Source organism: Devosia lucknowensis, assembly GCF_900177655.1.
GTDB classification, from domain to species: Bacteria; Pseudomonadota; Alphaproteobacteria; order Rhizobiales; family Devosiaceae; genus Devosia; species Devosia lucknowensis.
On the sequence record NZ_FXWK01000002.1, the window covers coordinates 57,672 to 114,094 of the forward strand.

54 protein-coding genes (2 of these 54 cut by a window edge) are annotated in these 56,423 nt (G+C 64.0%); 13 read left to right on the top strand and 41 right to left on the bottom strand.

Features of this window, described 5'->3' with window-relative positions:
* A protein-coding gene (locus CCK88_RS12685) for a diguanylate cyclase domain-containing protein (protein WP_170926486.1) crosses the window boundary here: on the bottom strand, window positions 1-1,043 show its 5' portion. Its footprint begins 709 nt before the window's first position; the window shows 1,043 of its 1,752 coding nt (coding positions 1-1,043); it begins with the start codon at window positions 1,041-1,043; its stop codon lies beyond the left edge, outside the window.
* 38 nt (window positions 1,044-1,081) lie between these two features.
* A complete protein-coding gene (locus tag CCK88_RS12690; RefSeq protein WP_086470984.1) occupies window positions 1,082-1,912 on the bottom strand; it encodes a sugar phosphate isomerase/epimerase family protein in 831 nt (276 codons plus the stop codon).
* Window positions 1,913-2,041: 129 nt separating this feature from the next.
* Here CCK88_RS12690 and CCK88_RS12695 point away from each other — a divergent pair, with 129 nt between their 5' ends.
* Window positions 2,042-3,535 carry an amino acid permease gene (locus tag CCK88_RS12695; RefSeq protein WP_086470985.1) on the top strand — a complete coding sequence of 498 codons (1,494 nt, stop codon included), beginning with the start codon at window positions 2,042-2,044 and terminating at the stop codon, window positions 3,533-3,535.
* Here the strand turns inward: CCK88_RS12695 and CCK88_RS12700 are convergent.
* Genes CCK88_RS12700 through CCK88_RS12710 form a run of 3 tightly spaced genes read right to left on the bottom strand, consistent with a single transcriptional unit; the run spans window position 3,532 to window position 5,785 of the window.
* Complete coding sequence (locus CCK88_RS12700) at window positions 3,532-4,596, bottom strand: D-TA family PLP-dependent enzyme (protein WP_086470986.1); 1,065 nt, start codon at window positions 4,594-4,596, stop codon at window positions 3,532-3,534. The two genes, CCK88_RS12695 and CCK88_RS12700, sit on opposite strands and share 4 nt — an antisense overlap.
* Window positions 4,593-5,369 carry an SDR family oxidoreductase gene (locus CCK88_RS12705; protein ID WP_086470987.1) on the bottom strand — a complete coding sequence of 259 codons (777 nt, stop codon included), beginning with the start codon at window positions 5,367-5,369 and terminating at the stop codon, window positions 4,593-4,595. Before CCK88_RS12705 ends, CCK88_RS12700 begins: the two co-directional genes overlap by 4 nt.
* Window positions 5,370-5,401: 32 nt before the next feature.
* Entirely contained in the window at window positions 5,402-5,785 is a 384-nt protein-coding gene (locus tag CCK88_RS12710) for a RidA family protein (RefSeq protein WP_086470988.1), read from the bottom strand.
* 172 nt (window positions 5,786-5,957) lie between these two features.
* Between CCK88_RS12710 and CCK88_RS12715 the strand changes: the two genes are divergently transcribed.
* Window positions 5,958-7,415, top strand: a complete 1,458-nt coding sequence (locus tag CCK88_RS12715; RefSeq protein WP_086470989.1) for a M81 family metallopeptidase — start codon at window positions 5,958-5,960, stop codon at window positions 7,413-7,415.
* A 3-nt stretch (window positions 7,416-7,418) separates the two neighbouring features.
* Here the strand turns inward: CCK88_RS12715 and CCK88_RS12720 are convergent, their stop codons facing one another.
* The 7 genes from CCK88_RS12720 to CCK88_RS12750 all read right to left on the bottom strand — a co-directional run bounded on the left by CCK88_RS12720 (window position 7,419) and on the right by CCK88_RS12750 (window position 16,004).
* Entirely contained in the window at window positions 7,419-9,425 is a 2,007-nt protein-coding gene (locus CCK88_RS12720) for a beta-N-acetylhexosaminidase (RefSeq protein ID WP_086470990.1), read from the bottom strand.
* A 150-nt stretch (window positions 9,426-9,575) separates the two neighbouring features.
* Window positions 9,576-10,442, bottom strand: coding sequence for a MurR/RpiR family transcriptional regulator (locus CCK88_RS12725; RefSeq protein WP_086470991.1), 867 nt, complete (start codon window positions 10,440-10,442; stop codon window positions 9,576-9,578).
* Window positions 10,443-10,471: 29 nt separating this feature from the next.
* Window positions 10,472-11,548, bottom strand: a complete 1,077-nt coding sequence (locus CCK88_RS12730; protein WP_086470992.1) for an ABC transporter ATP-binding protein — start codon at window positions 11,546-11,548, stop codon at window positions 10,472-10,474.
* Between the two features lie 127 nt (window positions 11,549-11,675).
* A complete protein-coding gene (locus tag CCK88_RS12735) occupies window positions 11,676-12,899 on the bottom strand; it encodes an ABC transporter substrate-binding protein (RefSeq protein WP_086470993.1) in 1,224 nt (407 codons plus the stop codon).
* 105 nt (window positions 12,900-13,004) lie between these two features.
* Window positions 13,005-13,847, bottom strand: coding sequence for a carbohydrate ABC transporter permease (locus CCK88_RS12740; RefSeq protein ID WP_086471945.1), 843 nt, complete (start codon window positions 13,845-13,847; stop codon window positions 13,005-13,007).
* A 101-nt stretch (window positions 13,848-13,948) separates the two neighbouring features.
* Complete coding sequence (locus CCK88_RS12745; RefSeq protein ID WP_086470994.1) at window positions 13,949-14,836, bottom strand: carbohydrate ABC transporter permease; 888 nt, start codon at window positions 14,834-14,836, stop codon at window positions 13,949-13,951.
* A 13-nt stretch (window positions 14,837-14,849) separates the two neighbouring features.
* Complete coding sequence (locus CCK88_RS12750; RefSeq protein WP_086470995.1) at window positions 14,850-16,004, bottom strand: Gfo/Idh/MocA family protein; 1,155 nt, start codon at window positions 16,002-16,004, stop codon at window positions 14,850-14,852.
* A gap of 366 nt (window positions 16,005-16,370) precedes the next feature.
* Here CCK88_RS12750 and CCK88_RS12760 point away from each other — a divergent pair, with 366 nt between their 5' ends.
* The 5 genes from CCK88_RS12760 (at window position 16,371) to CCK88_RS12780 (ending at window position 21,294) form a co-directional block, all read left to right on the top strand.
* Window positions 16,371-16,859, top strand: a complete 489-nt coding sequence (locus CCK88_RS12760) for a hypothetical protein (protein WP_086470997.1) — start codon at window positions 16,371-16,373, stop codon at window positions 16,857-16,859.
* 112 nt (window positions 16,860-16,971) lie between these two features.
* Window positions 16,972-18,159, top strand: a complete 1,188-nt coding sequence (locus tag CCK88_RS12765; protein ID WP_342068316.1) for an MFS transporter — start codon at window positions 16,972-16,974, stop codon at window positions 18,157-18,159.
* Complete coding sequence (locus CCK88_RS12770) at window positions 18,159-19,592, top strand: M81 family metallopeptidase (RefSeq protein WP_086470998.1); 1,434 nt, start codon at window positions 18,159-18,161, stop codon at window positions 19,590-19,592. The genes CCK88_RS12765 and CCK88_RS12770 overlap by 1 nt, the downstream gene beginning before the upstream one ends.
* 181 nt (window positions 19,593-19,773) lie before the next feature.
* Complete coding sequence (locus tag CCK88_RS12775; protein ID WP_086470999.1) at window positions 19,774-20,541, top strand: DeoR/GlpR family DNA-binding transcription regulator; 768 nt, start codon at window positions 19,774-19,776, stop codon at window positions 20,539-20,541.
* A gap of 18 nt (window positions 20,542-20,559) precedes the next feature.
* Window positions 20,560-21,294, top strand: coding sequence for a 2-keto-4-pentenoate hydratase (locus CCK88_RS12780; RefSeq protein ID WP_086471000.1), 735 nt, complete (start codon window positions 20,560-20,562; stop codon window positions 21,292-21,294).
* Window positions 21,295-21,297: 3 nt separating this feature from the next.
* Here the strand turns inward: CCK88_RS12780 and CCK88_RS12785 are convergent, their stop codons facing one another.
* From CCK88_RS12785 to CCK88_RS12805, 5 genes are all read right to left on the bottom strand, one after another.
* Entirely contained in the window at window positions 21,298-22,569 is a 1,272-nt protein-coding gene (locus tag CCK88_RS12785; protein WP_086471001.1) for an L-fuconate dehydratase, read from the bottom strand.
* 115 nt (window positions 22,570-22,684) lie between these two features.
* Window positions 22,685-23,416: an SDR family oxidoreductase gene (locus CCK88_RS12790; protein WP_086471002.1), complete on the bottom strand. Its 732-nt coding sequence runs from the start codon at window positions 23,414-23,416 to the stop codon at window positions 22,685-22,687.
* Between the two features lie 83 nt (window positions 23,417-23,499).
* The gene (locus CCK88_RS12795) at window positions 23,500-24,447 is read right to left on the bottom strand and encodes an ABC transporter substrate-binding protein (protein ID WP_086471003.1); all 948 of its coding nucleotides are present in this window, start codon (window positions 24,445-24,447) and stop codon (window positions 23,500-23,502) included.
* 84 nt (window positions 24,448-24,531) lie between these two features.
* The gene (locus tag CCK88_RS12800; protein ID WP_086471004.1) at window positions 24,532-25,527 is read right to left on the bottom strand and encodes an ABC transporter permease; all 996 of its coding nucleotides are present in this window, start codon (window positions 25,525-25,527) and stop codon (window positions 24,532-24,534) included.
* Between the two features lie 141 nt (window positions 25,528-25,668).
* Window positions 25,669-27,225 carry a sugar ABC transporter ATP-binding protein gene (locus CCK88_RS12805; RefSeq protein WP_210189948.1) on the bottom strand — a complete coding sequence of 519 codons (1,557 nt, stop codon included), beginning with the start codon at window positions 27,223-27,225 and terminating at the stop codon, window positions 25,669-25,671.
* 142 nt (window positions 27,226-27,367) lie between these two features.
* Here CCK88_RS12805 and CCK88_RS12810 point away from each other — a divergent pair, with 142 nt between their 5' ends.
* A complete protein-coding gene (locus CCK88_RS12810) occupies window positions 27,368-28,060 on the top strand; it encodes a FadR/GntR family transcriptional regulator (protein ID WP_086471005.1) in 693 nt (230 codons plus the stop codon).
* Here the strand turns inward: CCK88_RS12810 and CCK88_RS12815 are convergent, their stop codons facing one another.
* From CCK88_RS12815 to pcaD, 7 genes are all read right to left on the bottom strand, one after another.
* Window positions 28,061-28,774: a copper homeostasis protein CutC gene (locus CCK88_RS12815; protein WP_086471006.1), complete on the bottom strand. Its 714-nt coding sequence runs from the start codon at window positions 28,772-28,774 to the stop codon at window positions 28,061-28,063.
* Window positions 28,771-29,685, bottom strand: coding sequence for an ROK family protein (locus tag CCK88_RS12820; RefSeq protein WP_086471948.1), 915 nt, complete (start codon window positions 29,683-29,685; stop codon window positions 28,771-28,773). Before CCK88_RS12820 ends, CCK88_RS12815 begins: the two co-directional genes overlap by 4 nt.
* A 73-nt stretch (window positions 29,686-29,758) precedes the next feature.
* Window positions 29,759-30,787, bottom strand: a complete 1,029-nt coding sequence (locus tag CCK88_RS12825; RefSeq protein ID WP_086471007.1) for a 3-carboxy-cis,cis-muconate cycloisomerase — start codon at window positions 30,785-30,787, stop codon at window positions 29,759-29,761.
* Between the two features lie 111 nt (window positions 30,788-30,898).
* Window positions 30,899-31,510: a protocatechuate 3,4-dioxygenase subunit alpha gene (pcaG, locus tag CCK88_RS12830; protein WP_086471008.1), complete on the bottom strand. Its 612-nt coding sequence runs from the start codon at window positions 31,508-31,510 to the stop codon at window positions 30,899-30,901.
* Between the two features lies 1 nt (window position 31,511).
* On the bottom strand, window positions 31,512-32,258 hold the full coding sequence (pcaH, locus tag CCK88_RS12835; protein ID WP_086471009.1) for a protocatechuate 3,4-dioxygenase subunit beta: 747 nt from the start codon (window positions 32,256-32,258) through the stop codon (window positions 31,512-31,514).
* A complete protein-coding gene (gene pcaC, locus CCK88_RS12840; protein WP_086471010.1) occupies window positions 32,255-32,644 on the bottom strand; it encodes a 4-carboxymuconolactone decarboxylase in 390 nt (129 codons plus the stop codon). The genes pcaH and pcaC overlap by 4 nt, the downstream gene beginning before the upstream one ends.
* A complete protein-coding gene (gene pcaD / locus CCK88_RS12845; RefSeq protein WP_086471011.1) occupies window positions 32,637-33,428 on the bottom strand; it encodes a 3-oxoadipate enol-lactonase in 792 nt (263 codons plus the stop codon). Before pcaD ends, pcaC begins: the two co-directional genes overlap by 8 nt.
* A 160-nt stretch (window positions 33,429-33,588) precedes the next feature.
* Between pcaD and pcaQ the strand changes: the two genes are divergently transcribed.
* A complete protein-coding gene (pcaQ, locus tag CCK88_RS12850; protein ID WP_210189966.1) occupies window positions 33,589-34,512 on the top strand; it encodes a pca operon transcription factor PcaQ in 924 nt (307 codons plus the stop codon).
* Here pcaQ and CCK88_RS12855 read toward each other — a convergent pair.
* The gene (locus tag CCK88_RS12855) at window positions 34,509-35,360 is read right to left on the bottom strand and encodes a helix-turn-helix domain-containing protein (protein WP_244557520.1); all 852 of its coding nucleotides are present in this window, start codon (window positions 35,358-35,360) and stop codon (window positions 34,509-34,511) included. The genes pcaQ and CCK88_RS12855 overlap by 4 nt on opposite strands.
* Before the next feature lie 80 nt (window positions 35,361-35,440).
* Between CCK88_RS12855 and pobA the strand changes: the two genes are divergently transcribed.
* Window positions 35,441-36,598, top strand: a complete 1,158-nt coding sequence (pobA, locus tag CCK88_RS12860; protein WP_086471014.1) for a 4-hydroxybenzoate 3-monooxygenase — start codon at window positions 35,441-35,443, stop codon at window positions 36,596-36,598.
* Window positions 36,599-36,718: 120 nt separating this feature from the next.
* Here the strand turns inward: pobA and CCK88_RS12865 are convergent, their stop codons facing one another.
* The 3 genes from CCK88_RS12865 to CCK88_RS12875 all read right to left on the bottom strand — a co-directional run bounded on the left by CCK88_RS12865 (window position 36,719) and on the right by CCK88_RS12875 (window position 39,697).
* On the bottom strand, window positions 36,719-37,738 hold the full coding sequence (locus CCK88_RS12865; RefSeq protein WP_086471015.1) for a TRAP transporter substrate-binding protein: 1,020 nt from the start codon (window positions 37,736-37,738) through the stop codon (window positions 36,719-36,721).
* Window positions 37,739-37,832: 94 nt separating this feature from the next.
* The gene (locus CCK88_RS12870) at window positions 37,833-39,131 is read right to left on the bottom strand and encodes a TRAP transporter large permease (RefSeq protein ID WP_086471016.1); all 1,299 of its coding nucleotides are present in this window, start codon (window positions 39,129-39,131) and stop codon (window positions 37,833-37,835) included.
* A 23-nt stretch (window positions 39,132-39,154) separates the two neighbouring features.
* Window positions 39,155-39,697 carry a TRAP transporter small permease gene (locus tag CCK88_RS12875; RefSeq protein WP_086471017.1) on the bottom strand — a complete coding sequence of 181 codons (543 nt, stop codon included), beginning with the start codon at window positions 39,695-39,697 and terminating at the stop codon, window positions 39,155-39,157.
* A 315-nt stretch (window positions 39,698-40,012) separates the two neighbouring features.
* On the opposite strand from CCK88_RS12875, the gene CCK88_RS12880 reads away from it, so the two are divergent.
* Window positions 40,013-40,432 carry a MarR family winged helix-turn-helix transcriptional regulator gene (locus CCK88_RS12880; RefSeq protein WP_244557521.1) on the top strand — a complete coding sequence of 140 codons (420 nt, stop codon included), beginning with the start codon at window positions 40,013-40,015 and terminating at the stop codon, window positions 40,430-40,432.
* Between the two features lies 1 nt (window position 40,433).
* Here the strand turns inward: CCK88_RS12880 and CCK88_RS12885 are convergent, their stop codons facing one another.
* From CCK88_RS12885 to CCK88_RS12945, 13 genes are all read right to left on the bottom strand, one after another.
* A complete protein-coding gene (locus CCK88_RS12885) occupies window positions 40,434-41,198 on the bottom strand; it encodes a crotonase/enoyl-CoA hydratase family protein (RefSeq protein ID WP_086471019.1) in 765 nt (254 codons plus the stop codon).
* A 23-nt stretch (window positions 41,199-41,221) separates the two neighbouring features.
* Window positions 41,222-41,638 (bottom strand): acyl-CoA thioesterase, encoded by a 417-nt coding sequence (locus tag CCK88_RS12890; RefSeq protein ID WP_086471020.1) that lies wholly within the window; start codon window positions 41,636-41,638, stop codon window positions 41,222-41,224.
* Between the two features lie 8 nt (window positions 41,639-41,646).
* Window positions 41,647-42,408: an SDR family NAD(P)-dependent oxidoreductase gene (locus CCK88_RS12895; protein ID WP_086471021.1), complete on the bottom strand. Its 762-nt coding sequence runs from the start codon at window positions 42,406-42,408 to the stop codon at window positions 41,647-41,649.
* Window positions 42,405-43,649 (bottom strand): thiolase family protein, encoded by a 1,245-nt coding sequence (locus CCK88_RS12900; RefSeq protein WP_086471022.1) that lies wholly within the window; start codon window positions 43,647-43,649, stop codon window positions 42,405-42,407. The genes CCK88_RS12895 and CCK88_RS12900 overlap by 4 nt, the downstream gene beginning before the upstream one ends.
* Before the next feature lie 3 nt (window positions 43,650-43,652).
* Window positions 43,653-45,512, bottom strand: coding sequence for a feruloyl-CoA synthase (locus CCK88_RS12905; RefSeq protein WP_086471023.1), 1,860 nt, complete (start codon window positions 45,510-45,512; stop codon window positions 43,653-43,655).
* A gap of 76 nt (window positions 45,513-45,588) precedes the next feature.
* A complete protein-coding gene (locus tag CCK88_RS12910) occupies window positions 45,589-47,895 on the bottom strand; it encodes an ATP-binding cassette domain-containing protein (protein ID WP_244557522.1) in 2,307 nt (768 codons plus the stop codon).
* Between the two features lie 92 nt (window positions 47,896-47,987).
* On the bottom strand, window positions 47,988-48,932 hold the full coding sequence (locus CCK88_RS12915) for an N-acetylglucosamine kinase (RefSeq protein WP_086471025.1): 945 nt from the start codon (window positions 48,930-48,932) through the stop codon (window positions 47,988-47,990).
* Window positions 48,929-49,594 (bottom strand): N-acetylmannosamine-6-phosphate 2-epimerase, encoded by a 666-nt coding sequence (locus CCK88_RS12920; protein ID WP_086471026.1) that lies wholly within the window; start codon window positions 49,592-49,594, stop codon window positions 48,929-48,931. Before CCK88_RS12920 ends, CCK88_RS12915 begins: the two co-directional genes overlap by 4 nt.
* Complete coding sequence (locus CCK88_RS12925) at window positions 49,591-50,454, bottom strand: carbohydrate ABC transporter permease (protein ID WP_086471027.1); 864 nt, start codon at window positions 50,452-50,454, stop codon at window positions 49,591-49,593. The genes CCK88_RS12920 and CCK88_RS12925 overlap by 4 nt, the downstream gene beginning before the upstream one ends.
* On the bottom strand, window positions 50,451-51,371 hold the full coding sequence (locus CCK88_RS12930) for a carbohydrate ABC transporter permease (RefSeq protein WP_086471028.1): 921 nt from the start codon (window positions 51,369-51,371) through the stop codon (window positions 50,451-50,453). Before CCK88_RS12930 ends, CCK88_RS12925 begins: the two co-directional genes overlap by 4 nt.
* Before the next feature lie 187 nt (window positions 51,372-51,558).
* On the bottom strand, window positions 51,559-52,797 hold the full coding sequence (locus tag CCK88_RS12935) for an extracellular solute-binding protein (RefSeq protein WP_086471029.1): 1,239 nt from the start codon (window positions 52,795-52,797) through the stop codon (window positions 51,559-51,561).
* A 49-nt stretch (window positions 52,798-52,846) separates the two neighbouring features.
* Window positions 52,847-53,911 carry an ABC transporter ATP-binding protein gene (locus tag CCK88_RS12940; RefSeq protein WP_086471949.1) on the bottom strand — a complete coding sequence of 355 codons (1,065 nt, stop codon included), beginning with the start codon at window positions 53,909-53,911 and terminating at the stop codon, window positions 52,847-52,849.
* A 166-nt stretch (window positions 53,912-54,077) separates the two neighbouring features.
* Complete coding sequence (locus CCK88_RS12945; RefSeq protein ID WP_086471030.1) at window positions 54,078-54,929, bottom strand: MurR/RpiR family transcriptional regulator; 852 nt, start codon at window positions 54,927-54,929, stop codon at window positions 54,078-54,080.
* 215 nt (window positions 54,930-55,144) lie between these two features.
* Between CCK88_RS12945 and murQ the strand changes: the two genes are divergently transcribed.
* Together murQ and CCK88_RS12955 are read left to right on the top strand one after the other, a co-directional pair.
* A complete protein-coding gene (murQ, locus tag CCK88_RS12950) occupies window positions 55,145-56,080 on the top strand; it encodes an N-acetylmuramic acid 6-phosphate etherase (RefSeq protein ID WP_086471031.1) in 936 nt (311 codons plus the stop codon).
* A 7-nt stretch (window positions 56,081-56,087) separates the two neighbouring features.
* Window positions 56,088-56,423, top strand: the 5' portion of a protein-coding gene (locus CCK88_RS12955; RefSeq protein WP_086471950.1) for a GNAT family N-acetyltransferase. The gene runs 156 nt beyond the window's last position; only the first 336 of its 492 coding nucleotides appear in the window; it begins with the start codon at window positions 56,088-56,090; the stop codon falls past the right edge of the window.

Here is a 56,423-nt window from a genome sequence, read left to right on the forward strand (position 1 = left end):
CAATCGAGCACGTCGCCGCTGCGCTCACTGCGGAGCCGGAAGACGTCGCGTACCGGTTTTCCCCTGGCCTCGACGGCAGTGACCCCGGTCAGTTGCTCGGCAGTGCGGTTCATGAACTCGATGTGACCCGTCGCATCGGCAGCGATCATGCCATCGGCAATGGATTCGAGCGTGACCCTCAGCCGCTCCTTTTCAGCCGCCAGTTCAAGTTCGATGGTCTTGATATGGGTGATGTCGGTGTCGGTGCCCACCGCGCGCAGCACCGTGCCGTGCTCATCCCACTCGATGGGGCCGCCGCGGCTGAGGATCCACACGTAGTCTCCCTGACGGGTCTTTTCGCGGTATTCGAGGATATCGAAGCCCTGCTCACCCTGACCTTGCCGGCGGGCAATCTCGCGCATGCGCGGCACGTCGTCGGGGTGCATGCGATCGTACCATTCGCTGTCGTGCTTGGCCCCGATTTCCTCGTCTTCCGGTATGTGCCGCATGGTGCGCCACATCTTTGAATAATACATGTGGTCACGACGCATGTCGTAGTCCCACACGCCCTGCCGCGCACTTTCAAGCGCCGAATTCCAGCGGCGCTCGGAGTAGATCAGCGCGGCCTCGGCCTGCTTCTGCAGTTCGATATCGGTTAATTGCAGGATGATGCAGGGCTCGCCACCAGCTTCGCCCTCGACCAGCTGCGCGTCGAGCAAGACCCAGATGGGTGCGCCATCGCTATGCTGCACGCGCTGTTCACCGCGAAAGCTCGATGCCTCGCCACGCCAGAGCCTGTCGCATTGCAGTGACACGGCCAGGCCATCACCCGACTGGAAGTAAGAACCCAATTCTTCCGGCGCCGCGGCATCTACCGAGACGCCGACCAAGGCCCGGGCCGCGCGATTGCAGAAAACGACCGTGCCGCCTCGCTCCAGCAGCAGCATGGGGACCGGCGCCAGGTCGAGCACCTTTGAAATGGACTGCATTGTCCGCCCGAAGCGGACAGCATCCGAAGTCTGCGCTGCGGAAGAACTGGTGCCCATGGCAAGATCATCGGGCATCTGGCTTAACAACTCATTGGGGTTGAAGCAGAAATCGCTCAGCCAATTCGACTTGTGATGAAGTCGCGTTCTTCGGCAAGACCTGACCATTCCCCAGGATGATCGGCGTCGAAAATCAGGGTGTAGGGTCCGCGGTAGCCCGCCTCCTCCGCGACACCGACGCAGAGACCGTAATCCGCTTCGTCGAGCTGACCATCGGCAAAGCTGGCCTTGGCGTGGCAAAGACTGGCGCGCGGGAAGATGGACTTCAACCCATCGTACTTGTCCGGGCCCGTCCAGTTGCCGAAATCGGCCAGGAGGCCGACCTGCCCCTCGAGGCGATCGAGCAGCTCGTGCACGGCCTCCGGGGTCGAGAGCAGGTCGAACCAGTTCTCGGTGACGAGCTTGACCGGCGAGCCGGCATTGACCGCCAGCAACTCATGGAAGCCGGCCACCGAACGCGCAAGAGTTTCGGGCGACGGCTTCTGCTTGCCTGCAATGACGCGGGCATTCTCCGCGCCCAGCGCCTGCGCCACCTCCAGCCATCCCGCGATCCAGCGGGTGTCGCGCTGACCGTCTATCGGATCGGTCATATCTCCTGCGTCGATCAGCAGGGTCTGCAGGATCACGCCCGAAACGTCGAGCTGATTGCGCAGTTCGGCAAGGTAGATGGGGTCGCGGCTGCGCAGGTGGAAGGAAACCACCTCGAGACGGTGATAGCCGTGATTGGCGAGCACTGAAGGAAGACCGAGCAGGGATTCCTCGCCCTCACCATAGCGATCGTCGCCATCGCTGACCGCATCGGTGGACAGATCGTGCGGGTAGATCGTGCCCAGGAGGCGGTGCAGCGACCAGGTGGAGACGGCGATGCGCTGGTTGGTGTCGGCCATTGTAGGACTCCTTGTTGTTGAGCCAACAGTTCCATGAGGTTGCAGCCGAAGCAAGGCACCGACGAATCGTTGACTTGCGTGGCGCTACATGTCCCTCGTGACGCTTCGGGCGCAGCGGGAGCCAAGGCGATGAGCGAGACAAAGGTCGGTGGCGGGGTAGCCTATGCGCATCGCGACCAAGCCTATTTCGATCGCCGCGGCCTGTTGCGCCATGCCAATGCCTGGCACCTCTGGGCGCTCGGCGTCGGCGCCGTCATTTCCGGACATTTCTCAGGCTGGAACGGCGGGCTGCTGCAGGGCGGTTGGGGAGGCATGCTGGTCGCCACGCTGATCATCGGCGTGATGTATCTGGGACTGACCTTTGCCATTGCCGAAATGAGCCCGGCCCTGCCCCATACCGGCGGCGCCTACTCGTTCGCCCGCACCGCCATGGGCCCGTGGGGCGGTTTCCTGACCGGCCTTACCGAAAACGTCGAATATGTGCTGGCGCCAGCCGTGGTCGCGTTCTTCATTGGCTCGTATATGAGCGGCATTTTCGAAACGCCGGACAGCTGGCAACCCGCCTGGTGGATCGGATGCTATGTGGTTTTCGTCGGCTTCAACATGTGGGGCGTGGCGCTCAGTTTCCGCGTCACGCTGATCGTCACGCTATTGGCGCTGCTCTGCCTCGCGGCCTTCTGGATCTCGGCCTTGCCGCACGTGGATTTCGGGCGGTTTGCGCTTGATGTCGGCCCCGGAGGTGTGTTGCTGCCCGAGGGGCATGGGCCATTGCTGCCCAATGGCATCATGGGCGTGTTCATGGCCTTGCCCTTTGCCGTCTGGCTTTTCCTTGCCATCGAACAATTGCCGCTGGCCGCCGAGGAAAGCATGGATCCAAAGCGCGACATGCCGCGCGGCATCCTGCTGGGCTTTCTCACCCTGTCGGTTTCGGCGCTGGCCATTCTCACCCTCAACCCTTCGGTGGCGGGCATCGGAAGCCATGCTTTGGGGGCATCGGGCGAGCCGCTGCTCGATGGTTTCCGGGCCATCTATGGCGATGGCCCTGCCAAGATTCTCGCGCTGGTGGCGGTCCTCGGCCTTGTCGCCTCGTTTCACTCGATAGTTTTCGCGCAAGGGCGCCAGATCTTCTCGCTGAGCCGTGCCGGTTACTTCCCGACATTCCTGTCGGTCACGCATGACCGGCGGCGCACACCGCACCTGGCCATGGTGTTTGGCGCTATCGTGGGCCTTGGCGTCCTCAACGCGATCTGGTTTCTCGCGGGCGAAGACGAGCGGGGGTCGATCATCGGCTTCACACTACTCAACATGGCGGTGTTCGGTGCCATGCTGAGTTACATCATGCAGGCGCTGAGCTTTATCCTGCTGCGGCGCAACCACCCCGATATCGTCCGACCGTTCCGCAATCCGCTCGGCATTCCCGGCGCCGTCGCCACCATCGCCATTGCCGCCGTGACCCTGTTCATCCAGGTCGTGGGGGATCCGACCTATCGCGCCGGTATCGCGGGCGTCGCTATCTGGTTTGCGATCTGCATCGCCTATTTCGCGCTGTTCGGCCGGCACAGGCTGATCCTGTCGCCGGAAGAGGAATTCGCCCTCGAGAACGGACGGCGACGAAAGGCCTAGTCGACGCGTCCGCGCGCCGCCACGTCGAGCGTTTCGACCAGTTCCCCGCCGCGCACGAGATTGACGCGATCGAATAGGTTGGTCACCGGGCAGCAGTGATTGGGAACGATGCGTATACGCTCGCCGATAGCGGGCTTTCGCGCGCAGGCCGAGACATCGAGCGTTCCATGCTCCTCGCTGAGCCCGACCAACTTGGCCTCGGGGAAGTCCACCACATGGCCGTGCCCGACAAGGCCGAGCAGATCGCTGGTGAGTGCCTTGGACCCGGCGTCGATGATGGCGCGGTTTTCGGTCGGGCGGGACACGACGGTGGCGAGCACCGTCAGGGCACAATCCTCGAGGGTGGCGGCGCCGGCCGCCACCTGGGAGCGGTCCATGTAGATATATGTCCCCGGGCGATATTCGGTGGCCACGCGGGCCGCTTCGTCCATGTGCCAGATATCCGGAGTGCCGCCGGTGGTGATGGCCGGGATATCAACCCCTGCGTCCGCGAAGACTGCCCTGGCATCGGATAGCCATTTCGCGGCAAGGTCGTACTTTCCGGCCGCCGGATAGGTCATCAGCCCCGCAAAGACGAGGCCGGGCGTAGCCATGATGGTCCGCGCCAGATCGAGTGCGGCCTGGGGAGACTGCACCCCGCAGCGCCCCATGCCAGTATCGCATTCGACGAAGACACAGAGCGGGCGGCCGGGATCGACGAAGGTTGCGCCCAGACCGGCCACGCATTCGGCACTGTCCGCAACGGTGCGGATGGTGACCCGCTGATGCAGGGCCTCGAGACGCTTGAGCTTGGCCGCCCCGATGATGTTGAACGTCAGCAGCAGATCGGTGAGGCCGGCATCGGCCATCACTTCGGCCTCACCCAGCTTCTGCACGGTTATGCCGACGGCGCCCAGGTCGATCTGGCGCCTGGCGAAATAGGGCAGCTTGTGGGTCTTGATATGAGGCCGCAACGCAATGCCCGCTGCGTCTGCGGCATCCTGCGCCCGTTTTAGATTGGCTTCGGCGCGGTGGAGATCGATGAGCACGGCAGGCGTGTCGAGGTCAGCGATATGTGTCATTTGCCTCTCAGGACGTCGTTGACGAAGCGCAGGTTTCCCGCCGTCAGGCCCGCATCGACGGGGATGGTCACTCCCGTGATACCCGATGCGGCATCCGACGCAAGGAAGAGAGCGGCGTTGGCGACTTCCTCCGGGCTGACCATGCGTCCCAGGGGATAATGGGGCAGCACATCGTCAAGCAGGGCCGGATTGGCCGCGAGCCGATGGTCCCAGGCAGGGGTACGGACAGAACCGGGCGCCACGACATTGGCGCGCACGCCTTCGCCACCCCGTTCCACGGCAATGGCCTTGGCATAGGCGACGAGGCCCGCCTTGGCCGCAGAATAGGCCGGATTGCCATAGTGCTGCAGGGCATTGACCGAGGAAATGAACACCACGTTGCCCGATCCGCGCCGGGCCATGGCATCGGTAATGGGGTCGACCAGCGCGTAGGCACCATTGAGATTGATCGCCAATTCACTGGCCCAGACCGCGTCGTCCAACTGACCCAGATGCTCGGCGCGGGTGAACCCGGCATTGGCGATTACGGCGTCGACGACGCCGTGGGCCGCGATGTCGGCCAGAATGGCGGCCCGGGTGGCCTTCGGGTCGGCCTGGTCGAACACGATTGTTCGCGCCAGCGGCAGTCCTTCGAGCGAAGTTTGCTCCCGGTCGGCGCCGACGACACGGGCCCCGGCCGCATGAAAAAGGGTCACCAGCGTCTGGCCGATACCGCCGCCGGCTCCGGAGATGAGGACGGTTCTGCCCTCGAAACGGAAGGGAGATTGGGACATCTGTGCTTGTTCCTCGACCGCAGTTCCGGGGGCTAGGGCCCCTTGTAGGCGACGCATTCTATCTCGACCTTGCAGTCCACCATCATGTGGCTCTGCACGCAGGCGCGCGCCGGTGGGTGCTCGCCGAAATAGCTCTTGTAGACGGCATTGAAGCTCCAGAAGTCGCGGGGATCGTCAAGCCAGACGCCGCACCGCACGACATGCTCAAGCCCGTACCCGGCCTCTTCAAGAATGGCGATGACATTCCGGATGGTGAGGTGGGTCTGCTCGACAATGCCGGTCCCGACGATTTCGCCGTCCTTCATGGCGACCTGGCCCGATACGTATAGCCAGCCACCGGCTTCCACCGCGCGGGCAAAAGGCAGGTTCTGTCCACCGGCGCCTGATTTGTCCGCACCATAGCGCTTGATCGGCATTTTCGCCTCCAATGTGAAACTGAATTTCTTCCATTTCCAGAAATATCGTGATCGATCGGCATTTTGGAGAGGGTGACGCCCGCAAAATGTAAATTTCTTACGTGAAATGGCGAATTTCATGGTGTAGCGTATATGCTGCCCTCTGGGCGTCCCGCACATCCGGAATTCGTCCTTGCGCATTTTCACCGCGGCTCTCGCTACCGAAACCAATACGTTTTCGCCCATTGCCATCGACAAGCGGGCCTTCGAGGCGTCCCTGCATGCCAAGCCGGGACTTCATCCGGCGACGCCGACCCTGTGCACCGCGCCGATCACCGTGGGCCGCGAGGTCTGCGCGCGGGAAGGCTGGACGCTGATCGAGGGCACGGCAAGCTGGGCAGATCCGGCCGGGCTCGTGGCGCAGGCGACCTACGAGGAATTGCGCGACGAGATCATCGGGCAGTTGCAGGACGCTATGCCCGTCGATGCCGTGGTGCTCGGTCTGCACGGCGCCATGGTGGCGCAGGGTTACGACGATCCGGAAGGCGATCTCCTGAGCAGGGTGCGCGCCATTGTCGGCCCCGATGTGCTCGTCTGCGCAGAGCTCGATCCGCACAGTCATCTCACCGAAAAGCGGGCGGAAGCGGCCGATTTCTTCGTCTACTTCAAGGAGTTCCCGCATACCGATTTCGTCGATCGGGCGCGGGATTTGTGGGCGATTGCGGTGCGGACGCTCAAGGGCGACGTGCGACCGGCGATGAGCGTGTTCGACTGCCGCATGATCGACGTGTTCCCCACGAGCAAGCAGCCGATGCGGGGATTTGTGGACAGGCTATCAACATTGGAAGCCACCACCGAGGGGCTGCTGTCACTCTCGGTGGTTCATGGCTTCATGGCGGGCGATGTTCCCGAGATGGGAACCAAGATCGTCGCCGTCACCGACAACCGTCCTGACCTCGGCGCGGCGCTCGCGAGCCAACTGGGCATGGAGCTCTTCGCCATGCGCGGGACGTTCATGGTCAGCCAGGTGGACGAGGCCACGGCCGTGTCGGCAGCACTGGCCGCGCCGCGGGGTCCCGTGGTCATCGCCGATGTCTGGGACAATCCCGGAGGGGGCACCGCCGGCGACGCAACGGTGATCCTGGCAGAACTCATGGCGCGCGGCGCCGGGGACGTGGCCGTGGGCACGATCTGGGACCCGATCGCTGTCCAGATCTGTTTTGCCGCCGGCGAAGGCGCGGTGATCCCGCTCAGGTTCGGTGCCAAGTCAGCGCCGTTCACCGGCAGCCCGATCGATGCGCAGGTGACGGTCAGGCGCCTGGTGCGCAATGCCGAGATGAAATTCGGCGACAGCTTCGCGCCGTTCGGGGACGCCGCCTGGGTGCATTTCGACGGTATCGACGTGATCCTCAATTCCACCCGGGCGCAGAGTTTTGATCCGAGCCTCTTCTCGGCGCTGGGTATCGACCCGACGGACCGCAAGATCCTGCTGATCAAATCGACCAACCACTTTTACGAATCGTTCTCGAAAATCGCTTCCGAGATCGTCTACTGCTCGGCCGGAAAGCCCTACCCGAACCGCCCTGCGGAGACGGACTACCGCAAGGCGCGACGGACCATCTGGCCCATGGTGGACGATCCCTGGCGGTAGGCTCTACTCGGCGGCCCAATGGCCGTACATGATCGGCATCAGGCCCACGAGCGACTTGAACCGCTCCCAGCTCTTGCGCTCCGGCAGCGTCCATCCGGATTCGGCCACAGCTGAAAGCCGCGGAAACACCAGGCGATCGAAGATGGCGCGGTCGGTCATGGACTCGCTCCAGATGCAGGACTGAATGCCCAGCAGGTGCTTCAACCCGGCCTCCGAAAAACCGGCGCGCGCTTCGAACTCGTAGGTTTCCTGCGGCCCGGACCAGCCGGCCCATCCGGCGCCGGGCTCCGCCCAGGAAACGCCATTGGCCATGTCGAGGTAGTAACGCTGCCCGGGCGACACGACGATGTCGAAGCCGCGCTCGGCCAATGCCGCGTTGATCTCGACATTGCGCCAGCCGATCACATAGGCCTTGTCCCTCGCCACCGCATCGCCATGCGCGGCCTCTTCCCAGCCGCCGGTGATGGCGCCCTTTTCGGCGATGTAGCGATGGACCCGCCTGATGAACTCCGCCTGGAGGATCGCGGTGGGCGAGCCCTCGATCTCGTCGGCGCCGTGGTGATTGCCGAGCTGGTTGTATTGCGCCTCATGCTTCTGGCGCATCGCCGGGCCCGCCAGCCTTTCCAGCATGTCGAGCGCCAGCGGCGAGCCGGACCAGGCCGCGAGCGGCACTTCGTCGGCACCGAGATGGAAGATGCCGGCGGGGAAAAGCTCCAGCGTCTCGTCGATCACCTTCTCGATGAAGGTGTAGACCGGTTCGTGCGCGGGGTTGAGGCTGTTGTTGGGAAACCCCTGCACCGACTGGTATTCGCCGGTTTCGGCGGGATCGCGCAATTCGGGCACGGCCTGCAGCGCAGCGTAGAAGTGCCCCGGCATGTCGATCTCGGGAATGACCGCCATCGCCAGATCGTCCGCGAGCGCCACGATCTCGCGCACAGCGGCCTTGCTGTAGTAGCCGCCGGTGGGTTGCGGCCCCGAGCCCAGGAGCGGCGGCAAGGCCTTGCCGTGCCCGCGCCACGCAGCGACTTCCGTGAGTGCGGGATAGGCGTCGATTTCGAGGCGCCAGGCCTCGTCCTCGGTCAGGTGCCAGTGGAACCGGTTCATCTTGTTCCAGGCCATGATGCGGATCAGCCGGCTGACCTCGGCCGTGGTGTAGAACTGGCGCGCCACATCCAGATGGCTGCCACGGAAACCGAAACCCGGTTCGTCGTTGATGACGCCGCCAGTCGGCCAGGTGAAGGTGCCCGGATATTGCCGCGCCCCGCGCAGCATGTGGCCGAGGGTAACAAGGCCGTAGAAGAGACCGGCATAGGTGCTGGCGGAAATGCCGGCGCTGTTTTCGGCAAAGGCGATCTCGTAGGCCTCCTCGCCAAGACCCGGCTTCTCATTGACGTAAACCGCCATGCCGCCCTCGGACGCCGGTCGCACCAAGGCTTCCACCGGGAACAGTTCCGCGGTCAGATCCGAAAAGGCGTCGGCGGCGCGGACGGCGAGGTCGCCTTCGGGCCTGAGATCCAGCCCCACCGGAGAAACGCGCGCGCCCGTCGTTGCGACATGCCGGGGCCAGGGAATGATCGAATGTGCTACCGGCGCCTTCGCGGGGACTGGGAAGCGAGCCGCCCCCTTGAGCAGCGGCGCGTTGTGTCCCTTGCCCCGGGTGGGCGCGGTTGGCACGGAGACCACGGTTCCGTCTTCGAGGACGACATAGGCTGCGTTGGCGCCGTCGCTCCAGTGGCGCAGACCATAGGACAGGCCCCGCGCCGTTGCGGTCCAGGTTTCGCCCGGCTGCAGCACGAATCCATCCGGCGGAGCGATCAGCGTGTGATTGGAGAGACGCTCGAGCAGCTTACCATTTTCCAGGGTCGCGTGCGGATCGATGCGTGCAGGCCCGGAGAAACCGACGCGAAAATTGCGCAGCGGAACGTCACCGTTGTTTGTCAGCTCGATGCCATAGCCAAGCGGCTCGCTGTCGGTGGCGGGGGACCAGGTGGTGACGAGGGAAAATGGCATATCTAGACCTGACGTTGAATATTGGGAGGTCGTCTTTGCCTGGGTTGACCGGGCAATCCAGGGCGAGGCACACGCCGCGCCATGGTGGGGATCACCCGGTCAAGCCGGGTGATGACGAAGGAGCGGAAAGAACGGGATAAGACAGGTGCATCAATCCCCCAGCGGCTGGGCGTCGTCGCCGTCTCGGAGGACCACGAGCTGGTGCTTGATGCGGCGCATGCTGGCGATGGCTGAGGGGCCCAGCCGGGCGGCGATCGTCTGGCTCAGGATGTCGAGCGTGGCGAGAAACGCGTAGCGGCCGGGGGTGGGACGGAGGATGTCCTGGTTCTCGCGCCAATGCACCGGCAGCAGGACATCGGCCTGTTCGGCCAGCGCCGACCCGGCACGCGACACCACGATGCGGGTGAGGCCGTATTCGCCTGCCACTGCGAGCGCCTTGGCCAGCGGCAGATTGTTGCCCGAGAGCGAAAAGGCGAGCACCACAGTGCCTGATGGGGCCGATGCGGCGCGCATCATCTGCACCTGGTGATCGGTGGATGCGCTGACCTTGAGGCCGAGGCGAAAGAGGCGCGCCTCGGCCTCGTTGGCGATCATCGAGGACGAGCCTCCCGAGCCGAAGCTCAGGACAAAGCTCGACTTGACCAGAGATTCAGCGGCGCGCTCGATGGCGTCGAAATCGAGATGTTCGAAGGCGTCGTAGATGGTGGACTGAATGCCGTTGACGACGCCCTGCGCGATCTCGTGCACGCTGGACGGGCCGGAGGAGGGCGCAAAATAGCGCTGGCCGACAAAGCGGGACTGGGCGAGCCGGACCTTGAAGTCGGCATAGCTGTCGCATCCGAGCCGACGACAAAAGCGGGTCACTGTAGGCGGCGACACATCGGCGTGAGCGGCAAGATCGACGATGCTCATCTTGAGCACGCTATCGACGTCGGCCAGCACGATTTCGGTGAGGGCGCGCTCGGAGCGGGTGAACGCATCCTTCTCGGTCTGTAGCAGTCCCACGATATCCAGCATCGCGCATCCCCCCGGTCAGTGCTGGATGCCTAGTACACCGCCAAACCCTTGGCGTCGAACAGATGTGCCTGGGCGATGTCGAAGCCGACACGGATGGCCTTGCCATCTTCGAGGTCGGGGTTGCCCTCAAAGAGGCCGATGAAGTTCTCGCCACCGGGCAGGGTCGAATAGGTGATGGTGTGGATGCCCAGATGCTCGACGATGCCGGGCGTGGTTTCAATGGTGAACTGACCACCGCCAAGCGAGAGGTGCTCTGGGCGGATGCCCAGCGTCACGTCCTGGCCGGCAACGGCCGTGCTGCTGCGCGGCAATTCGATCGCTCCCAGCGCGCCGAGATCCACCGTGACCGAAGAGCCGTTGGCGGCACGCACTTTGCCGGAAATGAAGTTCATCTTGGGTGAGCCGATGAAGCCGGCGACAAACAGATTGTCCGGCCGGTGGTAGAGTTGCAGCGGCGAGCCGACCTGGCTGATTTCGCCGGCATTGAGCACGACGATCTTGTCGGCCATGGTCATGGCCTCGATCTGGTCGTGGGTCACGTAGATCATGGTCGATCCGAGCCGCTTGTGAAGCTCCATCAGTTCGATGCGCATCTCGGACCGGAGCGCTGCGTCGAGGTTGGACAGGGGCTCGTCGAACAGGAAAATCTTGGGCTGGCGCACGATGGCACGGCCGATGGCGACGCGCTGGCGCTGGCCGCCGGACAACTGGCCGGGGCGGTGCTGGAGGCGGCTTTCCAGCTGCAGCACCCTGGCCGCGGCCTGCACGCGCTTGTCGACCTCGGCCTGCGGCAGTTTTTCGACGCGCAATGGGAAGGCGATGTTCTCGTAGACGCTCATATGCGGATAGAGCGCGTAAGACTGGAACACCATGGCGATGCCGCGCTGGACCGGGGGCAGATCGTTGACGATCTTGCCGCCGATTTCGATTTCACCGGCACTGACATCCTCCAGCCCGGCGATCATGCGCAACAGGGTGGACTTGCCACAACCCGACGGGCCGACGAACACGACGAACTCGCCCTCTGACACGTCGAGATCGATGCCCTTGATGATGCGGGCTTCGTTGAAGCTCTTTTCGAGGCGCTTGAGGCTCAGCTGCGACATGGTGACTCCAGCTTGGAAGGGCACCCCCACCTTAGCCTCCCCTAGGGAGGGAAGGACCGATCGGGGGTGATCGGGTATCTTGGGTGCCGCCGCCCCGAGGGGCGGCGGCATCAGGTCTGGGAGGACCTTACTTGTACTGCTCGAGCTCGGCGGCAGCCGTTTCGAGAGCGGCCTGCGGCTCGGCGGCGCCGGTGACCACCGACTGAACCATTTCGATCATCACGTTCTGCAGACCGATATAGTCGGTGAACAGCGGCTCGGGACCACCGAACTCGATACCGTCGAGGAACGGCTTCCAGTAAGGCTTCTCGGCGACGAGCTCATCGGTCTGCGGCTGCAGCGGACGCAGCGGGGTCAGACCCTGGGCCATTTCAGCAGCCCACTGGCGTTCACCATCGGTGATGTACTTGGCAAGGCTGATGGCCTGTTCCTCGACGCCCGTGCCCTTGAACACGGCCAGCGCGTCGGTGATCAGCAGCGTGCCGGGACCCTGGGAATCCGGGCCGCCAGGAAGCGGAGCCACGCCCCAGTTCATGCCGGCTTCGTCGGCGAGAATACCTGCGTTGACCGAGGCCTCGATCATGGCGACGCCGCCATCGAGCCAGATGGCGCGCACTTCATTCTGTTCGTAGGCGGTCGGGCCTTCTTCAGAATAGGGAACGATTTCCTTGATCGCTTCGAGAGCGGCCAGGTTCTGCGGCGAGTTGAGCGTGATGTTGCCGTCGGCGTCGATCACCGAGCCGTTGTTGGTGTAAACCCAGTGCAGGAACTGGTGCATGGTGTTGTCGAAGGTCTTGGCGACAAGGCCATAGCCGGCAGCGTCGGTATTGTCGGTGACCTGCTTTGCGAAAGCGATCTTTTCAGCCCAGGTCTTGGGCGGCGTTTCCGGATCGAGACCGGCTTCCTCGAACAGGTCCTTGTTCCAGAACAGGGCCTTGGTGGAGAAAGCCACCGGCACGCCCCACTGGGTGCCATCAAAGGTCACGGTGTCGGGAACGTAGTTGTAATAGGACGCCTTTTCTTCGTCCGTCATCGGCACGGGGACGATCAGATCGTTCATCGCGAACTGCTTGAGCGTGCGCGAACCGACATAGGCGAGGGCAACCGGCGTGCCAGCGGCGGCAAGCGTGGTCACCTTGTCCTGGCACTGGCCCCAGCCCACCACTTCGGGCGCAACCTTGAAGCCGGGATTCTCTGCTTCCCACTCGGCGAAGTATTCGGCGTAGCCGGCGGTCAGCTCGTCACCGCAGTTGATGAAGGAAATTTCCTTCACGTCCTGGGCAAAGGCGCCGGTCGTGGCGCTGGTCAAAGCCAGCAATGACACGGTCACCAAACCGATAGTCTTGTTCATTTCAGTCTCCCTTGATGCGGGCCCCCTCGGGCCCTTCTGGAGCCGGACGGCGCAGGCTGCCGCGCCGGTCTCCAAACCCTTGTCGTCGCGCTCCCTGTTGCGCGCCTATTGCTTGACCGCCCCGGCCGTCAGTCCGGCCACCAGATAGCGTTGCAGGAACACGATCACGATCATGACCGGCAGAATGCCCACGAAGGACGCCGCCATCAGCTCGTTCCAGATCACTTCCTGCTTGCCGAAAAAGGCGAAGAGCCCGACCGGCAGCGGCATGAATTCAGTCTTTGAATTGAAGGTCAGCGCGAAGATGAACTGCTGCGCATAAGCGCCGATGAAGGTCATGATCGCGACCACGACAATGCCCGGCATCGCCAGCGGCAGGATGACCCGGCGCAGTGTGTAGAGACGGCTGGCGCCATCGACCCAGGCGGCTTCATCCAGCTCACGCGGAATGCGCATCATGTAGGTGCGCAACAGCCAGACCGAGGACGGGATAAGGAAAGCGGCGCCGGGCACGATCATGGCCCAGTACGAATTGAGCAAGCCCAGGGTGCGCATGAGGCGGAACAGCGGGATCAGCAGCACCGCGCCGGAGAACATGTTGACGGCGAGGAAGGCGGCGAGCAACAGGCCGGCGCCGGCAAAATTGAAGCGGGCGAAAGCGTAGGCCGCGGGCACCACGATGGCCACGACGATCAGCGTCACCACCGTGGAGATGAAGAACGAGTTGAAGATATGCATGCCCAGCGCGGGCACCGAGCTCCACATGGTGAAATAGGCGTCGAACGACCCATTTTTCGGGATGAAGCTGTAGGGCGTGGAGAAGAGCTGCGAGAGCGGCTTGAGCGAGACCAGGAAGCCCTCGATGAAGGGCGCCAGCACGAAGAACAGGAAGACCGCGAGGCCGGCATAGAGGGCCGCGACCTCGTACCACTTATAGCGATCGATCATCGGCCGGGATGCCGCCCACAATCCGCGACGGACACGCGGTTGCGGCCGGACGCTGGCCTTGCTGTCGGCGGCGGCGACTTCGGTCGTGCGCGCGACGTCGCTCATTTGGCTTCTCCCTGCTGGAGTTTCCGGACGGCGCGGAAGTAGACGATGCAGAAGATGGTCACGAAGATCGAGATGACCACGGCGCGCGCGGCGCCCTCGCCATATTTCCGGGAACCGATGGCGGTCCGGTAGGTGTCGATGATCATCGTGGTCGTCGATCCGGACGGGCCGCCCTGGGTGAGGATCCAGATGATGTCGAAGGAGTTGAAGGTGGCGATGAGCGAAAGCAGGCTCATGGTGATGATGGCCGGGATCATCAGCGGCAGCGTGATGCGGCGGAACCGGTAGAAGCGCCCTGCCCCGTCAGTCCAGGCCGCTTCGTGCAGGTCGCGCGGGATCGACTGCATGGCGGCCAGGAAATAGATGGTGACCATGGGTACGCCGATCCACACGTCGGTGACGATCGTGGCCCAGAAGGCCGTGTTGCCATAGGCGAGGAAGGCGATCGGGCCCTTGGTCAGGCCGAAATTCTGCAGGAGGCCCGAGATCATCCCGAACTGGCCGTTATACATCCAGCCCCACATGAAGATGCCGATGGCCATGGGCACGATCCAGGGCGGCATGGTCAGGATGCGGAACAGCGCCTGTCCGGGAATGGCGGCGTTCAGCAAGACGGCGCCGAACATGCCGATGACCATTTTCAGCGAGACCGAAAAGAAGGTCCAGATGAAGGTGCGGATGATGACATCGGTGAAGTTACCAGCGCCGAAGATGCGCTGGTAGTTGGCCCAGCCGACGAAGTCGTATTCCTGCCTGAGCGAGGCATTGGTGAAGCTCAGCACGATCGTGTCGAACAGCGGGTAGGCGACGATGGTGAGGATGTAGATCAATGCCGGGGCCAGCAGGGCGAGGGCAAAGAGTGTTGCGCTTCTTGTGCTGGTCATCGGCTTGCCTCCCTCAGCCCCGTCGTCCGAGCGCGGCGTCGAAGCGCTGCCAGATCGGGGTCATGTCGACAACGGAACGGGTTCGCATCGCCTCGTCCATCGACAGCGCCAGGAGCCCCGCCTCCAGAGCGTCCACCACGGAGACCGGAAGCGGCACGCCCTCGACCAGATGCTTGAGGATGTCCTCGGCCATCTGTTCGTCGGCGCCGTAATGCTGGCTGAGATCGGACATCTGGTAGGTCTTGTCCTCGAGGCGTTCCGAGGTGCGGCTGTCGGTGACCTGGAAGTAGTTGCGAATGAAATCGCCTTCCGCCATGCCCCTGGCGCCGATGACCGCGAAGCGGCGGAAATCGTGGGGCACGTTGAGATTGGTGTGGAAAGTCAGCGCCGCGCCGTTCTCGTATTGAACCATCGCGGTCTGGAAATCGATGATGTCACCGTCGCTGTCGAAGACCTTTTCGGAGCCCATCCAGCCGGACGGCTTGCGGTGATAGACCTCGAGATCGTTGGCGCCGGCACCCTGGGGCGCATTCTGGGGCACGAAGGAGCGACGGCCACCGAAGCTCGACACGTAGCGCGGGCGGCAGCCCATGACGCCGTTGTAGAGATCGAGATCGTGGCAGCATTTCTCGAGCATGAAGCTGCCCGAATATTTCTCGTAGCGCCGCCAGTCGCGCATGAAAAAGGCGCCGTGGTAGGGCGGTATGGTCTCCGATGCCTCGATGGCGGCAATGTCGCCGAGCTTGCCTTCGGCCTGCGCCTTGCGGAGATCGACATAGAGCGGGGCATAGCGCAGCACGAGGCCGACCATGACATTGTCCGAGCCATATCTGGCAATGAGCTCGGCCAGCGCCATGGTGTCGTCGATCGTGGTGACGACCGGCTTTTCGGCAAAGATCTTCATGCCTCGCTCGAGGCCGATGCGAATATGGTCGAGATGCAGGTGGTTCGGCGAGCCCACCATCAGCAGGTCGAGCCGCCCGTCGTCGATCATCTGCTCGAGACTGTCGTAAGGCCGGCCGACCGAGACACCATGCTCGGTCGCGTAATCGAGGCCAGCGGGCGCAGGGTCGACATAGCCAACGATCTCGAAGTCATCCCGCGCCACCGTGAAGATGCGCGCCAGATAACCAAGTCGATAGCCGAGGCCGATAATGCCTACCCGCATATCCCTGCCATTCCCTTTTATTAACCCGCCGACCTCTTGTGGGTCGGTGTCGTTTGTGTAAACGATTTTCAAGGCTAGGCGCTTTCGCAACACAATGTCAACATACATTCGGAGTCAGCACAATACCAATTTAAGCCACTTTTCCATCGCGCCGCTTTGGGACGCATTCTGCTTTATTTATAGGCGCTAAGCTCGGACGAGAGCCTGCGACAGATGTGGACAAACCCTGCCAAAAAGCGCAGCATGTATGAATTGGTATCCATGTGGCCTCTTTCACGCTGCAGGGGTTTCATGTTGACTGTGAAAATTTGAAACAGAAATGGTGCACGTGCCTCGGCCGTGAGCCGCTCCAGCCGAGAGACGACCATGAGCCTTTCCACGAACCCATTCCCCAACGATCCCGACCGCTCGGCGATCTGGACTATGCTGGTGCCGCGCGACATCGCGGCCTATGTCAATGCGGACTGGTCGATGGTGGAAGGCGACTTCGTGGCCGATGATTTCATGGGGATCAATGGCAACCTCGTCGACAATCCCGACGGCTGGACGATCAGCTTTCCCACGCTCGCCGATTACCGCGACGAGTGGCTTCGACAGGCGCGCGAAGGCCAGAAAACGGAATATGCCGAGGATGCTGAGGCCGGCATCCACCGCGCCACCAGCCTCACCGAAATCGAAATCACGGGCGAGCGCGCCGTGGCGCACAAGAAATTCGATGGCGAGATCAAGCTGCGCGACGGAGGCGTCGACCGGCTCAACTGGCAGACCCTCTACTTCTGCCGCAAGGTCGAGGGACAGTGGAAGCTGACCGGGTTTGTCGGGTACTTGCCCTATCCGATGCCCAGGCAGAGCTGAGGCCTTCATATCCACGACCCGCCTTCAGAAACAAGCGCCGGCGCTGCGCGATATTCGGACATGGATTCCGGCCTGCGCCGGAATGACCGGTGGATGAGCGAGATTGAGCCACATGCCTGTCATCACCCCACAGACCCTGGTCAAGCTGGTCTTTTTCCTCCAGCCCGTCGCGTTCGGCTCCTGGTTGCCGCGCATCCCCGAGGTGCAGGCGTCCATGGGACTGGGACCTGCTGCGCTGGCGCTGGCACTTCTGGGCATGCCATGCGGTACGCTTCTGACCCTGCCTTTCGCGGGGCCGCTGGTGGGCAGGATCGGGGCGCGAACCGCGATCTTCGTCGGTTTCATCTTTTATTCGATCGCAACGAGCCCGCCGGTGCTGGCACCCGATCCGATCCTCCTGTTCGTCGCCCTCGCGCTGGCGGGTTCGGCCATTTCCTTTGTCGAGCTGGGCCTCAACGTCCAGGCCGATCTGGTCGAAAAAGCCAGCGGCAAGCTGATCATGAACACCTCCCACGGCTGCTGGTCTCTGGGCATCATGGTGGGCAGCCTCGTCGGCTCGGGCTTTGCGGCCCTCGGCCTCGCCCCGCATCTTGCCGTGCCGCTGCTGGCCGCCATCGTGCTGCCGATCGCTCTGCTTGCCGCCAATGCCCTGCCCGTCCTTCATGACGCCGCGCCCGCGGGAGAGACCCAGCGCTCGGCCTGGGCCCTGCCCAGCCCGGCATTGATCGGCATCTGCCTCTTTGTCTTCGGCATCACCATGACCGAAGGCGCCATGGCGGACTGGTCGGCCATCTTTCTGCGCGACGCGCTTTCGGCCGAAGGCGGTTTCGTGGGCCTGGGCTATTCCGTTTTCGCCTTCATGGTGGCCGCGGGTCGATTTGGCGGCGATACGCTGAAGCGTCGCTTCGGTGGCGTCGGCACCGCCCGGATCTGCGGCGCGCTTGCAGTGCTCGGAGGAGCCCTTCTCTACTTCGCTCCCAGCGTGCCGCTGGCGCTGCTCGGTTTCGGCATTATCGGGGTCGGCGTTTCTGTTGGTTTTCCGCTCGCCGTCACCGCCGCCGCCGGCATCGGCGATCGCGCTGCGTCGGCCAATGTGGCAGTCCTCTCGTTCGTGGCGCTGACGGGTTTCCTGATCGGTCCGCCACTGATCGGCTTCGTCGCCGAGCATTGGGGTATCCGCGTCGGGGTCGCGTGCATCATCCCAATGCTGATCGTCAGCCTGTTGCTGACCGGTCGCCTCAAGCCGCGCCGCGTGCGAACTGCCCATAATCCGCAAGCCGACATAGCCGGAGTGCTCTGATGCGTATTGCCGTCGCCGGACTGCATATCGAGTGCAGCACCTATAACCCCGTGCTCAACCGCGCCGCGGACTTCCGCGTGCTGCGCGGCCCATCGATGATCAGGGATCAGTACTTCGATTTCCTGACGCATTTCCCGGCCGAATTCATCACCCTGTTGCATGCGCGCGCCATTGCCGGAGGGCCGGTCGAGCGCGAAACGTACGAGGCCTGGAAGCGCGAAATCCTGACGGGCCTCGAGGCCGCCATGCCGCTCGACGGGGTCTACCTGCCCATGCATGGCGCGATGTTCGTCGAGGGACTTTTCGACGCCGAAGGAGACTTCATCACCGCAGTGCGAGAGGCCGTCGGACCCGATGTGCTGATTTCAGCTTCCTATGATCTGCATGGCAATGTCAGCCAGCGGATCGTTGACGCACTCGACATGTTTTCGACCTATCGCACCGCGCCGCATATCGACGTGCAGGACACGATGCGGCGCGCGGTGACCATGCTGGTGCGGGCGCTGCGCTCAGGCGAACGGCCGCTTCTGGCGTGGGCACCGGTGGCGGTGCTGCTGCCCGGCGAGCGAACCTCGACGCAGGATGAACCGGCACGGACATTCTACTCGCAACTCCATGAGGTCGAGGAGCCGTCCGGCATATGGGACGCAAGCTTCCAGGTGGGCTATGTGTGGGCGGACGAACCGCGCGCCACCGCCTGCGCGGTGGTGACGGGCACGGATCGGGCCGCGATGGAAGCGGCTGCCGCCCGGCTGGCGCAGAACTATTGGGATATCCGTGAGGGTTTCGTGTTCGGAATGGAGACCGGTTCGATTGCCGAGTGCGTGGCGCGCGCCGTTGCCAGCGAGACCTATCCGGTGGTGCTGGCCGAATCCGGCGACAATCCCACTGGCGGCGGCGTCGGCGATCGTGCCGAAGTCCTTGCCGAACTGATCCGCCAGCGCGCCACCGGCGTGATCATGGCCGGTATCACCGACAAGGCCGCGACCGATGCGGCCTATGCGGCGGGGGTTGGCGCGCGCGTAAACCTCCATATCGGGGCAAGCCTCGATCCATCCAGCGCGCCTGTCGATACCGAAACGGAGGTGATCTTCCTTGCCGAAGTCACCGAACTGCGGCTTCGCGAAGCCGTGGTGCGCATCGGCGGCATCGACCTGGTGCTCACCGCCCGCCGCCGGCCCTTCCACAATATCGTGGATTTCACCCGGCTCGGCCTCGATCCGCATGGCGCGAAGATCATCACGGTCAAATCTGGCTACCTGTCGCCCGAGCTCGGGCCCATCGCCAATCCGGGCATTATGGCCCTGTCGCCGGGCGTGGTGGACCAGTTCGTCGAACGGACCGAACGCAAGCATATGCTGCGGCCGAGCTATCCGTTCGATCGGGATTTTGCGTTTACGCCGCAAGTGAAGTGGTCGAAGAGGGCCGGGTAGTAGCCTTCAGCCCCCACCCAACCACCCCCTGCAGAAGGGGGAGGAGCAGCATGGGGGCCTTCACTATCCCGGGGTCAAATACGACCGGCCTTCCCCGTTCGGGGGAGGCTGGATGGGGGTAAACCCTTCCCCTTTCACTCCCTTTCGTTTAATCACGAAACGAAAGGGAGGAGGACCCGGGATGACGCCATCGATGCGCCAGGCGAAGATCGTCGAGCTGGCGCGCCAGCAGGGCGAAGTCACGGTGGACCAGCTCGTCGCCGCCTTTGACGTGACGCCGCAGACCATTCGCAAGGACCTCAACATCCTTTGCGATCGCGGCGCCCTCAAGCGCACGCATGGCGGCGCCATGCATCCTTCGGGCGTCGAGAATGTCGAATACGAGGCCCGCCGCCAGATGGCCCCGGCGGAAAAACGAGCGATCGGCAAGGCTGCCGCAGCGCTGATCCCCGATCATGCCTCGCTGTTCATCAATATCGGCACCACCACCGAAGCGGTCGCCCAGGCCCTGGCCGACCATCGCGGCCTCATGGTCATCACCAACAACATCAATGTTGCCAACCACCTGCGTATCGTGCCCTCGGTAGAGGTGGTGATCTCGGGTGGCGTGGTCCGCCCCAGCGATGGCGGTATCGTCGGGGAAGCGGCAGTCGATTTCATCCGCCAGTTCAAGGTGGACTACGCCGTGATCGGCGTCTCCGCCATCGACCCCGACGGCGCCCTTCTCGACTACGATTTCCGCGAAGTGAAAGTGGCCCAGGCGATCATTGCCAATGCCCGGCATGTCATCGTGGTGTCGGACCAGTCCAAATTTACCCGCACGGCGCCGGTGCGGATCGGCCACCTGTCGCAAGCGCATAGTTTCATCACCGACTTCTGCCCCCTCGACTCCATCCGCAAGGTCTGCGCCGACAGGGAAATCCAGCTCATCGAAACAGGCACTGCCTGAGACACCAGGACGAAAGACATGAAGACCCTTGCCGATCTCGCGACCGCACTGCTCGAGGCTCATGACGGAGGGCCGCTGGTCGGTCCGGTCGCCGAAGAACTCGTTCCTGCCGACCTCGACGTCGTCTACGCCGTCCAGAACGAGATCATTTCCCAGATCGGCGCCGTCGGTGGGTGGAAGGTGGCTGCCGGCCTGGGGCATCCGCCACTCTGTTCGCCGATCCCGGCTAAGCGCTTCTTCGGATCGGGCGATCGCATCGATGCCGAGCACCACCGCATCTTCCTGGCGGAGATCGAGGTCGCGGTGCGCCTGGGCGCCGATCTTCCAGCCGGCGCCACGATCGACGATGTCGAGGCCGCCATTGCCAGCATTCACCCGGCCATCGAGCTTGTCGGCAACCCCTTTGTGGACCGCGCTGCGACACCGCGAAACCTGCAGCTGGCCGACCTGCAATCGAACGGGGCGGTGGTGGTCGGCAACGAAGTGGACCGCGGCATCACTGCGGCGCTCGATACCCTCGCTGTCGTGCTGGAGCTCGACGGCAAGGCGGTCCACAGTGTCGAGAAGGGCGCGAGCTGGACGGATACGCTGACGGCCATCGCATGGCTTGCCACGCATGCCCACCAGCGCGGCCTGCCGCTCCGCGCCGGCCAGGTGATCATCACAGGTGCACGTGCCTTGCTCAAGCTCGACGGCGCCACCGATGTCGCGGGCATTCTCGGGGACCACGGCCGGGTCGACTGCAGGCTCTGATCGCTACGGGCGGAACGCGTTTTCTGCAATCGAGCCCGGCTTCATCTCGATCGAGAAGCCGGGGCGCTCGGGCGGCATGTAGGCCGCGTTCTCGATCACGCAGGGATCGAGAAAATGCTCGTGGAGATGATCGACATATTCGATCACGCGGCCATCCTTGGTGCCTGACACGACGAGATAGTCGATCATCGAGAGATGCTGGACGTATTCGCAGAGGCCGACGCCGCCCGCATGCGGCCAGACGGCCTTCCTGTACTTGGCGGCCATCAGAAGAACTGACAGCACTTCGTTGAGGCCGCCGATGCGGCAGGCATCGATCTGGACCACGTCGATGGCGTCGCGGGTGATGAACTGCTTGAAGAGGATGCGGTTCTGGCACATCTCGCCGGTCGCGACCTTGACCGGGGCGATGGCCTCGCGGATTTTCCGGTGGCCTTCGATGTCATCGGGGCTGGTGGGCTCCTCGATGAAATAGGGGTTGAAGCGCTTGAGTTCGTTCACCCAACTGATGGCCTGGTCGACTTCCCAGACCTGGTTGGCGTCGATCATCAGGTAGCGATCGGGCCCCATGATGGAGCGGACGATTTCGAGGCGGCGGATATCGTCGGCAAGGTCGCGGCCGACCTTCATCTTGATATGGGTGAAGCCTTCGGCGACGGCTTCGGTCGCAAGGCGGGTCAGCTTTTCGTTGGAATAGCCGAGCCAGCCGGCCGAGGTGGTGTAGCAGGCGTAGCCCTCGGCACGGAGGCGCGCGATGCGCTCGGCCTTGCCCGGTTCGGCGGCCCTGAAGATGGCAAGGGCTTCTTCCGGGGTGATGGCATCGGTGAGGTAACGGAAGTCGATAATGGAAACGAGCTGTTCCGGGCTCATTTCGGCGACGTAGAGCCAGACCGGTTTGCCGGCGCGCTTGGCGAGGAGGTCCCAGACGGCGTTGACGACGGCGCCGGTCGCCAGATGCATGGCGCCCTTGTCGGGGCCGATCCAGCGCAGTTGGCTGTCGCCGGTCATGTGGCGCCAGAAGCGGCCGGGATTTTCCGCAATCCAGTCGAGGTCGAGGTTCTGGATGCGATCGGTGAGGGCGGCGATGGCGGCGCAGACCACTTCGTTACCGCGTCCAATGGTGAAGGTGAGGCCATGACCTTCGAGATCGCCATCGGTGCCAAGGATGACATAGGCGGCGGAATAATCGGGGTCAGGGTTCATGGCGTCGGACCCGTCAAGCGAGGCCGACGTGGGGAAACGGAGATCGTGGGTGGTAAGGGAGGTGATTTTCATTGTTCTGATATCCAAAGGCCCCCTCACCCGTCTCGGCCTCCGGCCGATCCACCCTCTCCCCGAGAGGGAGAGGAACAAGAGGGCACCGCGTCGAGGGATGCGCCGGATGAGGGGCCTACGCCGTCCAGCCACCGTCGATGATGTGGACCTGCCCAGTGGTATAGGTGGCGCCGGCGAGATAGACCGCCAGATCGGCGACCTCGTCGGGCCGTGCAATGCGGCCGATGGGCTGGCGGGCGATGAAGGCCTTTTTCGCGCCTTCGAAATCGCCGGTGGCGGTCCAGCGGTCGTGAAGGCTGGGAGAGTCCACCGTGCCGGGGCAGATGGCGTTCACGCGGATATTGCTGGTGGTGTAGTCGGCGGCGATGGATTTGGTGAGGCCGACGACGGCGGCCTTGGAAATGGTATAGGCGGCGCGGTTGGGCACGCCTTTGACCGAGGAGGCGACGGTCGCCATGTTGATGATGGCGCCATCCTTGCGCGCGAGCATCTGCGGCAGGATCGCCTTGATGGTGCGGATCTGGGCGCGGACATTGAGATCGAGCGCGAAATCGAGATCATCGTCGCTCATGTCGAGCAGCGCACCGGAATGGACGACGCCGGCGCAATTGAAGAGCACGTCGATATGGCCGATTTCGGCGACGGCCTGGGCAACGGCGTCACTGGACAGCACGTCGAGCACACGCGTGGTGATGTTCGGGACGGTATCGAGGCTCCTGAGCCTTTCGGCATTGATATCGGTCGCAATCACCTTGGCGCCAGCTTTCGCAAAAGCGCGGGCCGAGGCCTCGCCGATGCCCTGTGCGGCGGCAGTGATGAGAACGATCTTTCCGGTGAGGTCGGCCATTTTGGTCCTTTGGAAGTGTGCCCGTCGCCCCCTCCCAATCTTTCCCTGCGGGAAGGGTTGAAGAGGGGGCGAGAGCCCGTGACTTAGTCGTAGAGCACGGCCGCGATTTCAGGATCGGCCATGTTGCTCTTGTCGTAATAGGCGAAACCCGAGTCGATGATCTTGGGCAAGGTTTCGCCCTTGAGCGCGCCGATGGCGGCCTTCACCGTCTCGTAGCCGATGCCCACCGGGTTCTGGGTGATGGCGCCGGCCATCGCACCGGACTCGATGAAGCCCTTCTGCGCCGCGCCAGAGTCGAAGCCGATGACGACGATATCGCTGCCGAGTTCGGTCTTGCCGTTGACCACGCCGATTGCCGAGCCTTCATTGGCACCGAAAATGCCCTTGAGGTCGGGGTTGGCGAGCAGGATGGACTTGGTGATTTCGGTCGACTGCAGCTGGTCGCCGCCGCCGTACTGAACCGAGACTACTTCGATATTGGGGTGGGCTTCCTTGATGCGGTTGACGAAGCCGTCCACGCGATCGATGCCGGTGCGGCTGGTCTGGTCGTGGGCGACCACGGCGACCTTGCCTTCGTCGCCGATGAGTTCGGCCATCTTGTCGGCGGCCATGGCGGCGGCAGCGACGTTGTCGGTGGTCACGGTGGTCAGCGGAATATCGCTATCGACGCCGCTGTCGAAGGCGATGACCGGGATGTTGGCGGCCTTTGCCTGTTCGAGCAGCGGGCTGGCGGCCTGGCTGTCGAGCGCGGCGAAACCGATGGCATCGGGCTGGCGGGACAGGGCCGCGGCCAGCATGTCCATCTGGCGATCGACCTGGGTTTCGGTTTCGGGACCCTCGAAGGTCACGTTGGCGCCAAACTCGGCGGCAGCCTTGTCGGCACCGGCCTTCACGGCCTGCCAGAACTGGTGCTGGAAGCCCTTGGAGATGAGCGCGATATCGTAACTGTCCTGCGCAAGGACGGCGGGGCCGGACGCGGCCAGCATGGCTATGGCGCTGAGCGCGCCGATCAGGCTACGGCGGGTGAGCATGGATTTCCTCCCAAATGCTGTCTTGATGGTCTGCACGTTGACTTTTCGTGTTGTTGGCGCTTTTCGCGCAGGTGAGGCCGGCGCCTAAAGTTTGCGGCGCCGCAGGATATCGGCATAGACGGCCAGAATGATGATGCAGCCGGTCACGACCGTCTGCCATTCCTGGGCCACCGAAAGGATGCGCAGGCCATTGGCCAGCACGGAAATGATGAGCGCGCCGATCAGCGTGCCGAGCACAGTGCCGCGTCCACCCGAGAGCGAGGTGCCGCCGATGACCACGGCTGCAATGGCATCGAGTTCGTAGCCCTGACCGAGGGCGGGCTGCGCCGAATTAAGACGGCTGGCAATCAGAAGGCCGGCTACGCCGCAGATCGACCCGGCAAGCGCATAGACGGCGATCTTCCAGCGGTCGACATTGACGCCGGAGAGACGCACCGCCTCTTCGTTGGACCCGAGCGCAAAGGTGTAGCGGCCCAGCGCGGTCTTGCCGAGGATGAAGGCGGCCAGCAGGGCCACGGCGAAAAGGATCAGCACGCCATTGGGAATGGGCAGAGCCGGGATGACCGAGCCGACCGCAGAGCCCAGCGAAATCTGGCTGAAGCCGGGCGTGTCGTTGAAGTAGATCGGTCGCGTGCCCGAAATGACCAGAGACAGGCCCTTGAGGATCAGCATCATGCCCAAGGTGGCAATGAAGGGCGGCACCTTGAGCTTGGCAATGACCGTGCCCGAGATCAGCCCCGAAACCGTGCCTGCAATGATGGCGCCGATGATGCCGAGCGGCATGGGCAGGCCCCAATAGGTCAGGATTACACCAGCCACCACAGCGCAGAAGGTCATCAGCGTGCCGACGCTCAGGTCGATGCCGCCGGTGATGATGACGAGCGTCGCCGCGATCGCCAGCACCCCATTGACCGAAGTCGCCTGCAGGATGGCCAGGATATTCTGGGTCTGCATGAAATTGGGCGAGGCCAGCGAGAATACCAGGATCAACGCGATCAGCCCGGAAAAGGCGAGCAGCCGGTGGAAGGCACCAGAAATGCGCGGGCCGGTCTTGACGGCGGGGGCTGCGGTGTCGGTCATGTTCTGGCTCCCTTATCTTTGTGGTGCGCGGTGAAAATCCCCCTCATCCGGCGCTGCGCGCCACCTTCTCCCCGAGTGGGAGAAGAATAAGAGGACTCCGCCGAAGCCGGGTCGGTGAGGGGGAATTTCGGCATCAATTGATCACCCTGCATGGCGCACCTGCATGGCCGGTTCGCGCAGAGTGGCCAGCCGCATGATCTCTTCCTGGCTCGATCCGCCCGGGAGCATGCCGGTCAGCCGGCCCTCGCACATCACTGCGATCCGATGGCTGAGACGCAGGATTTCGGGCAGTTCGGACGAGATGACGATGATGGCCTTGCCCTGTGCGGCAAGGTTGTTGAGCAGCTTGTAGATTTCCGACTTGGCGCCGACATCGATGCCGCGCGTCGGCTCGTCAAAGATGAGGATATCGCAGTCGCGCAGCAGCCACTTGGCGATCACCACCTTCTGCTGGTTGCCGCCCGAGAGCAGCCGTGCTTCCTGGGTATCGCTCGGGGTCTTGATCGAGAGCTGCCGAATATAACCCCTGGCCGCGACCTGCATGCCAGCCTCGTTGAGCACACCACCGGGGCCGGTGAAGCGTTGCAGGCTGGCGAGGGCAATATTGTTGCGGACATCGAGGCCGGTTGCGAGCCCGAAGAGCTTGCGGTCCTCGGACAGGTAGCCGATACCCTTTTCAACGGCGTCGCGGGGCGTCGAAATCCCGACCCGCTGGCCGTTGACCCAGATTTCGCCGCTCTCCCGACGATCGGCGCCAAAGATGGCGCGCGCAACTTCCGTGCGTCCCGCGCCCATAAGGCCGGCAAAGCCTAGGATTTCGCCCTTGCGGACCGAGAAGCTGACGTCGCGGATTTCGCGACCGCGATTGAGATGCTTCACTTCCAGCGCCACAGGCGCCAACGCGGTGTTCGGAATGGCCAGCGTCTCGTTGCTGAGCGTGCGTCCCACCATCATCGAGATGATCGTCTCGATCGGCGTTTCGGCCGCCGGGACGGTGCCGACATATTCGCCATCGCGCATGACCGTGACGCGGTCGGAGATGCGCTTGATCTCATCCATCTTGTGGCTGATGTAGACGACGCCCACACCTTCGGCCTTGAGGCGGTTGATGATGGCGAAGAGCTCGGCGATTTCGGCGTCGTTGAGCGCCGCCGTCGGCTCGTCCATGATCAGAACGCGGGAGCGATAGGACAACGCCTTGGCGATCTCGACCATCTGCTGCTTGGCAATGGTCAGGCTCTCCACGGGCACGGTGGGCTCAAGCTTGAGATTCATCGACGCGAAGATCGCCGCCGCATCGCGGTTGAGCTGACCTTCGTCGAGAATGCCGAAGCGGCGCGGTTCACGGCCGATGAAGATGTTCTGCGCCGCCGTCAGGTCGCGCATCAGCGCCAGTTCCTGGTGGATGATCGAAATGCCGGCATCCTGCGCCTGGCGCGGCGACGTGATTTCCACCGGCTGTCCGTCGAGACGAACCTCACCGGAGTCGCGGGTGTAAACCCCGGAGAGGACCTTCATCAGCGTCGATTTGCCGGCGCCGTTCTCGCCCATCAGGGCATGAACTTCACCGGGCACAAGTTCGAATCGCGCCTGGCTCAGCGCCCGGACGCCGGGGAAAGTCTTGTCGATGCCGACCATATCGACGAGCGGCACGGCACTGGCGGCAGCGTGTCCCCTCTCGATGGCTTCTCCCGCCATTTCTCTCTCCCTTTCGATCCCGCCCGATCTGTGTCGGGTCGCGAAACTGCATCGAGCTAATGACAAGTCCATCAGGCTGTCAAGTGGTCAGACCAGTGGACAGGGATTGTCTCCGGCGCTATGACAGGCCAAAGGGGGCGTCATGAAACTCCAGGCCGTATCGAACCGCAAACTCTACATCCAGATCGCAGACCAGATCCGCGACCAGATCCACGCCGGTGCGGTGGAGCCTGGCCGTCAGCTGCCCTCGGAACGGGACCTGGCACAGAACCTGGGCGTATCGCGCCCCACCGTGCGCGAGGCGCTGATCGCCCTGGAAGTGGCGGGGCTGGTGGAGGTTCGTGTGGGTGTCGGCGCCTTTGTGCGCAAGCCCGACACGCCCGATGACGGCCTTCCCGAGCAGAGCGCCTCGCCGCTGGAAATCATGGCCGTTCGACGCCTGCTCGAACCGGAAGTCGCGGCCCTGGCGACCCAGTCGATTTCGCCCGAAGGCACCGCGCGCCTGGGCGAAGCCATCCGCTGGATGCGCACCGAGAGCCAGGCCGGCAACTGGTCCTCCGAAAGCGACCGCATGCTGCACATGACGCTTGCCGATGCATGCGGCAACGCCGTGCTGCGCGACATGCTCGATGGACTGTGGAATTCGCGGCGCGACAAGGTCGATACGCGCTTCCACCAGCATCTGGCCGATATCGGCGACGTGCGCGCCCACATCCTTGCCGACCACGAAGCGATTGTCGGTGCCGTGGTCAGCGGCAATGCCGAAGGCGCCCGAACCGCCATGGCCCGGCATCTGCAATATGTTGCCGATGCCATGCTGGATGCGTGGGAATAGTCATTCCAGGGCGGCCCGGAGCGCCTGAACCTTCTGGCGGCTGGTGCGGCGCCGGTTCGGGCTGACAAAGCCCAACCTCGCCGCGGCCTCGCTGTCCGGCGTCGCCAGTTCGCTACAGGCGCCGTGCAGGGCCGGGAGCGGCGCCCGCGACAGGATCGACGGCGCCGTCTCGGCGGTCACACCCGACCCTGCCATGATAGTAATTCGCCCGGCCGCCAGGCGATGCACCAGGGCCAGGTCGTCGACGCCGTCGAGGGCAGTTCGGGCCCGCCCGGCGGTCAGGATCGTATCGAAGCCAAGGGCGACGGCCTGCTCGATGGCCTCGGCCAGGTCCGGCACGAGATCGAAGGCTCGGTGCAGCGTCTTGGGCATGCTTCCGGCCTGCGCGACGAGCCGCGCGAGGACCTCCTCATCGAGAGTGCCGTCGGACCGGCTGGCGCCGAGCACGACCCCGGCCAGGCCAGCTGCGCGCGCCGCATCGATGTCCGCCAGCATGGCATCGACCTCGCGCGCCGAAAACACGAAGTCCCCGCCCCGCGGCCGGATCATGGAACGCACAGGAACGCCTGCATTGCGCGCCAGTGCCATCAACCCGGGCGTCGGCGTCAGACCGCCCAATTCCAGCACGGAACATAGCTCGATCCGGTCGGCACCACCGGCGATGGCATCCGCCATGCCCTCGGCATCGTCAACGCAGATTTCCAGAAGAGTCATGCCGCGCCCTCCGAAAAGGCCAGGCTCGCGGCCCCGATCAGGCCGGCATCGACCGTCAATTGCGCGGGGACGACAAGCGGGCGATCAATGCGGCGCAAGATGCGCGACCGCACGGCCTCGTCGAGCCGCGCCACCAGCGCGTGGGCATTGCCCAGGCCGCCACCGACTGGGATGATGTCCGGGCCGACGATGTTCACCGTCAGGGCCAGGGGCACGCTGACCAGTTCGACATGGAGGTTGATGGTCTGCAGCGCTTGCGGATCACCTGCTTGCCAAGCCGCGATGATCGCGGTGCTCGGCAGGTCCGCCCCATGCAACAGCCGGTGCAGACGCTCGATGCCGCGCGCTCCGCCGATCGTATCGACGCAGCCCGATTGGCCACAACCGCATTCGAAATGCGGCACGGTGCAGGGCGTAATCGCCACCTCGGTCGCTACAGCGGTGCCATGCCCCCACTCACCCGAAAGTCCGCCACCACCGCGGAACAGCTTGCCGTCGGCAACGATGCCGCCGCCGACCCCGGTGCCCAGGATGGCGCCGAAGACCACACGGTGTCCGCGCCCTGCCCCGGCATGCGCCTCGGCAAGGGCAAAGCAGTCGGCATCGTTGGCCACGAAGACAGGCCGATCGAGCCGGTCGGCCAGGTCGGCCGCGAGAGTGCGACCATCGATGCACGCGATGTTGGCCACGGTCGCCGTCCCGGTCGCGGGATCGACCACGCCTGTCACCGAAATTGAGACTGCGCTCCGCGCAGGTGCGCCACCCGCTTCGCACAGCGCGGCCACAGCAGCGACGAAATCGTCGAAGTTTTCGCGCGGCGTCGGTATGCGCCCCACCGCCGACAGGTCTCCAGGGCCTCGGGCAATCGCGGCCTTTATGGTGGTGCCGCCGATATCGAAACAGGTGATCATGAACTGGCCTTTTGCGGCCATCTAACGCGCGACTGCGGCGTCTGGAAACAGCTTTCCGCTCAAGCGTCCGAAATCAGTTCAGGCGCAGCTGATCAAGCAGCGCCGCGGCGAGACGCAGGCTTGCCCCGGTTGCGACGAGCATGGGCGGCAGTGTCAGCCATTCCAGCGTCCATGCCGCGCCGGAGCGCTCGTTTTCGTGCACGAGGGCCTGATTGAGCGTGCCCGAAAGGCCGGCATTGTGGCGTGCCAGCGCCACCAGCACCTCGGCATTGACCGGATTGGACTTGTGCGCCATCGCCGATGAGCCGCCACCACCGGCAAGGCCGACGGCTGCCACCTCGTTCTGCGCCAAAAGCGCGATGTCCATGCCGATCTTGCCCAGCGAGCCGGAGATCTGCGCGAGAAGGCTGCCAAGGGCGACGATAGGGTCGCGCGTTGCCTGCCACGGGGTCGCCAACCCAAGGTCGAGGCGACGCGCCATGCCTGTCGCGATCGCGTCGCCATGCCCATCGAAACTGCCGCGATCGCCTACCGGGCCACCGAGCTGGATGACCAGCAGGCTTCGCCGCATGACGGAAAGCGATCGCAGGTGGCGCTTGAGGGGCTCCGACCAGGACGCCAGCTTGGCGCCCCAGGTGGTGGGGAGCGCGACCTGCATGCGCGTATGAGCCATCAGGGACGCCTCGCCATGCCGGGCAGCGAGCGTGTCGAGGGTGGAGAGCAGCCCCGAGAGGCGCGCCTCGTAGACATCGAACACCTTGCCCAGCTGCACCATGAGCGCCGTGTCGATCACATCCTGGCTGGTCGCACCCTTGTGGAGGCTCGCGCGGTCAGCCTCCGCCACTCCGGCCTTGAGCTGCCTGATCAGCGCTGGTACTACGACGCCATCTCGCGCCATGCCGGCTTCGAGATTCGGCCAGTCAGGCGCGAAGGCGTCGATAGCGCGCGCGATGGAGCGCGCTGCAGCGTCCGAAATCAGCCCGGCCTCGGCACTGGCTTCCGCAAGCGCCCGCTCGAAAGCCAGCATGGCGTCGAGTTGGGCCGCGTCGGACAGCAGCGCTTCGATTTCGGTATCCCCGGTCAGGGCGGAGAGGAGCGTCATGGTCGTTCCTGTTGAGCGGCGCGGTCATGCCACAGCTTGGGCCAGGACCGTGCCTGAGGCTACTGGTCTTTCGCAATTGCAGGCCTGTCGCGTTGGCCGGCCGCGGGTCCGTCAAATATCGAAGAACACCGTTTCCTTGTCGCCCTGGAGGTGGATATCGAGCGTATAGGTCGATCCTTCGCGCTGCGCGATCAGGGTCTGACGACGGCGTTTGTCCATGATCTTGTTGAGCACGAAGTCGGCTTCATTGGCTTCCGCCTCGTCATCAAAGTAGATGCGGGTCTGCAGTCCGATATTGATGCCGCGGGCGACGATCCAGAGCGAGACATGCGGCGCCATCGGCTTGCCGTCCGGACCCGCCACGCGTCCGGGCTTGATGGTCTCGAACGTGTAGGTGCCATCAGGCTGGGTCGGCTGCCGGCCCCAGCCGGTGAAGGCGGGCGTCGCATTGGAATTAGGGTTCGTGGGCTGCGCAAAGCCGCCCTCGGCATCGGCCTGCCAGAGTTCGATCACGCCATCACCCACCGGTGCGCCCGAGCCGTCGATGACCCGGCCGGTGATGGTGATGCGTTCGCCCACCGTGTCCGGCGTCAGCATGGTGACGCCGGGGTCCTTGTCGATGACACCGGTGATGTCACAGAAGTTGGGCGTCATGCCGATATGCACGTAGGGGCCAGCTGTCTGGGACGGACTTTCCTTGAGGATCGGGGTCGGGTGCAGCATGTCAGTTCCCCTCCAGCTTGTTTTCGAACATGGTCGAGCGACGGCCGCGCAGCACGATATCGAAACGATAGCAGAGCGCGTCCATGGGCGTAGTGTTGAGCCGGTCGAGCCGCGCGGTCAGCTGGTCGATTGCGGCCTTGTCATTGATGGTTGCGACGATCGGGCACTGCCAGATCATCGGATCGCCCTCGAAATACATCTGGGTGATGAGGCGCTGCGCAAAGGCGTGGCCGAAGACCGAGAAATGGATGTGGGCGGGGCGCCAGTCATTGCCGTTATTGGGCCAGGGATAGGCACCGGGCTTGACCGTGCGGAAGTGGTAAAAGCCGTTCTCGTCGGTGATCGAGCGACCAAAGCCGCCAAAATTGGGATCGAGCGCGGCGACGTAGCCTTCCTTCTTGTGGCGGTAGCGTCCGCCGGCATTGGCCTGCCAATATTCGACCAGGGTGTTCGGGACGGGCCGGGCATTTTCATCCAGCACCTGGCCATAGACCACCATGCGCTGCCCGATGGCGTCGGTGCCGTCCTGGCTGAAATTGCGGATAAGGTCGTTGTCGAGCGGACCGAGCTTTTCATGGCCGAAGGTGGGGCCGGTCATTTCCGACTTGGTCGGTCCAAGCGCCAGAAGGCTGTGCCTTGGGGCGCGGAAGGTCGTGGACTTGTAGCCCGGCGTATCTGCTGCCGGATGCCAGGCGCGGTCACGCTGGAACAACTGCCCATCGGCTCCGGGTAGAATGATGCCGCTCATTGCGCTGCCTCCTGACGCTTGGCCAATTCCTGTTTCGCGATCTTGTAGGCGCCATTGGCTGCCGGCACGCCAGCATAGACGGCGACATGCAGCAACAGCTCCTTGATATCGTCTTCGGTCGCGCCGGTATTGACCGTGGCGCGCACATGCATGGCGAATTCCTCTTCATGACCGAGGCCCGCCAGCAGCGCCAGGGTGATCATGGAGCGCTCGCGCTTGGTCAGGCCCGGCCGCGACCATACCGATCCCCAGGCGCCTTCGGTGATGAAGGTCTGGAAATCCTCGTCGAACCCGGTCTTGCGAGCGGTAGCGGTGTCGACATGGGCGTCGCCCAGCACCGACCGTCGCGTCGCCATGCCACGATCGAACAAGCTCGTGTCAGCCATGGCCGACCTCCTTGAGAAAATCGTCGATCAACCTGCCGAGAATGGCAGGCTGCTCGATGCTTGGAATATGCCCGACACCCGGCAGCACTTCGAGCCGCGAGCCCGGAATGGCAAGGCCGTTGCGCACCAGATCGAGCGGCGCGGCGAGGTCGGCATCGCCGCCGACGATGAGCGTCGGGGCGGCGATGGCGGAAATGGCGTCGGTCAGGTCGGTGTCGCGCAATGTCGCACAGGTATTGGCATAGCCCTCGGGGTCGGTGCGCAGGAACAGGTTGCGCCAGCCGCCGAGTTCCTCGGTCCGTTCGGCACGGAAGGTAGGGCTGAACCAGCGCTCCATGATGGCATCGACCATCGCGCCCAGCCCCGCGCCGCGCACGGTCTCGATGCGCGCCGTCCACATCGGGGCGTCGCCCATGCGCGGCGCCGTGCAGCACAGAACCAGCCCATGCACGCGATGCGGCGCCCGCAGCGCCATGCCCTCGGCGATGATGCCGCCGATCGAAACACCGACAAGAACGGCGCCATCGATCCCCGTATGATCGAGCAGACCCGAGAGGTCATCGAGATGGTCGTCGAGGCTGTAGTCGCCGACGGGCACGTCGCTGATGCCGTGGCCACGCTTGTCGTAGCTGAGGCAGAGATAGGTTTGGGACAACAGAGCAATGACCTCGTCCCAGATGCGAGCGTCGGTGCCGAGCGAATTGACAAAGACCAGCGCCGGCGCCCCCTGGGGGCCGCTCAGGCGATAGTGCAATACGGTGCCATTGATGCGGGCAAACGTCATGGTGTCCTCTCCGCCGGGGATTTAAGGGACGGATGGCGGGGCTGTAAAATGATATGTCCAGCCGCTGACATAACCCCGGGATTATCATAAACTCGCGTAGCCGGGTTCATTTGCGAGAAAACCGGCGATTGCGATAACCGGCGAACCCATGTCTCAACGCATCATCGATCCAAGAATTCGCCTGCGCCACATCGCCTGCTTTCTCGAGGTGGCACGCCTCAGATCCATGGCCGGCGCCGCCGAGGCGCTCAATATCAGCCAGCCGGCGGCGACCAAGACCGTGCAGGAGCTCGAGGCACTGCTGGAGGGACAATTGTTCGACCGCAGCCGGCGACGCCTCGCATTGACGGCCTTCGGCGAAGTGTTTTTTCGCTATGCCTCGACCAGCCTCGCCGCCCTGAGGCAGGGGATTGATGCCGCCCGCGGCGCGCACGACGCCGCCATCGTGCGGGTTGGCGCCTTGCCGACGGTGTCGGCCCATATCCTGCCCGATGCGGTGCGCGGCTTCACCCGGGACAATGCGGGCGTTACGCCCCGCATCATTACCGGTCCCAACGGCTATCTGCTGTCACTGCTGCGGACAGGAGATGTCGACCTGGTCATCGGCCGCATGGCCGAACCCAACGCCATGGTTGGCCTCTCGTTCGAGCATCTCTATTCCGAACGCGTCGTTCTGGCGGTTCGCCCGGACCATCCTGTTCTCACGGCAGGCCACTTCCACCTGCAAATGATCGAGGATTACCAGACGCTGATGCCGACGCCGGATTCGGTAATCCGCCCCATCGTCGAGCGCATCCTTCTCGCCCAGGGCGTCACACGATTGCACAATGAGATCGAGACCGTTTCCAATGCCTTCGGACGCGCCTATGTGCGGCAGACCGATGCCATATGGATTATCTCCGAGGGCGTGGTGGCCGAGGATGTGGCCGAAGGCCAGCTCGCCCTGCTTCCCGTCGATACCAGCGAGACACTCGGACCGGTCGGCTTCACCACGCGCACCGATACGCTTGCGAGCCTGGCAACGGTCAGCCTGATGCAGGCGGTGCGCGAAGTCGCCGAGCGCCTGCGTCGCACCGGAGCCTAGCCTTTGCGCATCCGTTCTCGCAGCGCGGCCGGCGGCATGCCGAACATCCGCGACACGAAGCGCGAGAAATAACCGGGGTCGTCATAGCCCAGCTCGGCGCCGATCTGCTTGATCGGCAATGCGGAGAACAGCAATTGCCGGCGCGCTTCGAGCGCCACCCGCTCCTCGATCACCGCGAGCGCCGATCGGCCGAGCACTTGCTTGCAGAGCCGGTTGAGGTGGGTATGGCTGATCCCGATGGCGTCGGCATAGTCGGCGACGCGCCGGGTCAGGCGATAGCGTTGCTCGACCTCGTCGCGGAATGCAGTCACCATCTGAGCTGCCCGCCCGCTCGCACCTGACTGCACCACTGAAGGCGCTACCCGCGCCAACGCCACGACCAACAGCATCAGGAGCGCGCGCATCGCCACATCGTGTCCGACGCCGGGCCGGTCCGCCTCGGCAGTCAGCCGCGCCAGCGCTGTCCCGATGGCATCGCAGTGCCCCTGGACCACCATGGCGCTCGGCCGGGCGATACCCAAGTCATCGAGGTCGCGCTCCATCAGGGTCAGGACCAGCCCTTCGACATCAGGGCTGAAACCATAGCCATGGACGATGCCCGCAGGGACGACCGCGACACTGTGGGGCCTCAGCAAATGCCGGTGGCCGTCGAGCACCATGTCCGCGCGCCCGCCGGTGAGGTGGAGCACCTGAAAGAACTGCTCGTGGCGGTGCGGCGCAATGCGGTAATCGTGCAAGCGGCTGCGGGCCTGGATGGTCTCCCAATGCAGCCAGTCCTGCCGATACGCGCCTTGGGTTTCGCCGTAGAGCGCATATGTCGGGATGATATTCATGTTCAGATAGTGCAAGAGATTGCCACGTCTGTCCATTCCCGGCCGCGCCCTGCCGTAGCACTCTTGCCGGCAACAAGACTGCCGGGAGGACTGACATGCGCACCAAGGTTGCCATTATCGGGGCGGGGCCGGCCGGGCTCATGCTCGGCAGGCTGCTCGATCTCAACGGCATCGACAATGTCATCCTCGAGCGCAAAAGCGCCGACTATGTGCTGGGCCGCATTCGCGCCGGAGTGCTGGAACAGGGCTCGGTCGACCTGATGGAACGCGCCCAGGTGTCCAGGCGCCTGCACGCCGAAGGGCTCGTGCACCATGGCACGGACCTTTCCTTCGACGGCGACCGCGTCCGCATCGATTTCACCGACCTGGTCGGCCGCCACGTCATGGTCTATGGCCAGACCGAGGTCACCCGCGACCTCATGGATGCGCGCACCGGCCAGACCATCTACGAAGCCGATGACGTGGCGCTTCACGATCTTGACGGCAAGTCATGGGTGAGCTGGACCAAGGATGGCGTCAGTCACCGTCTCGATTGCGATTATATAGCAGGGTGCGATGGCTATCATGGCGTCAGCCGGGCCAGCGTGCCTGCGGCAGCCCTTGCCACATTTGAACGCGTCTACCCTTTCGGCTGGCTGGGCATCCTCGTCGACAGGCCGCCAGTGGCGCATGAACTCATCTATGCCCACCACGAACGCGGATTTGCTCTCTGCTCGCAGCGCTCGCCCACGCGCAGCCGCTACTATGTGCAGGTGCCGACCGATGAAAAGGTCGAAGCCTGGAGCGACGATCGCTTCTGGGACGAGCTGCGCCGGCGCCTCAATGCAGAAACCGCCGAGGCGCTGCAGACCGGGCCGTCGATCGAAAAATCCATCGCGCCGCTGCGCAGTTTCGTGGCCGAACCGCTGCGTTTCGGATCCCTGTTCCTCGCCGGGGACGCGGCGCATATCGTGCCGCCCACCGGCGCAAAGGGACTGAACCTGGCCATGAGCGACGTCGCCATGCTGGCCGACGCGCTGATCGAATTCTACGATGAGCGTTCCAATGCCGGTCTCGATTTCTATTCGGCCAAGGCGCTGCAGCGCATCTGGAAGGCCGAGCGTTTCTCGTGGTGGATGACGAGCCTCATGCACACTTTTCCCGAGAACGGTGCCTTCGGCCGCCGCATCCAGCGGGCCGAGTTCGATTATCTCGCGAGCTCGCGTGTGGCCCAGCAGAGCCTTGCCGAGAATTACACCGGCCTGCCGGGATAGCCCGTTTCTACCACCGCCCTCGCGCTCGATCCGAGGGTGGGCCGATGCTTGGTATCGCCACCAAAAGAAAAGGCCCGGCCGGTTTTCCGGTCGGGCCTTTCATGTTCAGATCGTCCGATCTTACATTTCGGCGGCGATGGCGGCGCGGGCTGCGTCGAGCAGAGCCTGTCCGTCGACACCGGCGGCCGACATGTCGGCGAGCCACTGGTCGATGGTGGGCTGTGCGGCCTCGATCCAGCGCTGCGTTTCGGTCTCGTCGAGCTGGACAATGTTGTTGCCCGCTTCCACGGCGATCTTGAGGCCGGTGGCGTCACCGCTATCCATGACGCGGCCGAACTGGCGCGAGGTTTCGAGGCCGGAATTGGCATCGATGATCGCCTTCAGGTCGTCGGGCAGATTGTTGTAGCTGTCCATGTTCATGACGAAGCCGAAAGTCTGGCTGTAGAGACCGTGATCGCCGGTAAAGCCGGTGTGGTTCTTGACCAGTTCGGCGATGCGCAGGGAGGGCGTCACTTCCCAGGGGATGGTGGTGGCTTCGATCACGCCCTTGGAGAGCGCCTCGGGCGTTTCGGGAACCGGCATGCCGACCGGTTCGGCACCGAGCTGGGCCAGCATGTTGGAGATGATGCGCGAACCGCCGCGCACCTTCATGCCCTGCAGGTCTTCAAGGCTCGTGATCGGCTCCTTGGAGTGGAAGAGGCCGGGGCCATGGGTATGCAGCGCGATGACATGCACGCCGGCATATTCGTCGGCCGCATGTTCCATGGCGTAGTTGTAGAAGGCGGCCGAGGAGGCTTCACCAGTGGTGATCAGGAACGGCAACTCGAACACTTCGGACTTGGGGAAGCGGCCGGGCGTGTAGCCCAACACGGTCCAGATGACGTCGACGACACCGTCCTTGGCCTGGTCGTAAAGGCTGGCCGGGGCGCCGCCCAGCTGCATGGCGTGGTAGAGTTCGAAGGCGATCCGCCCGCCGGATTCTTCCTGCACCTTGGCCGCCCACGGCTCGATGGCCTGCGCCGGAATGGTGGCCTGCGCCGGCAGCATCTGGTGGATGCGCAGCGTCACTTCCTGAGCGAAGGCAGTGGTCGACAGCGCAAGAGCGGCAAGCGCGCCCAGCACGATGGATTTGGTCTTCATGGGGTAGTCTCCTCCCGTTGATGGCCGAAGCCAGTTTGCAGTCTTTCCGGCGGGCGCCCTCTCCCTTGGTGCCCGCCGGTTTCTCGTTCGATCGCTAGTAGAACAGCCACACCATACAGAGTGTGATGGCTGGAAAGGCGACCAGGATGGCAGTGCGGACGATGTCGCTGATGACGAAGGGCAACACGCCGCGATAGGTCTCCGAAAGTCGCGTGCCGGGCGACATGGAGTTGATGATGAAGAGGTTCATGCCCACCGGCGGGGTGATGAGGCCGACCTCCACGGCGATCAGCACGAGGATACCGAACCAGATGCCGAACTCGTCCGGCGTCATGCCGAAATCGAGCACCATCATCATCGGGTAGAGGATGGGAATGGTGAGCAGGATCATGGACAGCGAATCCATGACGCAGCCCAGGATCAGGTAGAAGACCAGGACGATGATCAGCACCATCCACGGGTTGTAGCCCTGCTCCCCGATCCAGCCTGCAGCGACCTGCGGCAGCTGCGACATGGCGAGGAAACCGTTCAGCACCGCCGCACCGAAGACGATGAGGAAGATCATCGCCGTCGACATGGCCGTCGAGAGCAGCGCGTCGCGCACATTAGCCCAGGTGAGGCTGCGATAGGCCAGGGCGATCAGGCCCGTGCCCGCCGCGCCGATGGCAGCCGCCTCTGTCGGCGTGAAGATACCGGTATAGATGCCGCCGATCACCAGCACGAAGACCACGAGCACCGGCCAGATCGCCGCTAGCGACTTGAAGCGTTCGCGATAGGGCACGCGCTCCATTGTCGTGCCCGCGCCGGGGCGCACCCGGACATAGATGGCGATGACGATCAGATAACCGGCTGCCGCCAGAAAGCCCGGGATAAAGGCTGCCATGAAGAGCTTGGCGATATTCTGTTCGGTCAGCACCGCGAAGATGACGAGGATGACCGAGGGCGGGATCAGGATGCCGAGCGTGCCCCCCGCTGCCACCGTGCCGGTGGACAGGGCGTCGGAATAGCCGTGCTTGCGCAATTCGGGCAGTGCCACGCGGCCCATGGTGGCCGCAGTTGCCAGCGAGGAGCCCACGATGGAGCCGAAGCCGGCGCTGGCGCCAATGGCGGCCATCGCCACCCCGCCCTTGCGATGACCGAGCCAGTCAGTGGCCGCCTTGAAGATCTTGCTCGACAGGCCGGATAGCGTCGCGAACTGGCCCATCAGCAGGAAGAGCGGCACCACCGACAGGGAATGCGAGGCGAAGGTGGAATAGCTCAGCGTCTTGAACTGGGCCATCACGGGGTTGAAGTTCTTGGTAATCATCCAGGTGCCGACGACACCGATGACCATCATGGCAAGCCCGATCGGCACGCGCAGAAAGACCAGCAGCAGGACGGCCGGGATGCCCATGAGGCCTAGGATCAGGTTCGTGGTCAATGGTCTACTCCCTGCTGCTTGGCCGGAGCGCGGCCGGCCAGCGCATCGGTGACCGAGCGGCCGAAGACGAACACAGACACGAGCACGAAGACAACGGCGCCGATCATGGCGGCGGCATAGGCCCAACCCATCGGCACGCCGAGCAGGATGGTGGTTTCACGGTAGCTGAACTTGTCCATCATGCCGAAATAGAGCCGCCAGCAGATGAAGGCGGCGGCCACCAGCATCATCAGGTCGGTGACGACGAGGATCCAGGCGTTGACCGCGCCGCTGAAATTGTCGGTGACGAGGGACACCAGCGCGTGCCCGCGCTCGAGATGCGCCCAGGGCATGAACGCGAAGACCGCGAAACCCATGCCGAGCCCGATCAGTTCATAGTCGCCCAGAATCGGTTTCAGCCCCGCCCAGATCAGCGTGCGACCGATAACGCTGATGACGACGATGGCGATCATGGCGAGCAGCGCGATGCCGCCCGCTATGGCTGTCCATCGCGCCAGTCTATGCGCGGTTCGTCCTAAAAAGGACCTGTCAGTGAACACGGATTTCCTCCCCCGTTGCACGCTGAATTAAGGACGGCATTCATGGCAATGTAAAATGATAATTGCCGTCCATTTTATATCTCTGTGGTTATGATATCGGGAATTTCCTGAATGAAATTCGGCAGTACTGTCGAACCATCATAACCAAATGTGCTGTTTCCTCCCCGATACCGCTGAGGTCATCGTGGTCCGTTTCCATTCATATTTCGCTCCTCCCGCACTTGCCTTCCCTACCCGTCTCGTTAGGGTCAGGACACGATGCGCCAAAACTCAGAACCGTCCGCTGCTCCCTCAGATCTCCGTGCCGACAACCGGTTGCAGACCGAAACGGCCACCGGGGCGATCGGCTATCGGCTGCGCCGCGCGCAGCTCAATGTGTTCCAGAAGTTCCTTGCCATCTTCGACGCGCTGAAACTGCGTCCGGCGGAATATTCCGTGCTCGTGCTCATCGGTGACAATCCCGGTCGCAAGCAGACGGAGATCGCCGAAGTCCTCGGCATCAAGCGGGCCAACTTTGTGACGCTGGTGCATGGGCTCGAGGAGCGCAACCTCGTCGAACGCATCCCCTCTGCCCAGGACAAGCGCGCCAATGCGTTGCACCTGACCGAAAACGGCAAGGCCTTCCTCGCCGATGCGCAGGCTCGCCACGCGGCGCTCGAAGAGGAAACCGTCGCTCGTCTCGGTGGTCCTGCTGCCCGTGCCCAATTGTTGTCCCTCCTCGACCGCCTGCTCTGAACTAGCCGAAATTCGGCGGGCGCTTTTCGAGAAAGGCCCGCAATCCTTCCTCGGCGTCCGGCCCGGTCTGGCTCAGCGCGGCCGTCAGGCTCTCGGCATAAAGGCCCGCCTCGGGCGACATGGTGCCGATCTGCGCAATGGCCTGGATGATAAAGCCGTTGATGGTGGGCGAGTTCTTGGCGATGCGCTCGGCCAGATCGAAGGCCTTCGAAAGTGCCTCGCCCTCCGGCACGACGTGATGGGCAAGGCCCAGTCTTTCGCCGTCGCGTCCGGGATAGGTGCGCCCCGTCAGCATCATCTCGGCCAGGCGGTCCGGACCGATCAGCCGGGAAATCCGCACGGACCCGCCGCCACCCACGAAAATGCCGCGAAGGCCTTCCGGCATCTGGAAGCGCACCGTTTCTTCCGCCACGCGCACATGGCAGGCAGCGGCGAATTCGAGACCACCACCCATGACGGCACCGTTCATGGCCGCGACGACAGGCACCTGCGAATGGGCGATCTGGGCCATGACCCGGTGCCAGTTGCGCGAGTGCGCCATGACTTCGAGCGGCTGGCGCGCGACGTGCTGGGAGAGATCGAGACCCGATGAAAAGTGCCCACCGGCGCCGCTGACGACGATGGCCCGCGTGCCCTTGGGCATGTCGTCGAAGAAGGCGTCGAGCGCGGCGATCAGGTCGTCGTTAAGCGCATTGCGCTTTTCCGGGCGGTTGAGCAGCAGATGGGTGATTGCGCCCCGCTGTTCGATGGTCAAGACGTCGGCCATGGATTGTCCTTGTGCAAGGGCGCTCATGCGGCACCCAGGAGATTGCGCACGTCGTCGGGAAGCGGGGCGGAACGAATTGCGCCGTTCTCGCCACGCACCACCCAGACGCGCTTTTCGTGCGCTTCGATCATGGTCTCGCCATCGCGAACCACGGTATGCTTGACCCCGAAGCTCGAGCGACCCAGCTCGGTGATCTCGCTGCGGATTTCGATCGTGTCGCCGAAGCTCGACGGCCGGATGAACTTGGCGCCGGTATCGACCATGGGAATGCCGGCAATGGCGTAGTGATCGAGCCAGTTGCGCTTGTGCATGGCGAACGCGGCCGAGAGCATGGCGGCCGTGGCATTGTCGAAAAAGCGGAAATAGTTCGGATAATAGACGATACCTGCCGGGTCGCAGTCGCCGAACTGGATTTCTACGGTGGTGGTGTTGGAAAACATCGCCGCTCCTACTTGGCCTGCATGCGCAGCGCGCCATCGAGACGCACCACTTCGCCGTTGAGATAGTCGTTTTCGACCATGGACCGGACCAGCGCCGCGAACTCGTCCGGGCGGCCAAGGCGGGGTGGATTGGGAGTGGCGGCAGCGAGGCCCTCCCGGGTCTCCTGCGACAGCCCCTCGAGCAGCGGCGTCAGGAACAGGCCCGGGGCAATCGCGAGAACACGGATGCCGAAGCGCGCAAACTCGCGGGCGGCTGGCAAGGTCAGCGACACGATCCCGCCCTTGGAGGCAGCATAGGCCGCCTGCCCGATCTGCCCTTCATAAGCGGCGACCGATGCAGTGGAGATGATGACCCCACGCTGCCCGTTCTCGTCGGGCTCGGCCAACGACATGGCATGGGCGCAAAGCCGCATCATATTGAAGCTGCCCACCAGGTTCACATTGATCACCCGGCTGAAGGCATCGAGATCCATCGGCCCGTCGCGACCGACGATGCGACCCGCCGTGCCGATGCCGGCGCAGTTGACTAGGATCGAGGGCGTGCCCGCCCCGGCTATGGCCTCGGCCACCGCCTGTTCGGCGCTTTGGGCCGAAGACACGTCCACCGCAATACTGAGGCCCGACAGCGAACCGGCTACCTGCGCGGCCTTCTCACCGTCGCGATCGAGGATGACCACGTTCGCGCCCGCGTGGGCCAAAAGCCGGGCGGTCGCCGCCCCGAGGCCCGATGCGCCGCCGGTCACAAATGCGGTTTTGCCTGATATGTTCATGATGCCGCCTCAGGGTTTTCCAGCAGCAGGGCGATACCCTGGCCGCCACCGATGCAGGCAGACGCGATGCCGTAGCGCGTGCCCGAGCGGCGCAGTTCCAGCGCCAGGGTCAGACCCAGCCGGATACCCGTCACGCCCAGCGGATGGCCGATGGCAATCGCCCCGCCATTGACGTTGAGCTTGTCCTCATCGAGACCCAGTTCATCCACGCAGGCCAGGATCTGCGCCCCGAAAGCCTCGTTGATTTCGATGCGGCCGATCTGGTCGAGCCGCATGCCCACGGTTTCGAGCACGGCGCGGATGGCCGGCGCCGGGCCGATACCCATGATTTGGGGCGGCACACCCACCGCCGCGCTGGCCAGAATCCGCGCCAGAGGCGTGTGGCCATTGGCGCGGGCGTACCCTGCCGAAGCGACGAGCACCGCCCCGGCCCCGTCGACGATGGCAGAGGAATTGCCCCCCGTCTGCACGCCGCCGAAGGCGGGTCGCAGCTTGGCCAGGACGTCATAGGGCGATGGCCGGATGTGGCTGTCGGTATCGACGCTCTCGACACCGCGCGGCAGCTTGATGCCACGCCTGTCTATGCCCTCGATCTCGAATGTCTCGCTGGTCACCGGCACGATCTCTTCGGCCAGGATGCCGGCGTCGCGGGCAGCAATGGCACGATTGAAGCTGCGCTCGGCGAACCGGTCCACGCGCTCGCGGGAAATGCCGTATTGCCGGGCGAGGTTTTCGGCGGTGTCGCCCATGTTGACGCAGCCGGCCGGGTCGTACAGCGCTTCCCACAGGAAGTCCTTGAATTCGACCTTCCCCATGGTGAAGCCGTTGCGGTGGGTATAGGCCGCGATCGGGTTGCGGCTCATCGATTCACAACCGGCCGCCAGGGCCAGATCGACGCGACCGAGCGATACGGAATCGGCGGCCTGGACGATGACCTCGATGCCGGTGCCGCAGATGCGCTGAACCAGATGCGCCGGCGCTTCAATGGGCGCCCCCGCGTAAAGGCCGATATGGCGCGGCGTGACATAGGCATCGAACGAGGCCTGGGCCATCGATCCGGCGATGGTATGACCGATGTCAGCCGCCTTGACGCCAGTCCGCTCCACGGCTGCCCGCGCGGCCTTGATGCCGAGGTCGATCGGGGAGACTTCGCTCAGGGCACCGCGATAATCGATGAATGGGGTCCGCGCGCCACCCAGCAGCCAGGCATCGTCGAAAGTGAGGCGAAGGCCTTTGCTCATGGATCAGGCACCTTTCCGGGGGCAGAGGATAATGTCGGCGCCGTGCATCTCGGCATAGAGCGCCTCGACGAGATCGGCGCGATAGGTCCGCACGGCCCTCTGGTTGATCGAGCCCTTGTCGGTCACTTCGCCGCGGTCGATGTCGGGCAGTTCGGCCATGAGCAGGGCACGCGCCACGTGGTTGGAACTGCCGGTCGACTTCAGCGCGAGCCCAGCCAGGCTGGTGGCAAATCGCTCGCGAACCACAGGATGGGCGAGGATGGTGTCGGCATCGGCCTCCGCGGGCAGGCCGGCCTGGCGCGCACAGGCGCCCAGATCGGGAAAGATCATCGCGCCGATATAGTTGCGGTCGAGACCGGTCAACACGACGTCGCGGATCAGCGGCGCGCAGGCTCCGATGACGGCCGAGCGAACGGCGGCGAAGTTGACCCAGGTGCCGGTCGAGAGCTTGAAATCCTCGGTGACGCGGCCATCGAAGACCAGGCCCTTGCCGAGCTCATCGGGGTCGGCGAAGCGCACGGCGTCGCCGATCCGGTAGAAGCCTTCCTCGTCGAAGGCTTCGGCGGTCTTTTCCGCGTCGCGCCAGTATCCGGGCGTGACATTGGGGCCCTTGAGGCGCAACTCGGTCTTGTCGCCATTGGGCACGAGCTTGATGGTCATGCCCGCCGCAGGCAGGCCGATATGCCCGGCCTCTTCCACAGCCCAGGTGGTGGTGAATGCAAAGGGCGCGGTCTCGGTGGAACCATAGCCGGTGATGATGAGAACGCGCTCACCGGTCTCGGCGCGGGCGGCCCGGTCGAGGCCCTCGAAAACGTGCTGGCTGAGGCCCGCTCCGGCATATTGCAGCAGCTTGAGCCGGGCGAAGAGGTTGCGACGCGCCTCGGGATGCTCATCGAAGGCGGCGACGAGGAATTCGTAGGCCTTGGGCACATTGGTGAAGAAGGTCGGCTGCACCATGGCCAGGTTTTCCAGCGTCCGGCCGATACGGGCGGGCGTCGGCTGGCCGTCGTCGATATAGAAGCTGCCGCCATTGTAGATGGCAATGCCGGTATTGTGGCTGCCCCCGGCCACGTGATTCCACGGCATCCAGTCGAGCAGGACCGGCGGCTCGTCCTCAAGGAAGGCAAGAGCCTGCCGGATCATCTGCTGGTTGCAGGCCATCATGCGGTTGGTGGTGACGACACCCTTGGGCAGGCCGGTCGACCCCGAGGTGAACAGCACCTTGGCAACGGTATCGGCCGTGATCGCGGCGTGGGCCTTTGCGACCGCGTCGGTGACGGGGGTCGCGAGCAGGGTGTCGAATCTGGTGGCCCGGCGGCCGGGCGCGGGATTGGTGCGCACGACCAGCGGCACGTCGGCGCCAAACACGGCCGCTATCGCTGGGGCGAACCGGTCGCCGTCGCTGGCATAGATCATGCCCGGGGTCAGCAGGCCGGCGATATGGCGCAGCTTGCCGAAATCGGTGGACACCAGTGAATAGGCCGGCGAAATCGGCGCATAGGGGATGCCGACCCAGATGGCCGCCATGCCGAGGAGAAAGTGCTCGACCTCGTTGCCGGAGAGGATCATCAACGGCCGCTCGGGTGAAAGACCGGCATCGAGCAGCGCCTGCGCCAGCGGCGGGATCCGCGCCATGACATCGGCATAGCTCAGCTCTCGCCAGCCGGCTCCGTCACGATCGGCGATGAGAATGGCATCGGGCGTCGTGTCGGCCCAGGCCTCAAGCGCATCGACGATGGCGCGCGGATAGGGACCCAGCGCATCGACCGAGCGAATGATGGTGGTGCCGTCGGCGCGGTTTTCCGCTGCCGCAGACATGTTTCCGAGCCGCACGGAGCGGATCGGTGTCGCCTTGACGTCCATGAGTCTCCTCCCTCACGCATTTAGTTATGACGTATAACTATAATGCAGGCAAGGGCGATCGTGGACACGTGGCGGCTTATCCACCCGAACGTTGTGCAAGATAGCGCGCCGTCAGCGAGGCCGGGTCGCGCGCCAGATCTGCCGGAACGCCCTCGAACTGCACGCGCCCGCCATCATGACCCGCGCCCGGCCCCATGTCGATGACCCAGTCCGCACGCGCGATGACGTCGAGATTGTGCTCGATGACGATGACGGTCGATCCGGCGTCGACCAGCCGGTCGAAAAGGCCGATCAGCGTATCGACGTCGTTCATGTGCAGGCCCGTGGTGGGCTCGTCGAGCACGTAGATATTGCCCTTCTTGCCCAGTTCGGCCGCAAGCTTGAGGCGCTGGCGCTCGCCGCCGGACAGGGTCGAGAGCGGTTGACCCAGCGTCAGGTAGCCGAGGCCGACATCGACAAGGCCCTGCACGATCCTGGCGAGCGCAGGCTCGTTGAAATAGCCGGCCGCGTCCTCGATGCTCATGTCGTAGACGTCGGCGATGGACTTGCCCCGCAGCTGGTGGGCCAGCACCTCGGGCAGGAAGCGCTTGCCCTCGCAGGTTTCGCAGGTGGTCACCATGGGATCGAGATGGGCGAGGTCGGTGTAGATGACGCCGCGTCCGTTGCAATCGGGACAGGCGCCCTTGGAATTGGCCGAGAACAGCGACGCCTCGACGCCATTGGCCTTGGCGAAGGCCTTGCGCACGCCGTCCAGCAGCCCCGTATAGGTCGCCGTGTTCGAGCGGCGCGAGCCGCGCGCCAGGTTCTGGTCGATGATGATGGTATCGGGATAGGCCTTGGGCAGGCATCCCTGGATCAGGCTCGACTTGCCCGATCCCGCCACGCCACTGACGACGGTCAGCACGCCGCGCGGAATGGACACCGAAACATCGCGCAGATTGTTGATGGCGCCCTGCTCGATCCGGAGGGCATCGCCGGAAGGCTTGCGCACCTCCGTCTTGATCGGCTGGTGCTTTTTCATATGCGTGCCGGTCAGCGTGTCCGATGCGAGCAGGCCGGCGAAGTCGCCCTCATAGACCACGTCGCCCCCTTTCGATCCGGCAAGGGGGCCCATGTCGACGACGTGGTCGGCAATGGCGATCATGTCCGGCTTGTGCTCGACGATGAGCACGGTATTGCCCTTGTCGCGGAGCTGGGTCATCAGCGTCGCGAGGCTGCCCACATCATGAGGGTGCAGGCCGACCGAGGGCTCGTCGAATACATAGGTGATGTCGGTCAGCGACGACCCCAGATGGCGCACCATCTTTACCCGCTGCGACTCGCCGCCCGACAGCGTCGAGCTTTCGCGGTCGAGGCTGAGGTACCCCAGACCGATGGTCACGAGATTTTCGAGGCGCAAGGCCAGCGCCTCGAGCATGGGCCCGACCTGGGGAGCGGCAATGGCCCGGATGAAGGGGGCAAGATCGGAAACCTGCATAGCCGAAAGATCGGCAATGGATTTGCCGTTGATCACGCTGGTGCGGGCGGCGGCATTGAGCCGTGTTCCGTGACAGGCCGGGCAAACGGCACGGGTGAAGATCTTTTCGTATTCGCGCAGCACATGCGGCTGCAGGCTTTCAGGATCTTTCGACCCAAGGCCCTTCTTGAGCTTGGCGACGACGCCCTCGTAGGTCAGCCCGATCTTGCCGACCTTGATCTTGCGGCCATCGTCGAGGTGAAGGAGGTTTTCGCGCTCGTCCGCCGTGAAATCCTTGATGGGCTTGTCCATGTCGAACAGGCCGGAATTGGCGTAGATTTCCCACCACCAGCTGTCGACGGCGAAATCCTTGGGCAGCAAGGCGCCCTGGTTGAGCGACTTGGTTTCGTCGAGCACAGCCGACATGTCCATGGCCGCGACCTGGCCGATGCCCTCGCAATCGGGACACATGCCGCGCGGATCGTTGTAGGAGTAGAGCCCGGGTGGTCCGAGCCGCGGTTCGGCGAGTCTTGAAAACAGCACCCGCAGCATCTGCGCCGCGTCGGTCACCGTGGCCACGGTCGAGCGCGAATTGCCGCCCAGCCGCTGCTGGTCGACGATGATGGCGGCCGAGATGTTCTCGAGCTGGTCGGCATCGGGCTGGCCATAGCTGGGCATGAACTGCTGCACGAAGGCCGGATAGGTCTCGTTGATCAGCCGCTGGCTTTCGGCCGCGATCGTGCCGAAGACCAGCGACGACTTTCCGGACCCCGAGACTCCGGTGAAGACCGTGATGCGGCGCTTGGGAATGTCGAGCGAGACATTTTTCAGATTGTTCTCGCGCGCACCCCTGATCACGATCGCGCCGTAAAGGTCGTCCTGCATCACCACTTCTCCCAATGCCGTCTGCCCTGTGCCTGGTTTCATCGACACGACGTGTCAGCAGCCGCGCGTTCGACATGGCTGGCGCGTTTGGGACGCTAGCCGGTCGCTTGCGTTATGACCACCGGCGATGCGGTTCAGGGTGTTCCCAATCCATTGGCAAGGAGCGCCAGCCAGGGCCGGCCAGCTTCGCTGGTGCGCATCCGCGCCGCGCCGAGCGGGCTGTCGATCACGGGTGTCGTAAGATCGACGCCAGGAAAACGCCAGGTGATCTCGTCGACGATCAGCGGGTTCAGCTGCAGGACGCCGCCGACCAGAGCGATCGGCCCTGCCCCGCAGCGCGTGTGCAATGCTTCGCCCAGGGCGGCCAGTTCTGCTCCGGCGCGGCGGAGGATATCGAGCGCGGTCTGGTCTCCGGACTCGGCCGCACGCGCCACGCCCACGGCAAGGGTGCCGATGCGCCCGCGATCGCCTGCATAAACGAACTGGCGAACATCGCTCCAGCTGTTGCCACCCACGAGCAAAAACATCTGCCGGGCCAGCTCCTCGACTTCTACGAACCCGCCTGTGTGATCGAGAGCCCGATACATGCGGTCGAGTGCCTGGAGAGCGATCCAGCTGCCCGAGCCGGCATCGTCGATGAGGATGCCCCTGCCCCCCACACGGATGACCTCGCCCGCCTTTGTGACGTGGATGCCGATCGAGCCCGTGCCGGCGGAAATCAGGTGGCCCTCCCCGGGGCGGAAGTGGGCCGCATAGGCCATGACGATATCGTCCATGACCATCGCCGCGCCGGCCGACAGGGCCAGCGCGGTCTCCGCCATGCTGCGGATCTCGTCGGCTGCGGGGGCGCCAAACCCGGTCATGCCGGCGCAAAGGCTGGCGGGTCGCAGGCCCGCCTCGCGCAGCGCTGCGGCCACTGCCTCGAACACGGTTGCCAGTCGTGAGCGCTCGGCCGGGTTGAACACATGCGCGGTCGCGCCACCGGCACTTCCCCGCGCGACCAGTTCGCCGCCCGCGTCGCAGGCGACCCAGCGGCTCGCCGTGCCACCAACATCGAGGCCGACGTGAACGACGGTCACTGCGGCACGCCCGTGGCGACGAAGGCGCGGGTGATTTCGCGCGGATTGGTAATCATGGTTCCCACCACCACGGCATGGGCGCCTGCAGAAAAAGCCTGGCGCACGAGGTCGGGGGAATTGTAGCGCCCTTCGGCGATGACGGGAATCGTCAACCGTGCCGCCAGCGCCTCGACGAGCTCGAGGTGGGGCGCGTCCGGCTTGGGCAGTGTCGCCTCGGTATAGCCCGACAGCGTGGTAGCAACGTAGTCGGCACCCCAGGCGGCCGCCTTCAATCCCTCCTCGCGGGTCGAGATGTCCGCAAAGACCTGGGCCCCCAGCTCCTCGTGGATGCGCCGGATGAGCACACCGGGATGCTCGCCATCGCGCGGCCGTTCGGTGCAGTCGAGCGCGACGATGCCGGCTCCGGCATCGACGACTGCCGCTGCGGCGGCAAAATCGGGCGTGATGTAGACGGGATAGCGCTCTGAAAAGATCTTGTGGATGCCGATGACCGGCAATCCCGCCGCGCCGACCGCAGCAATATCGGCCGGCCCATTGGCACGGATGGCGACGGCCCCACCATCGCGCGCGGCCAGCGCCATGGCGCCCATGAACTGGGGACCATGCAGGGGATTGTCCGCTCGCGCTTGGCAGGACACCACGAGCCCACGGGGCAGCATCATTTCACGGCGCCCGAGGTCATGCCGGCTATGAACTGCCGCGACAGCACGATGTAGATGATGATGATCGGCGCGGCCGAGAGTGTCAGGCCCGAGAACAGCACGCCCCAATCGGTCGTATATTCGCCCATGAAGGTGGTGAGGCCCTGCGGCAGGGTCTTGAGGTTGTCGTTCTGGATGAAGACCAGCGGGAAGAAGAAGTCGTTCCAGATCGGCACGACATTCTGGATGCCGGCGATGACCATCGCAGGGCGCACCAGCGGCAGCATGATCGACCACATGATGCGCGCTTCCGAAGCGCCATCCATGCGCGCCGCATCCTCGAGCTCGTTGGGCAGGGTGCGGATGAAGCCGGTCATGATGAAGACGGTCGAGGGCAGGCCCATGGCCGTGTAGACGAAGATCAGGCTCAGCTGGTTGTTGAGGATCGACAGGTCCCGCATCAGCATGAACAGCGGAATGATGGCCAGTTTGAGCGGCAGGGTCAGCCCGGCGAGGAAGAACATCAGGATGAAGTTGGCGCCGGTGAAGGCGTAGCGCCCGATGGCATACGCCGCCATGGTCCCCAGCGTCAGGATCAGCACCATGGAGGCGCCCGTGACGACGAAGGAATTGGCGAGGTAGCGCAGGAAATTGGTCTCGGACCAGATCTTGATGAAGTTCTGGACCTGCGTGAAATCGGGAATGCCGAATGGCGACTGGAAGATCTGCGGGGTCGTCTTGAAGGCCGAGAACACCATGATGACGATTGGCGCCAGCATGAAGATGGTGTTGGCGATGAGGATGATCTGCAGGAGGCCATCGCGGCCCAGCGTGCCCAGAATGCCCTTGCGGTCGTAGTAGCTGGTGGTGGCCGCGCTCATAGCTGGATTTCCCGGGCGCGCAGGCGCGTGGTGATGACCGCGGCGATCGCTGCGATGAAGATGAAGATCAGGACGGCAAGAGCCGAGCCGAGGCCGAAGTCCTGTTGTCCGGACGACACGTTACCGAAGGCGGTGCGATAGAAGTAGAGCCCCAGCACGTCGGTCGAACCGAAGGGCGAGCCGTCGAGGCCGCCCATGATGTAGGGCAGCTCGAACCAGTTGAACGCCCCGACGAACAGCAGGGTGAAGACGATGGTGGCGCTGGGGGCGACGAGCGGCCAGACGATCTTTGAGATCTTGACCCACTCGCTCTCGGTTTCCATGCGCACGGCGTCGAGGATTTCGCTGGGAATGCGCTGCATGCCCGCCAAAAAGACCAGGGTCGGGAAACCGACCATGTGCCAGGCCTGGGCGACGATGATGCTCCAGAGGGCGGTTCCCGACTGGCCGAGCCAGGGTTGCGCCCATTCGCCGAGGCCGATGCTCTTGAGGCTGATGTTCACCACGCCGAAGAGCGGGTGATAGAACAGCTTGAACAGATAGGCGACGATGATGGTCGAGAGCACGACCGGCAGGAACACCGCGATCCGGTGAAAGCGCGCGCCGGGCAGTTCGCGCCAGAGCGCGTAGGCAAGGATGAAGCCCAGCCCGTTCTGCAGCACCATGAGCGCGAAGAAGACGATGATGTTGTTCTTGAACGCGTTGAGCGTCCAGCTGCGATAGGGCTCGACGAAGAGCACTGTGTGGAAGTTTTCGAAGCCCACGAAGTCGAGCCGCTTCAGGCCCTGCCAGTCGAAGAAGGCATAGGCGAAAGCGGAAATGATCGGATAGACGATAAACAGCGCCACGAAGCACAGCGGCGGCACGATCAGCGCCGTGATCCACAGGCCGCGGCCGGTCATCCGAAACTGGGGCATTTGGGGCTCGCTTGCTTTTGGGTGCGGCGCCTGTCGCCACCCCCACCCGGCCTCCCCCTGAAGGAGGGGGAGGGGGAAATCTGTGTATCGGGCAGCGTCTCCTCACACCCACCGGCCGGTCCCTCCCCCTATCAGGGGGAGGTTAGGTGGGGGTGTGAGGGAGCCGCAGGCGGAGGGAGTGGCCGCCCTAGCTCTTGAACGGCTCGTACCAGGCAGCCAGGCCCGTGGTCAGGGCTTCGCCGATGGCTTCCGGCGTGGTTTCGCCAGAGAAGAGCTTTTGCATTTCGGCCTGGATCAGCACCGAGCCCGAGGGTTCGCCGTAACGGAAGTGGGCGAGCATCAGGTAGGGGATCGAGGACTGGTTGAGCTCGTTGACTTCGGCCAGAAGCGGGTTGTCGAAGGTGACGCCCGGAATGGTCGAGATGTTGTTGAGCGTGTTGGCGAAAGCCTGGCCGAATTCGGGGCTGGCGAGATAGTTCAGGAACTTGATCGCCGCTTCCTTGTTGGCGCCGGCAGCATTGGCCGCATAGCCGCCGTCGAAGTAGAGGCCGACCAGCTTGGCGTCTTCCGCGGTTTCGCCCGGGGCGGCAAAGACGCCCATTTCGATATCCGGGTTCTGCGTCTTGAACGTGGCCAGCTCGTAAGAGCCGCCGACGAACATCGCCGCCATGCCCGAGGAGAACAGCTGCTGGGCCGAGGGGTAATCGAGGCCGATAAAGCCGTCGGGGAAGTAGTCCTGCGCCAGGGCGTTGACCGAGGCCAGCGCGCCGGTGAAGCGTTCATCGGTGAAGTCGGTCGTGCCCGCCATCAGCTCGTCGTAGAAATCCTTGCCCATCAGCGAGGATCCGAGGCCGAAAGTCACGGTCTCGTTCTGCCAGGCCGTCGCCGTGCCATTGGCGAAGGGGATGATGCCCGCATCCTTGAGCTTCTGGCTGGCAGCCATGAGATCGTCCCAGGTCTGGGGCTCCTCGATGCCGTTGTCGGCGAAGATCTTGGAATTGTAGATCACCAGCTGCGTCTGGCTGGCGAAGGGCACGGCGTAGAGCTTGCCGTCGGCGCGGACGCTTTCGGCGGCGATGGCGGGGGCGGCGAACTCGGCAAGGGCCGGGACGCTTTCGGTGGTCAGCTCCTCGAGATAGCCGGCGACGGCGACGTTCTCCAGCCCGCCATAGGCGCGCACCATCATCACGTCGGGGCCGGTACCGCCGGCCAGCGCGGTGGAGAGGATGGTGTTGTAGTTGGTGGCTTCGAAGGTCTCGAACTTGACCGTGATGCCGGGATTGGCGGCCTCGAACGTGTCGATGAACTGCTCATAGGCAGCACGATCTTCCTGGCGCCAGCTCCAGAATGTCAGGTCCTGGGCGAAGGCCGGCGCAGCGACGAGCACGGCGCTCAGAACGGCCCCTATGCGAAGTATGGTTTTCATCTGGATTCCCTTCCCTTGAAAACGTCTTGAAATGGGCTGTGCCGAACCGTCAGGGGTTCAGCCGCCGGCCATCCTCGGCGGAAAAGTAGTGCGCGGCGCCCGGCGTCAGGGACACCGTCACCGCCTCATCGGGCGCATAGAGATCGTTGGGGGTGGTGCGGGCCGAAAGCAGCGTGCCGTCGACCAGGCGCACATAGACATAGGCATTGTCGCCCAGATACTCGGTGTACTCGACCCTGGCGGAAAGCCCCTCGCTCCCCTGCCCGCGCGACAGGTGCACCGCGTCCGGGCGGAGGCCGAGCTTCAGGGTCTCTGCTGCGGGCAAGGCGCCAGGCGCGAGTGCGCCGCCATTGGCGACGACCAGACGGTTGCCATCGCGGGTCACGTCGACCAGCGCCATGCGCGGAGAGCCGATAAAGGTCGCCACGAAAGTATTGGCCGGGGTTTCATAGAGATCGCGCGGCGAGCCGACCTGCTCGATGCGGCCATTGTTCATGACCACGATCTTGTCGGCCAGGGTCATCGCCTCGACCTGGTCGTGAGTCACGTAGATCATGGTGCCGCCGATCTCGCGGTGGAGCTTGGCGATCTCGAGCCGCACTTCCGAGCGCAGCGCCGCGTCGAGATTGCTGAGTGGTTCGTCGAGCAGGAAGACGTCGGGCTTGCGCACCAGCGCCCGGCCGATAGCGACGCGCTGACGCTGGCCGCCGGAGAGTTCGCGCGGCTTGCGCTTGAGGAGCGGTTCGAGCCGCAGCATGGCCGCAGTCTCGGCGATCCGGCGTTCGACTTCTGGCTTTTCCAGCCCCATCAGTCGCGCGCCGAAGGCCATATTCTCGTAGACGTTCATATGCGGGTAGAGCGCATAGGACTGGAACACCATGGCGATGCCCCGGCGCGAGGGCGCCACGTCGTTCATGCGCGTGCCATTGAGCACGAATTCGCCTTCGGTGATCGGATCGAGACCGGCGATCAGACGCAGCAGGGTGGACTTGCCGCAACCCGAGGGTCCGACGAAAACCACGAATTCGCGGTCGCCGATCTCGAGGTCGATGCCATGCAGCACCGCGGTGTCGCGAAAGCGCTTCTTGATGCCGCGCAGCGATAGCTGGGCCACTGTGGTCTCTCCATCCCATCCTGCCCCACGCAGGATCACGGCCGCCATTGATGGCCAGCCAATTGGAATACTAAATTCCACAAATTGATTGTGTCAAGAATATCCAATTACGCAGCGACCGTCAGAATTGGCCGCTGGGCCTGCCTCGCAGATCCGGCGAAGGACCTTAGCGCGCCTTGAGCACGGTCACCGCGCTTTCCGAATTGTGGATAAAGTCATGCGCGTCAGGTTGCTGGCGCACCATCAGGATGAACAGCATGTCCATCAGCATCAGTTGCGCATCGCGCGACGTGATGGCCGAGGAGCGCACCCGCTCTTCGTCGGCAACGGTAAAGAGGTGGATGTCGGCCAGATCCAGCAGCGGATTGGGCTGCAGCCCCGTCATCGAAATAACAGTCGCGCCGCGCTGCTTGGCGATCTCGGCGATGCGCAGGGTTTCGACACTCCGACCCGAGTGGGACAGCGCGAGAAGCACGTCGTCGCCGTTGAGCGCCGAGGCATTGGAAATCTGGATATGACTGTCGCTGTCGATCAGCGCCATGCGCCCGAGCTTGAGCAACTTGTAGGAAAAATCCTTGGCCACAAGCGAAGAAGCGCCGACGCCGGCGAGCTGGATTTTTCGCGCATTGACCAGCGAAGACAGCGCAAGATCAATGGTCTGCTCGTTGTTGGCGGCCAGGGTTTCGCGCATCGAGAGCAGCTTGGAGCCGATCAGCTTTTGCAGGATGGTAACGTAGCTATCCGCGGCATCGATCGTGCCATGGATCACGCCGCCCGGCGTGTGCCATTCCATGGCCTTTGCCTTGTTCACCGCCAGTTTCAGCTGCTGGTAGCCCGCATAGCCCAGCTTCTGGCTGAACTTGACCACGCTGGATTGGCTGCGGCCCGTCGCTTCGGCCAGGGCCGCCGAGGACAGGGTCAACATCTGTTCGGGATGATCGATGATGAATTGGGCGATCTGGCGATCGGCCTGGGTCATGCTGTCGAGCTTGGCGCTCAGAACTTTCAGGACAGACATTGCGGCTTCCGTAACACCGGCGCAGCCCCAGCCTCGCCTGGCGAGGACTAAAGCCGACACAATTCAAATTGCAACTGGCTTCTCCCGGCGCCGTCCACCCATCACGAGCAAGCCGCATGTGGAAACCGCCTCGATGTGGAATACAATATTCCTCAATTCGTTGACAGTCGGAATATTCACTTCTAGCATCGCGACGGAACTTGAGCACAGGCACTATGGCAAAAACCACCCTCATGGCCGAGCTGGAACAGCTCGTTTCCGAAGCCCGCAATCCCGATACGCTCCAGATCGACCTGATGTCGTCCAGCGAGATCGTGGCGGCCATGAACCGGGAAGATGCCCGGGTCGCGGCAGCCGTCCACAAGGTCCTGCCGCAGGTCGCCGCCACCGTGGATCGGATCGTCGAAGCCTTCAAGGTGGGCGGACGCCTTGTCTACATGGGCGCGGGCACCAGCGGGCGCCTGGGCGTACTCGATGCTTCGGAATGCCCTCCGACCTTCGGCGTGCCCGAGGGCATGGTGATCGGCCTGATCGCCGGCGGCGATCGTGCGCTCCGCCATCCGATCGAAGGCGCAGAGGATTCGCGCGAGGAGGGAAAGCGCGACCTCGAGAAGATCAATCTCACCGCCAGGGATGTCGTGGTGGGCATCGCGGTCAGCGGCCGCACCCCCTATGTCATCGGCGGACTCGATTATGCCAGGAGCGTCGGCGCGGTGACAGCCGGGCTCTCCTGCAATCCGGATTCGGCCATCGCCCGCATGGCCGACATCGCCATTTCGCCGCTTGTCGGCCCGGAGGCGCTGACCGGCTCGACCCGCCTGAAATCCGGCACGGCTCAAAAGCTGGTGCTCAACATGCTGACCACGGCGAGCATGATCCGAACAGGCAAGTCCTACGAAAACCTCATGGTTGACCTCTCGGTCAGCAACGAGAAGCTGGCGGCCCGCGCCACGCGCATCCTCGTCGATGCCACCGGCTGCTCCGCCGAAGATGCGGAGAAATTCCTCGTCGCCGCCAACAACAACGTCAAGCTCGCGATCCTCATGGCACTGACCGGCATGAGCGCGGCCGAGGGCGTCACGGCTCTCGACAATGCAGATGGTTTCCTGCGCCGGGCCGCCGCGCCGCAGCAGCCACGCGCCGCCGGCTGAGACGACGATGGATCTCCTGGTCAATCTCTACAGCCGCAAGATGGACGAGCTGGCCACACGCGCCGCCGACGTCGAGGCCACTATTCGCGTCGCGCTGCCGCCCGAACAGCACATCATCAAGGATTGGGTGCGCACCCATTTTTCCGAGTATTGGGTCAGCGAAGTCAGCGCCGCCATGGCGCACCAGCCTCCGGGCTGCCTTATCGCCACGGTCAATGGCCAACTGGTCGGCTTTGCCTGCTACGACGCCACGGCCCGCGGATTTTTCGGCCCCACCGGCGTGTCGGAAGAGCAGCGCGGCAAGGGTATCGGCCTTGCGCTCTTTTCCAGCACGCTCGCGGCC

Excerpts from the sequence above, each read along its gene's own strand:
- CCK88_RS12910 (WP_244557522.1), bottom strand. The coding sequence starts at position 47,895 with ATGAAACCAGGCACAGGGCAGACGGCATTGGGAGAAGTGGTGATGCAG.
- CCK88_RS12925 (WP_086471027.1), bottom strand. The coding sequence starts at position 50,454 with ATGAGCGCGGCCACCACCAGCTACTACGACCGCAAGGGCATTCTGGGC.
- CCK88_RS12900 (WP_086471022.1), bottom strand. The coding sequence starts at position 43,649 with ATGAGCAAAGGCCTTCGCCTCACTTTCGACGATGCCTGGCTGCTGGGT.
- CCK88_RS12710 (WP_086470988.1), bottom strand. The coding sequence starts at position 5,785 with ATGCCGATCAAGCGCTATGGTGCGGACAAATCAGGCGCCGGTGGACAG.
- CCK88_RS12725 (WP_086470991.1), bottom strand. The coding sequence starts at position 10,442 with ATGCTGGATATCGTGGGACTGCTACAGACCGAGAAGGATGCGTTCACC.
- CCK88_RS12765 (WP_342068316.1), top strand. The coding sequence starts at position 16,972 with ATGCCTGTCATCACCCCACAGACCCTGGTCAAGCTGGTCTTTTTCCTC.
- CCK88_RS12930 (WP_086471028.1), bottom strand. The coding sequence starts at position 51,371 with ATGCCCCAGTTTCGGATGACCGGCCGCGGCCTGTGGATCACGGCGCTG.
- CCK88_RS12760 (WP_086470997.1), top strand. The coding sequence starts at position 16,371 with ATGAGCCTTTCCACGAACCCATTCCCCAACGATCCCGACCGCTCGGCG.
- CCK88_RS12700 (WP_086470986.1), bottom strand. The coding sequence starts at position 4,596 with ATGACACATATCGCTGACCTCGACACGCCTGCCGTGCTCATCGATCTC.
- CCK88_RS12735 (WP_086470993.1), bottom strand. The coding sequence starts at position 12,899 with ATGAACAAGACTATCGGTTTGGTGACCGTGTCATTGCTGGCTTTGACC.
- CCK88_RS12770 (WP_086470998.1), top strand. The coding sequence starts at position 18,159 with ATGCGTATTGCCGTCGCCGGACTGCATATCGAGTGCAGCACCTATAAC.
- CCK88_RS12815 (WP_086471006.1), bottom strand. The coding sequence starts at position 28,774 with ATGACTCTTCTGGAAATCTGCGTTGACGATGCCGAGGGCATGGCGGAT.
- CCK88_RS12870 (WP_086471016.1), bottom strand. The coding sequence starts at position 39,131 with ATGGGCATCCCGGCCGTCCTGCTGCTGGTCTTTCTGCGCGTGCCGATC.
- CCK88_RS12775 (WP_086470999.1), top strand. The coding sequence starts at position 19,774 with ATGACGCCATCGATGCGCCAGGCGAAGATCGTCGAGCTGGCGCGCCAG.
- pcaH (WP_086471009.1), bottom strand. The coding sequence starts at position 32,258 with ATGAGCGGCATCATTCTACCCGGAGCCGATGGGCAGTTGTTCCAGCGT.
- CCK88_RS12895 (WP_086471021.1), bottom strand. The coding sequence starts at position 42,408 with ATGAACATATCAGGCAAAACCGCATTTGTGACCGGCGGCGCATCGGGC.
- pobA (WP_086471014.1), top strand. The coding sequence starts at position 35,441 with ATGCGCACCAAGGTTGCCATTATCGGGGCGGGGCCGGCCGGGCTCATG.
- CCK88_RS12810 (WP_086471005.1), top strand. The coding sequence starts at position 27,368 with ATGAAACTCCAGGCCGTATCGAACCGCAAACTCTACATCCAGATCGCA.
- CCK88_RS12865 (WP_086471015.1), bottom strand. The coding sequence starts at position 37,738 with ATGAAGACCAAATCCATCGTGCTGGGCGCGCTTGCCGCTCTTGCGCTG.
- CCK88_RS12745 (WP_086470994.1), bottom strand. The coding sequence starts at position 14,836 with ATGACCAGCACAAGAAGCGCAACACTCTTTGCCCTCGCCCTGCTGGCC.
- murQ (WP_086471031.1), top strand. The coding sequence starts at position 55,145 with ATGGCAAAAACCACCCTCATGGCCGAGCTGGAACAGCTCGTTTCCGAA.
- CCK88_RS12920 (WP_086471026.1), bottom strand. The coding sequence starts at position 49,594 with ATGATGCTGCCCCGTGGGCTCGTGGTGTCCTGCCAAGCGCGAGCGGAC.
- CCK88_RS12885 (WP_086471019.1), bottom strand. The coding sequence starts at position 41,198 with ATGGCCGACGTCTTGACCATCGAACAGCGGGGCGCAATCACCCATCTG.
- CCK88_RS12695 (WP_086470985.1), top strand. The coding sequence starts at position 2,042 with ATGAGCGAGACAAAGGTCGGTGGCGGGGTAGCCTATGCGCATCGCGAC.
- CCK88_RS12785 (WP_086471001.1), bottom strand. The coding sequence starts at position 22,569 with ATGAAAATCACCTCCCTTACCACCCACGATCTCCGTTTCCCCACGTCG.
- CCK88_RS12720 (WP_086470990.1), bottom strand. The coding sequence starts at position 9,425 with ATGCCATTTTCCCTCGTCACCACCTGGTCCCCCGCCACCGACAGCGAG.
- CCK88_RS12780 (WP_086471000.1), top strand. The coding sequence starts at position 20,560 with ATGAAGACCCTTGCCGATCTCGCGACCGCACTGCTCGAGGCTCATGAC.
- CCK88_RS12820 (WP_086471948.1), bottom strand. The coding sequence starts at position 29,685 with ATGATCACCTGTTTCGATATCGGCGGCACCACCATAAAGGCCGCGATT.
- pcaG (WP_086471008.1), bottom strand. The coding sequence starts at position 31,510 with ATGCTGCACCCGACCCCGATCCTCAAGGAAAGTCCGTCCCAGACAGCT.
- CCK88_RS12730 (WP_086470992.1), bottom strand. The coding sequence starts at position 11,548 with ATGTCGCAGCTGAGCCTCAAGCGCCTCGAAAAGAGCTTCAACGAAGCC.
- pcaD (WP_086471011.1), bottom strand. The coding sequence starts at position 33,428 with ATGACGTTTGCCCGCATCAATGGCACCGTATTGCACTATCGCCTGAGC.
- CCK88_RS12800 (WP_086471004.1), bottom strand. The coding sequence starts at position 25,527 with ATGACCGACACCGCAGCCCCCGCCGTCAAGACCGGCCCGCGCATTTCT.
- CCK88_RS12790 (WP_086471002.1), bottom strand. The coding sequence starts at position 23,416 with ATGGCCGACCTCACCGGAAAGATCGTTCTCATCACTGCCGCCGCACAG.
- CCK88_RS12690 (WP_086470984.1), bottom strand. The coding sequence starts at position 1,912 with ATGGCCGACACCAACCAGCGCATCGCCGTCTCCACCTGGTCGCTGCAC.
- CCK88_RS12795 (WP_086471003.1), bottom strand. The coding sequence starts at position 24,447 with ATGCTCACCCGCCGTAGCCTGATCGGCGCGCTCAGCGCCATAGCCATG.
- CCK88_RS12740 (WP_086471945.1), bottom strand. The coding sequence starts at position 13,847 with ATGATCGATCGCTATAAGTGGTACGAGGTCGCGGCCCTCTATGCCGGC.
- CCK88_RS12945 (WP_086471030.1), bottom strand. The coding sequence starts at position 54,929 with ATGTCTGTCCTGAAAGTTCTGAGCGCCAAGCTCGACAGCATGACCCAG.
- CCK88_RS12805 (WP_210189948.1), bottom strand. The coding sequence starts at position 27,225 with ATGGCGGGAGAAGCCATCGAGAGGGGACACGCTGCCGCCAGTGCCGTG.
- CCK88_RS12750 (WP_086470995.1), bottom strand. The coding sequence starts at position 16,004 with ATGCGGGTAGGCATTATCGGCCTCGGCTATCGACTTGGTTATCTGGCG.
- CCK88_RS12825 (WP_086471007.1), bottom strand. The coding sequence starts at position 30,787 with ATGACGCTCCTCTCCGCCCTGACCGGGGATACCGAAATCGAAGCGCTG.
- CCK88_RS12935 (WP_086471029.1), bottom strand. The coding sequence starts at position 52,797 with ATGAAAACCATACTTCGCATAGGGGCCGTTCTGAGCGCCGTGCTCGTC.
- CCK88_RS12890 (WP_086471020.1), bottom strand. The coding sequence starts at position 41,638 with ATGTTTTCCAACACCACCACCGTAGAAATCCAGTTCGGCGACTGCGAC.
- CCK88_RS12705 (WP_086470987.1), bottom strand. The coding sequence starts at position 5,369 with ATGTCCCAATCTCCCTTCCGTTTCGAGGGCAGAACCGTCCTCATCTCC.
- pcaC (WP_086471010.1), bottom strand. The coding sequence starts at position 32,644 with ATGGCTGACACGAGCTTGTTCGATCGTGGCATGGCGACGCGACGGTCG.
- CCK88_RS12905 (WP_086471023.1), bottom strand. The coding sequence starts at position 45,512 with ATGGACGTCAAGGCGACACCGATCCGCTCCGTGCGGCTCGGAAACATG.